The following is a 57,671-nucleotide window of genomic DNA, read 5'->3' as shown; positions in this document are numbered from 1 at the left end:
GTTCCTCACCTATGTCAACGCCGCGCCGCTGCAACCGGCGGTGGCCGTGGCGCTGGCCCTGCCGGACAACTACTACACCGGTTTCCGGGACGGTCTCCAGCAGCGGCGTGACCAGCTCGTGGGAGGTCTGACCGACGCCGGGTTCGAGGTGCTCGACTCCGAGGGGACGTACTTCGTCACCGCCGACATCACGGCCCTCGGCGGCCGGGACGGGGTCGAGTTCTGCCGCTCGTTGCCGGAGCGCTGCGGTGTGGTGGCGGTGCCCACCCAGGTCTTCTACGACGACACCGACGCGGGCCGGCGGCTGGTCCGGTTCGCCTTCTGCAAGCGCCCGGAGGTGCTGACCGAGGCGGTCACCCGGCTGCACGCTCTGGGCCGGAGTCGCTGACCCGCCCGGAGCCGGTCGCCCCCGGACCGGTCGCTGACTGATCCGCCGTCGACGCCGCGAGTCGGGTGAGCAGTTGGCCCTCGTCACCGAGCAGCACCGCCTCGGCGTCGTCCACGAAGGACAGGTCCGCTGTCACGTGCCGGCTGGCCGCGGTGAGCAGCAACCCGACCACCGGGTCCTCGGCAGCCCGCCGCAGGCCGTCCAGATTGCGCAGCTCGCGCAGCAGGTGCCCACGCTGGTTGCTCAGCACCGCGCGAACCGTGGCCGCAGAGCCTGACCGGGCGGCGGCGGTGACCTTGAGGAAGAAGTCGTCCCGGAATCCGCCGCTGCGCGGGCTCGGCTCGGCCAGCCACCGCGCCAACTCCGCGCGGCCGGCCGGGGTGATCTCGTAGACCACCCGATCCGGCTTGATCGGCTGTGGCTGCCGTTCGGCGACCACCAGGTCGTCCCGGGAGAGCCGGTCGAGGATCTGGTAGAGGTGGCCGATGTTCAGCGGCCCCCACTGCGGGCCGACGGCGGCCTCGAACGCGCCCTTGAGCTGGTAGCCGTGGCTGGGGCCACCAGCGAGCAGGGCGAGGACAGCGTGCTGGATCGCCATGTCACCTCCGGTACGGGTCTTGCATTGTCACAATGTATCGCGCAGAGTGGGAGCCAGCACACGGGGAGGCGCGATGCTCGGCTTCATCTGGAGACAGCTGCGCGGCCGTGCGGGGCGGTCGGTGGCGCTGCTGGTCGGCGTGCTGGTGGCCACCACCGGCTTCGTGGTCCTGACCGGCGCCACCACCACCTCTCGTCTGGACGTCACCGGCACTGTCGAGCGCAACACCCAGGTCGCCTACGAGATCCTGGTCCGTCCGAAGGGGACGCGCACGCCACTGGAAGCCGAGCGCGGGCTGGTCCGCCCCAACTATCTCTCCGGGCTCTTCGGCGGCATCACCTCCCAGCAGTACGAGCAGGTGACCACAGTCCCCGGCGTCGAGGTGGCGGCCCCGATCGCGATGCTCGGCTATTCCACCACCCTGCTACCGACGCCGCTCGACCTCACCGACGCCGTCGACCGCTCGCTGGACCAGCAGGTCATTCGGGTCGATCCGACCTTCCACGCCGAACGCGACCTCTCCAGCGCATCGGGCAAACCCCGGTACGTCTACGTGACCAAGAAGCCGTTGATCTACCCCCGGATCGACTGGGAAACCGACAGCGACGCCGTGCCGTACTCCGATGGGCGGTCCTACTCCTGGTCGGACACCTGCGGGCCGACCCCCCGCGAGGTACAGCCGGACGGGCGCAGCCTGCCCATCTGCGATCCGGGATACGCGCTGCTGGGCAACCCGGGCACCTACTCCGAGCGCGAGGACTGGTCCCTGCACGCCGTCCAACTGCTGCCCGACGGCCGGTTCCAAGCCGACTCCTACATCCTCGCGACCGACCGGGACGGGTCCGCCACACCCACCGACCGGCTGGTGATGGCGTACGACCTGACCGTGCCGTTCCTCCTGGCGGCGGTGGACCCGGCGGCCGAGGAACAACTCGTCGGACTCGACGATGCCGTAGTCACCGGTCGGGCCGTCCGCACTGACGACAAGGTCGCCGTCAACCCCCGGGGTTCAGCGGACAACCACGAGGTCCCGGTCCTCGTCACCAACCGACCCTTCATCGACGAGTCGCTGGCGGCCAGGTTCACCCGGCTCGCGATCAGCCCCGCAGGGGTGGAGGCGATCGACCTGGAGAAGACGTTGAGCCGCCCCGGGGGGACTCCCGCCGGGTCCGGTCGGTACGACCTCACCGCCGGGCACCAGGCGATGCTCACCGAGGAGCTTTCCCTGGCCGGGTGCTGCCACGGCCAACTTCAGACGGTCGTGCAGTCGGCCGAGGTGCAGTACGACCATCTGCCCGACGGCAGCCTGCGGGCCCGCCAGCAACCGCCCGGCGACCCCGAGGTGTACGGCAAGATGGAGGCGTTCAACCCGCTGCCCCGACCCTGGCTCGCCGACGACATCGGTTCCCGATCGATACGGGCGCTGCCGCTACCAGTGGGCGCCAACACCGCCAATCGTTTCTGGCGGGCCGTCGGCGTCTTCGATCCTGGCCGGCTGGCCGGGTTCAGTGACCTCGGCCAACTGCCGCTGGAGACCTACCAGGCGCCGACGGCAGAGGGTGCCGACGACCGCAGCCGGGCAGCGCTGGGCGGTCAACCGCTGGCGCCCAGCGGCAACCCCGCCGGCTACCTCTCGGCGCCGCCGCTGCTCCTCACCAACCTCGGCAGCGTGCCGAAGATCCTGGAGGGTGGCGGCGGGCCACAGGCCAAGGCCCCGATCAGCGCGATCCGGGTACGGGTGGCCGACGTGGACGGCTACAGCGAGCGGTCGGCCGAGCGGGTCCGACTGGTCGCCGAGCAGATCGCGGCACGCACCGGGCTGGACGTCGACATCACCCTCGGCTCGTCGGGGGCGCCGCAGACCGTGGAGCTGCCGGCCGGCTCGTTCGGCCGGCCGATGCTGCGACTGACCGAGAACTGGTCGGCACTCGGCGTGGCCTCGATCATCACCCAGGCGGTGGACCGTAAGAGCCTGGTGCTCTTCGTGCTGGTGCTGGTGGTCTGCGTCCTCTTCCTCGGCAACGCGGTCAGCGCCGCCGTCCGGGACCGGCGCTCAGAACTGGCGGTGCTCTCCTGTCTCGGCTGGCCGGTCCGCCGCATCGCGGCGCTGATCCTGGGCGAGGTCGCAGTGCTCGGGCTCATCGCCGGTCTGCTCTCGCTGACCCTCGCGGTGCCGCTCGGGATCGCGCTCGGCATCGACGTCGACTGGCGGCGGTCCGCCCTGGCCGTACCCATCGCCCTGCTGCTCGCGGTGGCCGCGGGCCTGGTGCCGGCGCTGCGGGCCGCGCGCACCCACCCGGCCGCCGCCCTCCGCCCGATCGTCGCTCCCGCCGGCTGGGTACGCCGGCCACGCACCCTCTTCGGGTTGGCGCTGGTGAATCTGGCCCGCACCCCCGGGCGCACGTTCCTCGGCGCCGGCGCGCTGGCCATCGGAGTGGCCGCGCTGACGCTGGTCACCGCCGCCGCGTGGGCGTTCCGGGGCGCGATCGTCGGCAGTCTGCTCGGCGACGTGGTCTCGCTGAGCGTGCGCGGCGCGGACACCGTGGCCGCTGCGGCCACCGTGCTGCTCGGTGCCGCCGCGGTGGCGGACGTGCTCTACCTGAACATCCGCGACCGGGCCGCTGAGTTGGCCACCCTGCGGGCGATCGGCTGGACCGACGCCGAACTCGGCCGGCTGGTCGGCTACGAGGGGCTGACGCTGGGGCTCGCCGGTTCGACGACCGGCGCGGCGGTCGGCCTGGCCAGCGCGGGTTGGCTGATCGGCGCCCTACCCGGCGCGCTGCTCCTGGTGGCCGCGCTGGTCGCGCTGGCGGGCGCGCTGGTCAGCGCCGTCGCCGCGCTGGTGCCCGCCGCCCTGTTGCCGCGCCTACGACCCGCCCGACTTCTGGCAGAGGAGTAGCAGTCATGAGCGAGCAGAGCGGCAGCGCGATCTCGGTCGACCACCTGACACGGCGATTCGGCACCGGCGCGGACCAGCTGACCGCTGTCGACGACGTGTCCCTGACCGTCGCGGCCGGCTCGGTGGTGGCGTTGACCGGGCCGAGCGGGTCGGCCAAGTCGACGCTGCTGCATCTCATCGGCGCGATCGAGCAGTCCGACGAGGGCACCGTGACCGTCGACGACGTGGTGGTCAGCGACCTACGTCGGGCCGCACTGGCCCGCTACCGGCAACGGGTCGGGTTCGTGTTCCAGCGCTACCACCTGCTGCCCGCACTCACCGTGCTGGACAACGTGATCGCGCCGGTCCTCCCCCGCCGGGGTCGGGCCGATCACGCGACCCGAGCCCGCGAGTTGCTCGACGCGGTCGGCCTGGCCGGGCGGGAGCGCGCCCTGCCCGCGCAGCTCTCCGGTGGCCAGCAGCAACGAGTCGCCATCGCCCGCGCCCTGATGGGGGCACCGGGCCTGCTGCTGGCCGACGAACCCACCGGCAACCTCGACTCCACCACCGGCGGGCAGATCCTCGACCTGCTGCTCGACCTCCGTGAACGGCACGGCATGACCATCCTGCTCGCCACCCACGAACAGGCCATCGCTGCCCGCTGCGACCGACTGGTCAGACTGACCGACGGACGTGTCACCGAGGACCTCGACCTCACCGACGGCGAGGACCCCGCCGACACGTACGAGCGGGCAGCCCGACTGCGGTTGTGACGCCGCCCCGAGGTGGTCTCAGGCGACCGGGCTCGCGGTGCGGACCAGCTCGGCGATCCGCTCGGCGACCTCACGGGCGGTCGCCTCGGTGGCCGCCTCGACCATCACCCGAACCAGCGGTTCGGTGCCCGACGGGCGCAGCAGCACCCGACCGGTCTCGCCCAGCTCCGCCTCGGCCCGTTCGACCTCGGCGCGTACGGCGGGTGCGGCAGCGCCGATGGTCCGGTCGCCGACCGGCACGTTGATCAGCACCTGGGGCAGCTTCGTGACCACCGAAGCCAACTCGGCGAGGGACTGGCCGGTGGCCGCCATCCGAGCCATCAGGTGCAGGCCGGTGAGCACACCGTCGCCGGTGGTGGCGTGCGCGGGCATCACGATGTGGCCGCTCTGCTCACCGCCGAGCGCCAGCCCGGACGCGCGCAGCTCCTCCAGCACGTACCGGTCGCCGACCTTGGTCTCGATCAGCCGGATGCCCTGCGCGGACATCGCGAGCCGCAGCCCGAGGTTGCTCATCACGGTGGCCACCAGGGTGTCCTGGGTGAGCGTGCCGGCGTCCCGCATGGCGAGCGCGAGGATCGCCATGACCTGGTCGCCGTCCACCTCGTCGCCGTCGGCGGTGACCGCCAGGCAGCGGTCGGCGTCGCCGTCGTGGGCGATGCCCAGGTGGGCGCCGTGCTCGACCACTGCGGCGCGCAGCGCCTCGATGTGGTTGGAACCACAGTCGTCGTTGATGTTCAGCCCGTCGGGCTCCGCGTGGATGGCGATGACCTCCGCGCCGGCCTCCCGGTAGGCGACGGGGGCGACCTCGGCGGCGGCGCCGTTGGCGCAGTCGACCACGACCTTGATCCCGTCGAGCCGATGCGGAACGGTGCCCACCAGGTGCTGGACGTAGTGGTCGGCACCGTCGAGCAGGTCGTGCACCCGACCGACGCCGGCACCGATCGGCCGGTCCCAGGCGGTGGTGGCGTTCGTCTCGACGGCCGCCTCGATCTGCATCTCGATCTCGTCGGGCAACTTGTGGCCGCCGGCGGCGAAGAGCTTGATGCCGTTGTCCGGCATCGGGTTGTGCGATGCGGAAAGCATCACACCCAGGTCGGCCTTGGCCTCTGCGGTGAGGAACGCCACCGCCGGGGTGGGCAGCACGCCGACCCGCACCACGTTGGCGCCGGCACTGGTCAGCCCGGCGACCACTGCGGCCTCCAGCATCTCGCCGCTGGCGCGGGTGTCGCGGCCGACGACGGCGAGCGGCGGATGACTGCGGTCCGTCTCGGCGAGTGTGTGTGCGGCGGCCACCGCGAGTGCCAGCGCCAATTCCGGGGTGAGATCCGCGTTCGCCCGCCCGCGTACGCCGTCCGTGCCGAACAACCGACCCATACCCGCCAACCTCCGAGAGAGCACTGCCAGTGAGGAGAAAGCGGAACGGCCGACCCGCCTCCCCCGAGGAGGGGTAGGCGGACCGGCCGTCCGTCAGAAGTACAACGCGCTGGAAAAGATCAGCGCTTCGAGTACTGGGGAGCCTTACGGGCCTTCTTGAGGCCGTACTTCTTGCTCTCCTTGACCCGGGCGTCACGGGTGAGGAAGCCGGCCTTCTTCAGGGCCGGGCGGTCGTCCGGCTCGTTGATGATCAGCGCACGGGCGATGCCCAGCCGGAGCGCACCGGCCTGGCCGGTGGTGCCGCCGCCACGCAGGTTGGCGATGACGTCGAACTGCTCGGGCTTCTCGGCGGTGACCAGCGGGTCCTTGATGAGCTGCTGGTGCACCTTGCTCGGGAAGTACGCCTCGAGGTCCTGGCCGTTGCAGGTGATCTTGCCGGTGCCCGGGACGAGGCGAACCCGGACGATGGCCTCCTTGCGGCGGCCCACGGTCTGGATCGGCCGGTCACCACGAGGCGCGCGGGCAACGGGCGCCGGCGCCTCGGTGGCCTCGGGGGCCTCCGGGGCTTCCGGGGCGACCTCGGTCTCGATGATGTCGGTCATGCTGCTTCCTTCGCCCGCGCTCACTGCGCGATCTGCTTGATCTCGAACGGCACCGGCTGCTGCGCGAGGTGCGGGTGCTCGGCACCGGCGTAGACCTTCAGCTTCTTGATCAGCTGACGGCCGAGCTTGTTGTGCGGGAGCATCCCCTTCACGGCCAGCTCGATGGCCCGCTCGGGACGCTTGGTCAGCAGCTCGTCGTAGCCGATCTGCTTCAGACCACCCGGGTAACCGGAGTGGCGGTAAGCGACCTTGGTCTGGCGCTTGTTGCCGGTCAACGCAACCTTGCCCGCGTTCACGATGACGACAAAGTCGCCCGTGTCGACGTGCGGCGCGAAAGTCGGCTTGTGCTTACCACGCAGCAACGTGGCGGCGTGGGTGGCCAGGCGGCCCAGCACGACATCAGAGGCGTCGATGACGTGCCACTGACGCTCGATCTCACCCGGCTTCGGGCTGTACGTACGCACAGGTCTACCTTGTCTCGTCGTCGGTCTGGGGTCGCGCGCCGAGGTGACCAGATCTAGCAGGCCGGACCAGCGCGCACGAACGACCAAGCGTACCTGATGGGGCACGCCTCTGGATGTCGTACAACAGCAGGCAACGATACCCGGCGCCCCGTCCGCAGGTCAAAACGGGGGTGCGGTCCCGCGCGGCGACGCGCCGAGGGTGGCTCAGCTCACACGTTGGCGAGTCGACCGGCCCTCGGACGGCGGTACATCACCCAGGTGACCGCGAAGCACAACGCGTACCAGCCGATGAAGGCCAGGTAGGCGGCGTCGGCGTTGCCCGAGCTGAGGAACGACTGGCGGAACGCGATGTTGACCAGCACCCCGCCGAAGGCGCCGATCGCGCCCGCGATGCCGATCAACGCGCCGGTCATCCGCCGCGCCCACCGCGCGGCGGCCTCCGGATCACGCTGACCGGTGGCCACCGCGTCCGCCGACCGGGCCCGGAAGATCGCCGGGATCATCTTGTAGGTGGATCCGTTGCCGACGCCGGAGAAGACGAAGAGGGCGAGAAACCCGGCGAGGTAGAGCCCGAACGAACGCTCCCGCGCCGCGTACAGCACGGTGCTCGCGCCGGCCGCCATCGCCACGAAGTTCCAGAAGGTCACCCGCGCCCCGCCCAACCGGTCGGCGAGGTGCCCGCCCAGCGGTCGGATCAGCGAGCCGACCAGCGGGCCCAGGAAGGTCAGCCAGGCGGCGTCGACCGGGGTGGGGAACCGCTCGGCGAACTGGAGCTGGAGCACCTGACCGAAGGCGAAACCGAAGCCGATGAACGAGCCGAAGGTGCCGATGTAGAGCAGCGACATCACCCAGGTGTGCGGATCGCGGGCCGCCTCCCGCAACGCGCCCGGCTCGTTGCGCGCCCCGGGCACGGTGTCCAACCAGCGGGCCGCCGCCAGCGCGGCCAGCACGATCAGCGGCAGGTAGACCGCCGGCACCAACCGGGGGTACGCGGCGCCCGCGGTGGCGAGGACCGCCAGGCCGACCAGCTGCACGGCGGGTACTCCCAGGTTGCCGCCACCGGCGTTGAGCCCGAGCGCCCGTCCCTTGAGCCGCTGTGGGTAGAACAGGTTGATGTTCGCCATCGAGGAGGCGAAGTTGCCGCCGCCGACCCCGGTGAGGCAGGCGAGCACCATCAGGGTGGTGTAGGACACCCCGGGCTCCAGCAGCACCGTCATCGGAACCGCGGGCACCAGCAACAGCAGTGCGCTGATGATCGTCCAGCGTCGTCCGCCGAAGCGGGCCACCGCCAGCGTGTACGGCAGCCGCAGCACCGCGCCCAGGGCGGCCGGCACGGCGGTGAGCAGGAACTTCCCGGCCGGATCGATGCCGTACGCGGGGCCGAGGAAGAGCACGGTGACCGACCAGAGACTCCATACCGAGAAGCCGACGTGCTCCGCGAAGATCGAGACCCAGAGGTTGCGTCGGGCGATCGGCGCGCCGGTGGCCTGCCAGAAGTCCGGGTCCTCGGGGCGCCAGTCGTGCAGCTGTCGCCGGCGACCGGTGACGGCAGGCGGCTCGGCGGTGACTACGGTGCTGGTGAGCGTGCTCACGGCGGCTCCTCCTCGTCGATGTGACGAGGGGAAACGCTAGGAACACCCGGTTACCTGGCAGTGCCCGTCGCGGGTCGGGCCGGAAACGGGGATCGCACCACGGCCCGGCGGCGATGGTGAGCACGCCACCGGGGCGCTCAGAGCCGCCTTACGGTCAGAGCTGCTGGAGGATCCGCAGCGCGCGCCCCACCCGGAGCATGGTGTCGGTGTCGGCGACGTCCACGCACGCGGTGAACCACTTCTTCATGGGCGAGGAGATCCGGTCGGGCATCACCACGTACCGGCCCATCGACACGGCGAGTGGCGAGTCCCGCAGGAGCGACTCCTCGACCACCTCGACCACGATCACGATGGGCACGTCGGTGGAGTTGTAGACGTCCGAGCTGATCACGAGGCCGAGGCGTTCCCGGGCGCCCTCGATGCGCCAGATCTCACCCCTACGCAGCACGCGGCCGTCCGCCGGAGAACAGGTCGTTGACCATGCCCACCTCGCGGGCGTCGGCGAGCGCGGCGGACTCCAGATCCAGGCTGGCGCGGCCCACGGCGGCGGCGTGCGCGGTGAAAACCTCGCGCAGCGCCTTTTCCCGGGCGGCCTGGTCCATCCACGCGGAGAGCGACAGCCCCTCGCGCTTGGCGAACCGCCGCGCCTCCTCGATCGTCTCGTCCGTGAACGAGAGAGTCACCTTGGCAGTCATGCCGAGCAGATTACCCACCGGTGTGACCAACAGTCATCCCCGCGCTCACCTGCTCGCCCCCGGGCGACGAAACGCACATTCCGTCGGGCTTACCCGGCCCGGCCACCGAACACCGCGAAGCGCCACTCCTTGAAGTAGCAGTCGACGTCGACCAGGCCCGCCTCAGCGAGCCACCGGCACTGGTCGGCCACCGTGGCCGGGCGGTCGTGGCGCATCCGCTCCCGGGAAGCCGCGATCTCGTCGGGGGACGCACCCAGCTCGGCGATCCGCTCCAGCCACACCTCGTCGTACCGCCGGTCCAGCTCCGTGGTCGGGCCGGCGACCTGCTCGGCGTTGACGAACACCCCGCCCGGTGCCAACGCGGCGGCGGCCCGTCGGTAGAGCGCACGCTTGCCGGCGTCGTCCAGGTGGTGGATCGCCAGCGCGCTGACCACCGCGTCGTACCGGCCCGGCGGCAGCTCGTCAGCCAGGTCGGCGTGGACCGTTCGGTGTGGCACGGACCGCGCGTCCAACTGGTCGGTGGCGCGGGCGAGCATCGCCGGCGCTCCGTCCACCAGGGTCAGCCGGACTCCGGGCACCGCTGCGGACAGCAGCAGGGAGAGCAGGCCGGTGCCGGCGCCCAGATCCAACACCTCCGGGGTACGACCGGCGGCGAGCGCGGCCCGCAACGGCGGCGCGGCCACCTGGACGGCGGTGCCGTAGAAGGCGTCGAAGCACGGAATCAACCGCCTGCGCGCCTCGTCGTACGTGCCGGCCACCGCGTCGAAGACGTCCGTCACGCTCATCGAGGGCTCCCATCTATTGAGACATATTTCCCATATTATAGGCTACGGAACGACGATGATGTCATCAGCGATTCAGCTCCAAAGGCCTCCGGCTCGCACCTGCCATCGCACGCGAACAACGGATTCCGCCGAGGCCGTCGCGAACGATCCGTGCGGTCGATCTGGCCACGCTTGCGCTGCCCGGCGAGTGGTTGATCCCGGACATACGAAAGGCCCCCGGCGCTCTCCTTGGGTCTTAGGAGCCGGGGGCCTGCTGCGTCATGCTGGTCAGGCCGGGTCGTGCGCCTTCGCCATACCGACGAACGCCCGCCAGGCCACTGACCCGAAGACCAATGCCGGCCCTGCCGGGTCCTTCGAGTCCCGCACGCCAACGATGCCAGGCAGGTTGTCCGCAACCTCGACGCAGTCGCCGCCATTGCCGCTGCTGCGGGTGCTCTTACGCCACTGCGCGCCGGTCAGTTCCATGTCTTCGCCATCTCCGTAAGTAAATCGACGGATTGCCAGTGGGACAACGCCTCGCCGCGTACGTTCTCCCACGCGGCCAGCATCGCCGCTATGTCCTCGGCACCGGTAACGACTTGTCCCTGAAGCTGATTGTCGAGGTAGCCGGCAATTCGATGCTCGGGCCCCACTGCGATCACGAAGGGACCGTTCAGGCCAGCGTACGCGCCGACGGTTGAGGGGACGATGTGCACGCGGATGTGCGGAGCCCCGCACGCGGTGATGAGCGCCTGCACCTGCTCACGCATGGTGGCCCGTCCGCCGACTGGCCGCCGCAGCACGGCTTCGTCAACAACGGCGGTGAAGTGTGGCGGGTCGTCACGGGTCAGGATGCTTTGCCGGGCCAGTCGTGAGGCTAGGTGCCGCTCGACGTCGCTGCGGGCGATGACGTCGGCTCCGGCGAGCACGGCGCGAGCGTATGCCTCGGTCTGAAGCAGGCCGGGGAGGACGGTCGACTGAAACGACCGCAGCGAGATCGCCTCGCGCTCGATCTCTTGCCAAGGTCGGAACCAAATTGGCTCACGGCGTCTCGAAGTGTCCGGCCAGATGTCCCCTATGGGCCGTCGGAGCGCGCTCGCCGCCGCCTCCCGGTGTCGGGGGTGGGGAATGTGGTCGTGATTCAGCCACCGCGCGACGGTCTTGCGATCGACGCCGACCATCCCTGCCAGGGATTCGATCGAGTGCCCCGTCTCGGCTAGCGCGGCGCGTAGCGCATCGTTCACGATCTCCCCCATTGGATGCGCGGAATGTCTTGCGACCATATCGCTACGGGCTGTTCTTGTCCCATCACCCCCCGCAAGGTGGGATCAGACGGCGCGGCCGGTAGGTACCACACGGAACCCGGCGGACGCGCTCGTGCCGGGGCCACCCTCGACCTGCCCAGATCTTGGACAGTTTCCGTTACGTCAGAACGGAAACTGTCCAAGATCTCCCGGGCGAGCACTGACGGGCTGACCCCTTCCCAAAGTGACGACGAGGGGAGAGCGCCGGTGCTGGACGAGCCGCCCGATCGGCGACCCGAGCCGAAGCCCAAACCGCGGGAGCCGCGCACGGGTGACGTCCTGCACCTGAGCCGCGCCGCGAGTGTGCAGTTCCTGCGCCCGATCCTCGTCCGCGTGATTCGCGTTCTGGACTGGCCGACGTACGACGGGTGGCTGTGGATTGACGGTTACGAGCTGGCCGCGAACGGCGACGCGGTCGCCCGCCGGTCCCTGTTCGTGATGCCGGCGGGCCTGACCTGGCCGGACCCGCCCGCCCCGGCGGCCCGTCGTCGCCCAACCACCCGCAAGCCCGTCAAGCGCGGTCCGGTGAGGGTCGGATGACCCGCCGCCCTCGTCCGCACTATCCGATGCGCCCGGCGTGGCTCTGCCGTAACTGCGCCGCGCCGTGGCCGTGTGCGCCAGCTCAGCTTCACCTCGCGACCGAGTTCTACGGCCATTCGATAGCCCTGGCGTTCTATTTGGCAGCGCACATGCAAGACGCGGTTGACGACCTGTACTCCCTGGGCGTTCGCCCTGACCCGCGAGCACTTCACGCCCGGTTCCTGGGCTGGTTGTCCCTGACCCGCCGACCACACCGCGCCGACTTGCGCTGACCGCCCCCGCGAGTTGAAGTGCGCTCCCGCTTTGGAACTGATGTCGCAAACGAATCAACCGCCGATGTCGTCAGCGATTCAGCTCCACAGGCTCCGACTCGCACCCTCCAACACGCTCGCTGCCCCGGTGCGGTGTGAGCCCCACTTGACAGGACCGAAACAGAAGGGACCCGGACCGGAAACCGCCCGGCGGCACGCTTTCCCGACATGACAGACGGTGCACGGTCGGCGACTCCGCCGGGGCTGACGCCCCGGGAAGTGGCGACGCACTGCCCGTACTGCGCACTGCAGTGCGGGATGACGCTGCGCGCGGACGACGCCGGGGTGACGGTCCACCCGCGCCAGTTCCCCACCAACCGGGGCGGGCTCTGCCAGAAGGGTTGGACCGCCGCCGAACTGCTCGACCACCCGGATCGGCTGACCACTCCGCTGGTGCGCGACGCGGCCACCGGCGAACTGCACCCGGCGAGCTGGGACACCGCGCTCGACCGGGTGGTCGCCGGCATCCGCGCCGTCCAGGACGACGCCGGCCGGGACGCGGTCGCCGTCTTCGGCGGCGGTGGCCTGACCAACGAGAAGGCGTACGCGTTGGGGAAGTTCGCCCGGATCGGGCTGCGCACCCGGAACATCGACTACAACGGACGGTTCTGTATGTCCTCGGCGGCAGCCGCCGGGATGCGCGCCTTCGGCATCGACCGCGGGCTGCCGTTCCCCCTCGCCGACCTGGGCCGGGCCGACACCCTGCTGCTGGTCGGAGCGAACCCCGCGGAGACCATGCCGCCGCTGGTGCGCTGGCTCACCGAGCAGCGGCGCAACGGCGGAAAACTGATCGTCATCGACCCCCGGGTCACCGCCACCGCCCGCCAGGCCGACCTGCACCTGCAACCGCTGCCCGGCACCGATCTCGCGGTGGCCAACGCGCTGCTGCACATCGCCCTCACCGAGGGTTGGGTCGACCGGGCCTACGTGGCCGACCGCACCACCGGATTCGACGCGGTCCGCCGAGGCGTCGCCGCCTGGTGGCCGGCCCGCGCGGAACAGCTCTCCGGGGTGCCGGTGGCCGACCTGGAGGCGACCGCCCGAGCGCTGGGCACCGGCGGTCGCGTGATCATCCTGACCGCGCGCGGGGCCGAGCAGCACGCCAAGGGGGTGGACACCGTCACCGCGTACGTCAATCTCGCCCTCGCCCTCGGTCTGCCCGGCCGCGACGGTTCCGGGTACGGCTGCCTCACCGGCCAGGGCAACGGCCAGGGCGGGCGGGAGCACGGGCAGAAGGCCGACCAGCTGCCCGGCTACCGGCGGATCGACGACCCGGCGGCCCGCGAGCACGTGGCCGGGGTCTGGGGCGTGCCGGCCGACGAACTACCCGGCCCGGGAGTGCCCGCCTACCAACTGCTCGACTCGCTCGGCACCCCGGGTGGCCCGCGCGCGTTGCTGGTGTTCGGGTCGAACCCGGTGGTCTCGGCACCCCGGGCGGCCCGGATCGAGGGCCGGCTGCGCGATCTCGACCTGCTGGTCGTCGCGGATCTCCTGCTCTCCGAGACGGCCGCGCTGGCGGACGTGGTGCTGCCCACCGCGCAGTGGGCCGAGGAGGACGGCACCATGACCAACCTGGAAGGTCGGGTGCTGCGTCGGCGCGCGCTACGGCCACCCCCGCCGGGCGTCCGGACCGACCTCGCCATCATCTCCGACCTGGCGGCACGGCTGGCCGAGGCGGACGTCGACCCGGCCGACGCCAACCCGGTCAGTGTCCGACCGGCCGCCGTCGCGGCGGCTCGGTTCCCGGCCGACCCGGCTGCCGTCTTCGCCGAGCTGCGCCGCGCCTCCGCCGGTGGGGCCGCCGACTACGCCGGCATCAGCTGGGACCGGATCGACGCCGACGACGGGGTCTACTGGCCCTGCCCGACCGAGGACGGGCCGGACACGCCCCGACTCTTCGCCGACCGGTTCGCCACCCCGGACGGCCGGGCCCGCTTCCACCCCGTCGACCATCGGCCCGCCGCCGAAGAGGTCTGCGTCACGTACCCGCTGCACTTCACCACCGGTCGGGTGCTGGCGCAGTACCAGTCGGGCACCCAGACCCGACGGGTGGCCGCGCTACGCCGCGCCGCCCCGGAGGCGTTCGTCGAACTGCACCCCGATCTGGCCACCCGGCTGGGCATCGACGACGGCGACCCGGTGCGGGTCACCTCCCGCCGAGGTGAGTTCCGCGCGCCGGCCCGGCTCAGCGCCGGGATCCGACCCGACACCGTGTTCGCCCCGTTCCACTACGCGGGAGCGGGACGCGCCAACTCGGTGACCAACGACGCGGTGGACCCGATCTCGGGGATGCCCGAGTTCAAGATCTGCGCGGTCCGGGTGGAGAAGGCATGACCGCCCGGGTGGTCATCGTCGGCAACGGGATGGCTGGCGCGCGCCTCGCCGGGGAGCTGCACGCCCGGGAGGGAGACCGGAAGGTCACAGTGCTCGGGGCCGAGCCGCACCGCGCGTACAACCGGATCCTGCTCTCCACCCTGCTGGCCGGCCGGATCGACGAGCCGGACGTGGAGCTGACCGAAGCCGCCGGGCACGGCGTCGACCTGCGCAGCGGCGTACCGGTGATCGCCGTCGACCGGTCCGCCCGGGAGGTCCGCACCGACGACGGCGAACGAATCGGATACGACCACCTGGTGCTCGCCACCGGCGCCCGGGCGGTGGTGCCGACGCTGCCCGGCCTCGACCCGGCGAACCTGCCGGAGCGGGTGGTCCCCTTCCGGACCCTGGACGACTGCCGGCGGATCCTCGCCGCCGCGGACGGCGCCCGCAGCGCTCTGGTGCTCGGCGGCGGGCTGCTCGGTCTGGAGGCCGCCCGAGGGCTGGCCGCCCGGGGGCTGGCCACCACAGTGGTGCACCCGCGAGAGCACCTGATGGAACGGCAGCTGGACCCGACGGCCGGCGCGGTGCTCGCGGGCACGCTCGCCGGTTTCGGTGTCAGCGTCCAACTGGGGGTGTCGACGACCGGCGTGGCCGCGGACGCCAGCGGTGTCCGCCTCGACCTGGCCGACGGCCGGTCGCTCCACGCCGACCTGCTGGTGCTCTCCTGCGGCGTACGCCCGGACACCGCCCTCGCGCAGGCCGCCGGCCTGACCGTACGGCGCGGCGTGGTGGTGGACGACCGGCTTCGCACCAGCGACCGGTCCATCTCGGCGATCGGCGACTGCGCCGAGCACGACGGCGTGCTCACCGGGCTGGTCGCGCCCGCCTGGGCCCAGGCCCAGGTGCTCGCGGACGTGCTGACCGGGACGGACCCGCTGGCCCGTTACCGGCCCCGGCCGGTGGTGACCCGGCTGAAGGCCGCCGGGATCGACCTGGCGTCGATGGGTGACGCGTCCAGTGGCGGGCCGGGCGAGGAGTTGACCTTCGCCGACCCGACCCGGGGCACCTACGCCCGTTTGCGGATCCGGGACGAGCGGCTGATCGGGGCGATCCTGCTCGGCGACAACCCGGCGGTCGGGACTGTGATCCAACTCTTCGACCGTGGTCAGCCGGTGCCGAGTGACCGACGGGCGCTGCTGCTCGGCCGGGCACTCGGTGCGATCGGCGCGACCCCGGCCGCCTCACCGGCGCTGATGCCGGACGCGGCCACGGTCTGTCAGTGCAACACGGTGAGCAAGGGCGCCCTGGTCAGAAGCTGGCGCTCCGGCGCCCGGACGGTCGATGCGGTGGTGGCCGCGACCCGGGCCGGCACCGGATGCGGCGGATGCCGGGACGCGGTGAGCGGCATCGTCGACTGGCTGAGCCAGGCGGAATCGGTGGAGGTGACGCGATGAGCGGCGGCGAACTGGTCGTCATCGGCAACGGCATGGTCGGGCAGCGTTTCGTGGACGCGCTGCACGCCCGTGACCCAGAGGGCACCTGGCGGGTGACAGTGCTGGCCGAGGAGGGGCGCCCGGCGTACGACCGGGTGCGACTCTCGGCGTACTTCGACGGGGTCAGTGAGAGCGAACTCAACCTGCACACCCCGCACGACGGGGTGCGGCTGCGACTCGGCGAGCCGGCCACCGCCGTCGACCGGGACCGACAGGTGGTGACCACCGCAGTCGGCGAATACCGCTACGACGCGCTGGTGCTCGCCACCGGGTCGTACGCGTTCGTGCCGCCGGTGGCCGGCACGGAGCTGCCCGGGGTCTTCGTCTACCGGACCCTGGACGACCTGGCGGCGATCCGGGCGTACGCGCGGGGCCGCCGGGTCGGCGCGGTGATCGGTGGCGGGCTGCTCGGGCTGGAGGCCGCCAACGCCCTGCGGCTGCTCGGCCTGAGCACCGACGTGGTCGAGTTCGCGCCCCGGCTGATGCCGGTGCAGGTGGACCAGGCCGGCGGCGCGATGCTCCGCCGCTACGTCGACGAGTTGGGCGTACGGACCCATCTGGGGGTGGCGACCACCGCGATCCTTCCCGGCCCGGACGGCGGCGTCGCGGCCCTGGAACTGTCCGACGGCACCGCCCTCGACGCCGAGCTGGTCGTGGTGGCCGCCGGCATCCGGCCCCGGGACCAGTTGGCCCGGGACGCCGGTCTGCCGCTGGGCCCGCGCGGCGGGGTGCTTGTCGACGCGACCTGTCGTACCGCCGACGAGCGGATCTGGGCTGTCGGAGAGTGCGCGGCTGTCGACGGCACCTGCCACGGGCTGGTCGCGCCGGGGTACGCGACGGCCGAGGTGGTGGCCGATCGACTGGTCGGCGGCGCGGCGACCTTCCCGGGCGCGGACACCGCCACCAAACTCAAGCTGCTCGGCGTCGACGTGGCCTCGTTCGGCGACGCCCACGGCACCACCGAGGGCTGCCTGGACGTCACGTTCACCGACCCGGCCACCCGGGTCTACGCGAAGCTGGTCCTCTCCGACGACGCGCACACCCTGCTCGGCGGGGTGCTGGTGGGTGACGCCAGCGCGTACCCGACGCTGCGGGCCAGTGTGGGCGGCCCGCTGCCGGCCGCGCCGCTGGCGTTGCTCGCCCCGGACGGCGGCGGCGCGGACGCCGGGGCGCTGCCCGCCGCCGCGCAGGTCTGCTCCTGCAACGCGGTGACCCGGGGCGACGTGGACGCCGCCATCGCCGACGGTTGCGCGGACGTGCCGGCGTTGAAGGCGTGCACCCGGGCCGGCACCAGCTGCGGCTCCTGCGTGCCGATGCTGAAGCAGCTCCTGGACGCGGCCGGGGTGGCACAGTCCAGCGCGCTCTGCGAGCACTTCGACGTCAGCCGGCGGGAGCTGTTCGAGATCGTTCGCGTCCGCGGCATCCGCACCTTCTCCCGGCTGGTCGCCGAGCACGGTCGGGGCCGCGGCTGCGACATCTGCAAGCCGGTGGTGGCGTCCATCCTCGCCTCGCTGGGCGGCGGGCACGTGCTCGACGGCGAGCAGGCGTCGTTGCAGGACACCAACGACCACTTCCTGGCCAACCTGCAACGCGACGGCAGCTACTCGGTGGTGCCCCGGATCCCGGGCGGCGAGATCACCCCGGAGAAGCTGATCGTGATCGGCGAGGTCGCCCGGGACTTCCAGCTCTACACGAAGATCACCGGTGGGCAGCGGATCGACCTGTTCGGGGCGCGGGTGGAGCAGCTGCCGCAGATCTGGCGGCGGCTGGTCGACGCCGGCTTCGAGTCCGGGCACGCGTACGGCAAGGCGCTGCGCACCGTGAAGTCGTGCGTGGGCGAGACCTGGTGCCGGTACGGGGTGCAGGACTCGGTGGGGCTGGCCGTCGCGCTGGAGCTGCGCTACCGCGGGCTGCGTGCGCCGCACAAGCTCAAGTCGGCGGTCTCCGGTTGCGCCCGGGAGTGCGCGGAGGCGCGCAGCAAGGACTTCGGCATCATCGCCACCGAGACCGGTTGGAATCTCTACGTCGGCGGCAACGGTGGTTTCCGGCCCCGGCACGCCGACCTGTTCGCCACTGATTTGTCGACGGAAGCACTGATTCGACTAATCGATAGATTTCTTATCTATTACATCCGCACCGCCGACCGGCTGCAACGCACCGCCGGCTGGATTGAGGCGATGGACGGCGGCCTGGACCACCTGCGCTCGGTGATCGTGGACGACTCGCTCGGGCTCTGCGAGGACCTCGACGCGGCGATGGCCCGGCACGTGTCGTCGTACTCCGACGAGTGGCGCGACGTCCTGGACGACCCGGATCGGCTGCGCCGCTACACCTCCTTCGTCAACGCCCCCGACGTACCGGACCCGTCGATCACCTTCACCCGGGAACGCGGCCAGCCGGTGCCCGTACGCGACCAGTCCCCGACCGGATCCGAGCCGACCAACAATCAACGTCGGCAACCGGTCACCCTCGGCCTACCGGAGGTACGGCGATGACCCAGACCCTCACGCTGACCTGGACCACCGTCTGCCTGCTCGACCGGTTGGAACCGGACCGGGGCGTCGCCGCCCTGGTCGACGGGGTGCAGATCGCCCTCTTCCGGACCGCCGACGAGCTGTTCGCGATCGACAACCGCGATCCGGTCTCCGGGGCGTACGTGCTGTCCCGGGGCATCGTCGGCAGCCGTGGCGGAGTGCCGACGGTCGCCTCACCGCTGCACAAGCAGGTGTACGACCTGCGCAGCGGGCACTGTCTCGACCTGCCCGGGGTGGCCGTGGCCCGACACGACGCACGTTGCCGCAACGGGCTGGTCGAGGTGCGGCTGCGACAGGAGGGTTGATGCGGGAAGAACTGGCGGGCTTCACCATCGGGGTGACCGCCGACCGGCGGCGCGACGAGTTGGCCGCGCTGCTCGAACGACGGGGCGCCCGGGTGGTGCTCGCTCCGGCGCTGCGGATCGTGCCGCTGTCCGACGACACCGAGCTGCGCGAGGCGACCCGCGCCTGCCTCGACCAGCCGCCGGACATCCTGATGGCCAACACTGGCATCGGCATGCGCGGCTGGTTGGAGGCGGCCGAGGGCTGGGGGCTGGCCGAGCCGCTGCGCTCCGTGCTGGCCAGCTCGTACGTGGTGGCGCGCGGCCCGAAGGCACGCGGCGCGATCCGGGCTGCCGGGCTGCACGACCAGTGGTCGCCCGCCTCGGAAAGCTGCGACGAGGTGGTGGACCACCTGCGCCGGCGCGGCGTGGCCGGGCAGGTCATCGCCATGCAGCTGCACGGCGAGCGGCAGCCGGAGTGCACGCTCGCGCTGGAGGCGGCGGGCGCCACTGTCATCGAGGTGCCGGTCTACCGCTGGGCGCCGCCGACCGATCCGGCACCGCTGCACCGGCTGATCGACCTGATCGCCGGTCGGCTGGTGGACGCGGTGACGTTCACCTCGGCGCCGGCGGTCGAAGCGTTGCTGCGGGCCGCCGGTGACCGCACCGACGCGGTGCTGTCCGCGTTGCGCAGCGACGTCCTGGCCAGCTGCGTCGGGGCGGTGACCGCCGAGCCGCTGCTGCGGCGCGGGGTGCCGGTGAGCGCGCCCGGTCGGGCCCGGTTGGGCGCGCTGGTGCGGACCATCGTCGACGAGCTGCCCCGCCGGACCGTGACGTTCAAGGCCGGCGGGCATCTGCTCACGTTGCGCGGGCACGCCGCGGTGATCGACGGCGAGCTACGGCCACTCGCGCCCGCGCCGATGGCGGTGCTGCGGGCGCTGGCCCAGTCCCCGGGTCGGGTGTTGTCCCGCACGGCGTTGCTGCGGACGCTGCCCCGGGGCGCGGACGAGCACGCCGTGGAGATGGCCGTCGCCCGGCTACGGGCCGGCTTGCGCGCACCCCGCGTGGTGCAGACAGTGGTAAAGCGCGGCTACCGGCTCCGGGTCGACTGAACGCGTCACGGCCGGCCGTCGCGAGCCGGCCGTGACGCGGCGTTTCAGCCGACCGGCGTCGGGAAGCCCCGCCCGTGCTCGGACTGGAGCCGGAGCATGGCGTGCTCGACCACAGTCACCAGCACCTGCTTGACCGAGTCCCGCTGCCGGGCGTCGGTCATCACCAGCGGCACCTGCGGCGAGATGGCCAGCGCCTCGCGGACCTCCTCGGCCTCGTACTGCGGTGCGCCGTCGAACTTGTTCAGCGCCACCACGTACGGCAGGTTGCGGTTCTCGAAGTAGTCCAGTGGGGCGAAGGCGTCGGTGATCCGGCGGGTGTCCACCAGCACGGCGGCACCCACCGCCCCCCGGATGATCTCGTCCCACATGAACCAGAACCGGGTCTGACCCGGTGTACCGAAGAGGTACAGGATCAGGTCCTGGGCCATGGTGATCCGGCCGAAGTCCATGGCGACCGTGGTGGTCTCCTTGCCCGGCACCTTGGACGGATCGTCGATGCCGACACCCGCCGCGGTCATCAACGCCTCGGTGGTCAGCGGTGTGATCTCGGAGATCGCCCCGACCAGTGTCGTCTTACCGACGCCGAAGCCGCCCGCGACGACGATCTTCGCGGATACGATTCCCCGGCCCGGCCGCCCCCCTGCGGGGTCATAGCCTGCGAAGTCCACTTAGCACCCTTCCAAGCAGTTCCATCCGCTCCTCGAACCCCTCGGCGGGAGCAGCAGTGTGTAACGTCAGCAGGCTCTCGGCCACCATGTCGGCGACCAACACCCGGGCGACGCCCAGCGGCATCCGGGTATACGCGGCGATCTCCGCCAGCGACTGTGCTCGGCCCTCACAGACCGTGGCGATGCGGTGCTTGTCGTGCCCGGCGAACCGGGACTCGGCGACCTGGGTGGGAGAGGCGGTGAGGACTGCCTCGAGGGCGATGTCCTGCCGGGGCTCGGTACGACCACGGGTGACCGCGTACGGACGCACCAGCGCGCCACGCGGGTCAGCGCGTCGTTGGTCCATTCCCGATCACCTCCTCGTCCCCTGCGGAGCCGGACTGTGCCGCCTCTCGTCCCTGGTCCGGCGCTCGGAATGAGCGCCGCCTTCCGGTGCTAAGAACGCACCGCGTCGCGCGGCAGCGGCACCAGCGCGGCGCCCACCCGCTCGACCAGCAGTGCCATCTCGTAGCCCACCTGGCCCACGTCGCAGCTCCGCGCGGCCAGCACGGCCATCGAGGAGCCGTCGCTGATCGACATCAGGAAGAGATACCCGCTGTCCATCTCGATGACTGTCTGCAACACCCCGCCCGCGCTGAACATGCGGGCCGCGCCCTCGGTCAGGCTCACCACCCCGGAGGTGATCGCGGCGAGCTGGTCCGCCCGGTCCCCCGGCAGATCCCGGGAGGACGCGAGCAGCAGCCCGTCAGCGGACACCGCCACCACGTGGGCGATGCCCGCCACGCTGTCGGCGAAGTTGGTGAGCAGCCAACCCATGTCCTGCATGGCAGCTGGCCTGTTCATCGGCTCTCCTTGGTCGAGGTGCTGTTCAGGTCCGTTCCGGCCGTCCGACCGCGCTGCACACCGCGGTGGTAGGCCGACAGCAGACCACGTACTTCATCCGGTGTCCGCCGGCTGCGGTCCCGTCCGCTCTTCGGTTCGATGCCACCCGGCACGAGCTGTTGCTGCGGCACCCGCTTGGGCAACCCGGAGCGGGTGGTCCCGGCGGGAGCCGGCTCGGCAGCCCGGCTGGCCCGGGACCAGCCCTCGTCCGCCGCCGTACGCCAGGCCCCCGGGTCGGGGGCGGGTGCGGCCGGAGCCGGCCGGGCGGCCGGAGGCGGGGCGTACGTCGGCGGCGCCGACGGCCGTGCCCCGAACCCGTCCATGGTGGCGCCGAGGCCGTCGGCGCCCGGGGTGGCCGTCCCGTCGGTGCCGGAGCTGCCCGGGGTACGGGTCGGCAGTTTCGGGCGGGCCGGCGACGCGGCCGGCGCCGACCCGGTGCTCGGCTGGCCGCCGTTGCCGGTGCGCAGGCCGGTGTCGGCCGCAGCGGTCGTGGCGGGCGCGGGCGGCTCGTCGAAGTTGGGCCGGGTGAAGATCGCGGTGGCGTCGTCGCCGTGCGACCGGAACCAGACCGCCTCCATCTCCCGGAAGATCGGAGCCTCGGCCGGGAAGTCGGGCCGGGTGCTGACCGGTGCGGCGGGCACCGACGGAGCGGCCGGCGTTGCCACCGCGCCCGGCCCGGCGACCGGCCCGACCGGGAGGCCCTGGGCTGCACGCCCATCCGCGGTGTCCGGGGCGTCCGGGGTGGAGCCACGCCGAGGCAGCGGATCGACGGTCGGGTAGGCCACTGTCGGGCTGCCCAGCGAAGCGCCCGCGCCGTTGCTGTAGGCCGGCCGGGCCGGCGGGAGCGGGGCGGCGGGCGCGGGGGCGGCGGGTGCCGGTGGCATGGCCGAGCGCGGACCGGTGTAGCCACCCGCCTGTACGGCCGGGGTGGTGTCCCGCGAGTCCAGCGGCGACTGCCACTGGGCGGGTGCCGGCGGGCTGGTCCGCCACTGGTCAGGCAACGTCGCCGCCGTCGTCGCGGCGCCGGCGAACTGCTCGGCGTGACCGGCCGGGGTGAGTGGCGCCTGCTCCACTGCCATCGGCTGACGCGGCCGGGTGAGCACCTGCTCGCGGCCCCGGTTGCTGGGCAGCACCACGGTGGCGGCGGGCAACGTCACCTGGGCGACGGTGCCGCCCTCGACGTTGCGGCGCAACTCCACCCGGATGCCGTAGCGGGAGGCGAGCCGGCTCACAACGGCCAGACCCATCAGTCGGAACGCGGCGACGTCCACACTCGGCGGGGCGGCCAGACGCCGGTTGAGCGAGTCGAGCTGGTCGTCGGTGAGGCCGAGCCCGCGGTCCTCGATCTGGATCAGCACGTAATCGCGGATCCGGCGACCGTCGGCGACCACGGTGGTGTTCGGCGGCGAGAATCGGGTGGCGTTGTCGAGCAGCTCGGCGACGAGGCGTACCACGTCGTTGACAGCGTGCGCGGCCACCGAGATGTCGGTGTCGACCGTGCCGAACTCGATGCGGTTGTAGAGCTCCACCTCGGACTGGGCGGCGCGCAGCACGTCCACCACCAGCGCGTTGTCGTGACGCGGTGCGGCGGAGTCGGCGCCGGCCAGGACGAGCAGGTTCTCGTCGTTGCGGCGCATTCGGGTGGCCAGGTGGTCCAGTTCGAAGAGCTGCGCGAGCCGCTTCGGGTCCTCCTCGCCGCGCTCGATCGCGTCCAGCTCGCCGATCATCCGGTCGACCAGGGTCTGACTACGGCGCGCCAGGTTGAGGAACATGGCCGAGACGCTCGTGCGCAGTGCCGCCTGCTCGGCGGCGACCCGCACCGCCTCCCGGTGTACGACGTTGAAGGCCAGCGCCACCTGACCGACCTCGTCGCGGGTGTTGAGCTGGATGGGGTCCCGGACCTGGCGGACGATCTCGTCCACCCCGCCGTCACCAACGCTGCCCATGTTCTGCAGCCGCTGCACGGCATCGGGCAGGTCGTGGTTGGCCACGGAGAGGGCGCCCTCGCGCAGTCGGCGCAGCGAGTGGTTGAGCGAGCGGGCCAGCACCACGGCCAGCGACACGGCGATGATCAGGGTCAGCAGCACCAGGATCGACTCGACCACTGCCTGCCGGATGACGTCCGAGCGGGCCTGGTCGGCCTGCTGGAACAGTCGGTCCTGCAGTTGGATCTCGGCCCAGCGCATCAGGTCGTTCACAGCGCCGATCGCCGCGGTGGCGTCCTGTGCGGTGACCAGCGGGCGCTGCCCGACCGAGCGGGTGATGTCGGTGGCCACCCGGTCGGCCAGGCCGACCGCGTCGCCGGAAACGGTGCTGTCGACCAGGGCGCGCTGCACCGGGTCGGCGGCCAGCGAGAAGGCGACCAGGGCCTCCTGCTGACCGGTCAACGTTGCCACGAAGGAGGAGAACTGCTCCGAGTCGAGCTGGCCGGCCGTCAGCGCGGTGAAGGCGACGGCCTCTTCCTCCGCGACGGAAGCCTTGGCGCGGGCGAAGGCGGCGACCGCGCGGCGGCTGTCCGCCAGGCTCTCGTCGCCGGGCAGCTGGGCCAGGCCGTCACCGTACGAGACCAGGTCGGTAAGGATGACCCCGTAGCGGAGCACCGCCTCGGCGACCGCCATCTGCCGGCGGTCCAGCACCTCCTGACGGGTGCCGTCCAGGGTGGCCAGGTGGTCGTCGATGGCGGCCAGCCGGTCCCGCAGGGCGGTCGGCACGTCGCCGATCCGGCCCCGCTCGGCGCGGTACTCGTCCACCCGCTGCTGCGTCTGGCGGACCCGCAGGTTGTACGCGTCGGCCGGCTGCTGTGGAGCGGCGAGGTAGGCGGCCGCGGCCATCCGTTCGGCCTGGAGGTCCTGGGTGAGAGCGCTGACGTCGACGGAGAGGGCCGTCAGTGACCGGGCCCGCGTGGCGTCGAACGCGCCTTCGCCGACGGAGATCAGGCGGACCGTGGCCAGCGCGATCACCGCCGCCACCGGGACGACCAGAATCAACGCCAACTTGGACCGGATCCGGGCGTCACGCAGTCTCGGCATCCGTCGGCGCGCAGGCCGACCGCTGTCGCCGAGCGCGGGCAGGGTCGTCGGTCCGGTGCTCACGACATCGCCTCCGTCGTTTCTTCCCCGCCTGAGCCGCCGAGCCATGCCGTAAGCGGAGGGGACCACGCGCGGCACGGCCGCGATTTCATCAGAGATGATCGTGTTTGGGAAGCCGCAGTGAGGTAGGAAACGGTCGGACGGAGCGCATCCCGTGATCCGGGCAACTGATACCTTCATTTCCGCAAGCCCCTGAACAGGGCATGTAACTCCAGAGTGGTCACGCGTGTATGCAAAGTGAGATTTTGCAAACATTGCGTTACCCCAGCATGTGGGATGGCCGTCCCGAAAATGCCGCCGGGGTCCGCGCTTGACCACAGCGCCGGCCATTGGCAAGGTTTTGCAGGCTTCGCGCACACCGTACGGCAGAGGAGATCCCGTCCTCCACTGAGGACGGATTAGCGGCGGTGACCGGGCAGCGCCCGCGCCCGCACCTGGAGGACTGAGTTGAGCCCCATCCGCTCCGCGACCATCGCGGCGCTCGCATCGGCCGTAGTGGCCACCACGCTCACCGGCTGCCAGTTTGGCGAGGCGGAGCAGGACACGAGTCCGATCGTGATCGCTGCCGATCTCGAACTCTCCGGCGCCGCAGCCACGGTTGGCCGGACATACCAGCGCGCCCTCGAACTCAAGGTCGATCAGTTGAACGCCTCCGGAGCACTGAACGGCCGGAAGATCGACCTGAAGGTGAAGGACAACCGTTCCGACTCGGCCGAGTCACTTCGCAACATCGTCGACTTCAGCAGCGATTCGAAGGTCAGCGCCATCATCATGGGCGGCTGCAACGAATGCGCGGTCGGAGCGGTCGGGACCATCAACGAGAAGCGGATTCCCACCATTGCGCTAGCCGCTTCCGGCGCGATCGCCGCGCCGGCCGCTGAACGGCGCTACGTGTTCAAGCTCGGCCCTAACGCCGCGGACAGCGCCGCCGCACTGACCACCGAACTGCGCCGCAACAACATCCGTAAGGTGGGGATGCTGGTCAGCGACGACGACTACGGCCAGGAGGGCGCGACCGCGCTCAAGAGCGAACTGGACAAGGCCAAGATCACGCTCCGACAGCAGCGGATCAAAACCACCGACACCGACGTCAGCCAGCAGGTCCAGCAGCTCGCGTCGGGCAAGCCCGACGCGATGGTCTTCTGGACCCCGCCGGAGCAGGCGACACTGGCCGCGACCAGCGTCCAGCAGACCATCTTCCGTGGGTCGATCTACTTCGACGCGGCAGCGGCCGGGGACCTCTTCCTCGGCGCGGCGGCCAAGGCGACCGAGAAGGCCACGCTGATCTTCACGCAGACCATGGTGATCGATGACGTGATCGCGACCACCCCGGCCAAGGCGGCGCGGCGGCAGTGGTTCCAGGACTACACGGCCCGCTTCGGCGGCTACAACGGGTCCTCGTCGTTCGCCGCGGACGCCGTCCAGCTGATCGCCGACGCCGAACTGCGCGCCGGTGGTGAGATCGGGAAGGTGGACCGCAACGGCATCCGGGACGTGCTGGAGACGTCCCAGATGGACGGCCTCTCCGGCCCGATCCGCATGACGCCGGACAACCACAGCGGCCTGATGCCGCAGGCGCTCACCACGCTGGTCGCCCGCAATGGTCGCTGGCGGTTGGCGGGGTAAACGCTCGGGCCTGCTGTGTTCTTTCGTCCCGGCGCTCTTCGCCGTGTGCCGGGCAGGGGGTGTGGCCGACCGTGCCCGGATCCGGGCGGTCAGGCTTGATCCCTCCGCCGGGCACGGTCGGCCACACCCTTCGCGCCAGCAGCGTCGACAAGACGGGCCGGCCTCCCACTGGGAGGCCGGCCCTGCGCGTTTCTTGGTGTTGATCTTTATCTGTGTCTTCGGTGCTGCTCTGTGATCTCTTCGTTGGGTTAGCGGCTGCTGGTGGTTTCTCGTACCCAGGGGAGGGCGAACCGCTCGATCAGCAGGAGCGCCGAGTAGAGCAGGATGCTCACCAGTGCCACCAGCATGATCGCCGCCCAGGCGGTGGCGGCGTCGCCGATGCCGGCGTACTGCGTGATGACGTAGCCGAGGCCGCTCTCGCCGGCCTGGAACTCACCGATCACCGCGCCGATCGCGGCCAGTGGCATGGCCACCTTGAGCCCGACGAAGATCTGCGGCAGCGCGGCCGGGAAGCGCACCTTGCGGAACGCCTGCCAGCGGGAGGCGTTCCAGGACCGCACCAGTTCGGCCAGGTCGGCCGGCGTGGTGGTCAACCCGGTCGCGGTGGAGAGCACGATCGGGAAGAAGCAGAGCAGGAACACCATGGTCAGGATCGGCTTCTGGCCCCAGCCGAGCGCCACCACCAGCAGCGGGCCCAGCGTGATCTTCGGTACCGCGTTCACCGCGACCAGCAGCGGCGTGAACATCCGCTCCACAGTGCGGGAGCTGGCCAGGGAGAGCCCGATCAGCACACCGGCGACCACCGAGAGGGCGAACCCGATCAGGATCTCCAGCGTGGTGTCCCAGGTGTGCTCCAGCATCCGAGCGGGCTTGTCGACGAACGCGCTGAGCACGTCGCCGGGCGGCGGCAGGGCGAAAGGGTGGACCAGTTCCAGCCGGGCGATCAGCCACCACGCCGCCAGCGCGACCAGGATGCCGACCGCGGGCAGCGCCGCGCCAGCCCCGGCCCGGAGACCGGCACCTCGACCCGTGCGTCCCGCTTCGGGGCCGGCACCCGGGGGCGGGGGCTCCGCCACCGCCGGGTCCGCTGACCGGACGTCGGTCATCTCTGTCCTCCTCGAAATCCCACGGCCCGCCGGGGGCCGACGAGCGACGGGGGTACGCCCCACCGGGATCGGCGGGACGTACCCCCTGATGACGACCGGACGATCAGGCCTTCGGCGCGAGGCTGAAGTCGATGATCTGCTCGGGGGTGATGTTCTGCTTCAGCGCGCCGGCGCCCTGCAGGATGGCGATGCTCTTGGCGACCCGACCGCTGTCCAGGGTGCCGATCGCGGTGCCGGTGTTGCCGGAACGGACGTACGCGGCCATCAGCTCCAGCTCGGCGGCGGCGGAGACCGGGTTGGTGGCGTCGACGTTCTTCTTCAGGATGTCGGCGGCCTCCTTGGAGTTCGCCAGGCTGTACTCCAGGCCCTTGAGCAGCGCCGCGGTGAACTTCTTCACCATCTCGGGCTTCTCCTTGGCGATCTTCGAGGAGGTGATCAGCACGTTGCCGTAGAGGTCCTGCATCACGTTGCTGTACGGCAGCATGACGGCCTTCTTCTTGGCCACCGCCTCGATGGTCGGCTGACCGACGACGAACTGACCGATGCCGTCCACCGAGCCGGAGGCCAGCGTGCCGATCAGGTTCTGCGCCTCACCGTTGACCCAGGTCACCTTGGTCGCGTCCACACCGGCGAGCCGGGCGTACGTCGGGAAGAGGTTGCGGACCACCGACCCGGGGGTGTCGGCGAGCTTCTTGCCCTCCAGGTCCTTCGGCGAGCTGATGTTCTTGCCCTCGACGGTGGCGATGCCCGCCATGGTGCGCTGCTGGATCGCGGCCACCGCGGTGAAGTCCTTCGCCTGGCCGTTGCCGAGCTGGAGCAGACCGCCGGTGAGGTCGATCGGGCCGAAGTCCGCCTGGCCGCCGACGATGGTCTGGATCACGCCACCGGTGCCCTGACCCGCCTTGATCTCGACGTCGAAGCCGGCTTCCTTGAAGAAGCCCTTGTCCTTCGCCACCCAGGCGTAGGAGTCACGGCCGAAGTTACCGAACGAGGTGAGGTAGGTCACCTTTTCCAGCGTCTTGCCGTCGCCGCCCTTGGCATCGTCGGCCGAATCCGACCCGCTGCTGCAGGCGGAGACAAGGGCGAGGGCGGTGGCCAGCGCGGCCGTAGCGACCGTACGGGTCAGCCTTCTCATCAGTGCACCATGTCCTTTCCGACCGGGGCCGGCAGGCCACCGGAGGGGGTTGTCGTGACGGGCCGGCGGGAGGGGTGGAAGCCGGGCGCCGCCGTCGTGGGGGGACTCTTCGCGGGCACAGCGTACGAGAAACCCACAGTTGCGACGCCAGGCGTATCGGGTTGCGGAACGGATACAACCTGACGACCACCCCAGCCGGTGCCATACCTCGACAGGGCGGCTAGCCTTTGTCGGATTCCTGACCGTCCACTCAGCGGAGGTACGCCGGAGATGATCCGACTGTCCGGGGTGTCCCGTACCTTCGAGGGCCGATCCGGCCGGGTGGAGGCGCTGCGCGGCATCGACCTCGACGTCGCCGAGGGGGAGTTCGTCGCCGTGCTCGGCCGCTCCGGCTGCGGCAAGTCCACACTGCTGCGGCTGATCGCCGGGCTGCTCCCACTGAGCGCCGGTGAGATCACCGTCGCCGGTACGCCGATCACCCGCCCCCGCCAGGACATCGCCATGCTGTTCCAGAAGCCGGCGCTGCTGCCCTGGCGCACCGTGCTGGACAACGTCCTGCTGCCCGTGGAGATCTTCGGCTGGAGCCGCGCCAAGCACCGGGAGCGGGCCCGGCAACTGCTCGACGTGGCCGGGTTGGCCGGCTTCGAGAAGCGGCTGCCCCACGAGCTCTCCGGCGGCATGCAGCAGCGGGTGTCGCTGTGCCGGTCGTTGATCGGTGAGCCCCGGGTGATGCTGATGGACGAGCCGTTCTCCGCGCTGGACGCGCTCACCCGCGAGGAACTCTCCGGTGAACTCCAGCGGGTGCACATGGAGAACAAGCCGACCATCGTCTTCGTCACCCACTCGATCGACGAGGCGGTGCTGCTCGCCGACCGGGTGGTCGTGCTGAGCCCCCGCCCCGGCCGGATCCGCAAGGTCGTCGATGTGACCATCCCCCGGCCCCGGACCCTGGGCCGCAACGCTCACCTGGCCGACGTCGCCCAGGTCAGCGCCGACCTGCACGAACTGCTCATGGAACGCGAACAGCCGGCCACCGCCGGCGCGGAAGGACACTGACCATGCGGGTGTCGGTCTTCACCGAGCCGAACCGTGGCGCCAGCTACGACACCCAGCTCCGGTTCGCCCGGCTCGTCGAGGCCTGCGGCTACGAGGGTTTCCTCCGCGCCGACCACTACCAGTCGATGGGTGCCGACCCGGGCCTGCCCGGCCCCACTGACGCCTGGCTGACCCTCGCCGCGCTGGCCCGGGAAACCGAGCGGATCCGACTCGGCACCCTGGTGACGTCGGCCACGTTCCGCCTGCCCGGCCCCCTCGCGGTGATGGTCGCGCAGGTCGACCAGATGAGCGGTGGCCGGGTCGACCTCGGCATCGGCGCCGGCTGGTACGAGCGCGAGCACACCTCGTACGGAATCCCGTTCCCGTCGGTCGGCGAGCGCTTCGACCGGCTGGCCGAACAGCTTGAGGTGATCACCGGGTTGTGGGCAACCCCGCCCGGCGAGACCTACAGCTTCACCGGCGACCACTACCGGCTGGTGGACGCCCCCGCCCTGCCCAAGCCGGTGCAGGTGCCCGGGCCGCCGATCATCGTGGGCGGGCGTGGCCCCAAGCGCACACCCGAACTGGCCGCCCGGTACGCCGACGAGTTCAACATGCCGTTCAAGTCCGTGGCCGCCACCTCCGAGGCGTACGACCGGGTGCGCGAGACGTGTGAGCGCACCGGACGGACGGAGTCCGGGCGCGCCCCGTTGGTGCTGTCCGCCGGGATCGTCGTCGCCATCGGCCGGACCGACGCGGAGGCCCAGCGTCGGGCCGCGCCCCTGCACGAGAAGAGCGCTCTGCCACCGGAGGACCCGGTGGTCGGCTCCCCCGCGCAGCTCGCGCAGCGGCTCGGTGAGTTCGCCGCGATCGGCACCACCCGGGTCCACCTGCGCCTGATCGACTTCGATGATCTCGACCACCTCGAGCTGATCGCCGCCGAGGTGCTGCCCCAACTGGACGGAGCACGATGACCGACGTGATCGACGGAACCGAACTCGGACCGGTGGGTCAGGAAATCGTGTACGAGAACGACCGGGTCCGGGTCTGGCACATCCGCCTCGAGCCGGGCGAGCGGCAACCGCTGCACCGGCACGACCACCCCTACCTGGTGGTGGCGATCGAGGGCGCCAAGAACGTCGTACAGACCATCGACGGCACCCGGATCGACGCCGACGAGCCCACCGGCGGAGTGGTCTACCGGGACCCGGGCGCGGTGCACATGCTGACCAATGTCGGGGATACGACTTACCTGGCCCGGCTGGTCGAACTCAAGTAGGCACGCCGATGGCCACCGGCGTGCCTCGCGGCGCGCCGGTGGCGATCGGGTGTACCAGGTGCGTAACGTGCCGGACATGGCCTTTCGGACCTGGGGCAGACTGCTGCTCACGGCGCTCGGGGTGAGCGTGCTGGCCGGAGCCGGCCAGCTCGGCGTCGCGTACGGTTTCGGCATCGTCCGGCTGACCGGCGCATTCACCGGTACGACCGTCAACCAGTGGCCGGCCCAGCTCGTCTGGGTGGGCTGGTTCGCCGCGAACGCAGCCGTCGCCGGCGCTGTCCTGACCGGACGCCTCGCTCGCCGCGACGCCCCGGCGGTCAGCACCGGCCGGCAGTTGGCGGTCGCCGGCGCGGCGGCGCTCGGCGCCACCGTCATCGCCCCGCTCTGCATGCAGCCCGCCCGCGCCGCGGAGCTGATCTCCGTCGACCCGGTCTGGGCGGTGGGCATCTGCGCCATGGTCGGTGCGGTGATCGGGGCGGGCGCGGCGATCGCCGTCCTGTTCCGGCCCGAGCTGGGATGGAACGTGTCGGCCGTGGCCGGCGCGGTCTGGCTGCTGGCGCTGATCTCCGTCCTACCGTCGCTCGGCACGGCCGGCCCACTGCCGACCGTCCGGCTCGGCGTACTGGAGCCGAGCTGGCTCGACAACGCCGCCGCACAGCGGCTGGCGCTGCTCCTGCTGCCCATCGTTGCGCTGCTGGCCGGCGCGGCGACCGCCGGGCTGGCTCGCTGGCGGGGTCAGGCTCCACTGGTCAGCGCCGCCACCGGGGTGGCCGGTCCGGTGCTGGTGGCGTTCGCCTACCTGACCGCCGGTCCGGGCGACGCGGTGGACCGCTACCAGGCCGCCCCCTACTACGGCTCGTTGATCGCGATCCTCGCCGGAGCGCTCGGCGCGGCCGCCGCCGCGCTGCTGCGCTGGCCGACGGGCACCCGTACCGCCGATCCGCAGGTGATCGAGCCCACCGCCATCCTGCGCCCGCTGCCCGCCGGCCCGGCGCTGCCCGGCGCTGCGAAGGACCGGGACAGCGCGGCGAACGACCAGGACAGCGCCGAGCGCACCGACACGGAGACGACCAACGCCGAGCTGGCCACCGGCACGAAGCCCGTCGGTGTCGTTGCGGGTCCGTGGGCGACGGGCGACCCCGATGCCGTACGCACCGTCCCGGCCCACTGGGACTGGCCGGAGACCACAGCGAGCGGACAGCACGGTCCGGCTCCCGCCACTGCGGCTCCCGCCCCGACTCCCGCCGCTCCGACTCAGCCCGCGGCCTGGGTGACCGCGCCGACCGGTGAGTTCACCGCCGCAGGGCAGACGCCCCCGCGCCACGATGACGTCCTGGCCACGACCGAGCCCTCGGCCAGCACCGACGTCAGCAACGTCACCGACGCCACCGCGACCGCCACCACGGCCGGACGCGCCGACGCCGCGACCCCGACGGGCGGCCGAGCGGTCGACGACGAGCCCACCGGCAGCACCGCGACGGACACGAGCAGCAGCACGGCGACCAGCGGCAGGCCGACCGGTGGACGCACCACCCGCAAGTCCGCCGCCATCCCGGGCGGCACGGGTGCACCCGGTTCCGACACGACCAGCGCGGCCGCGACCAGCGCTCCGACCACCTCGGACGCGCCCATCCCCGCGACCGGCACGGCCCCGACCAACGCAGCCGCGACCAGTACGACCCCGACCAGTACGGGCAGCGCCACCGAGGCGACCAGCACAGCACCGACTGGCACCGACGCTCCCAGTCCCGCCGCCACGGCCTCGACGGGCACGGGCACGGGGGCAGGCACGAGCACGGGGGCGAGCAGCGCGGGCACGGCCGACCACGACACGCCCGAGGCGCCGCTGACGATCAAGCCGCGACGCGGCCGCAAGTCGAAAGCCAACTCGGACGCCACCGCCTCCGACGCGGCTGACGACACGTCCCGTGCCGGTTCGGCAACCACCAGCGAGACGACCACCAACGAGACGACCACTCGCGAGACGACCACCGGCCGCGCCACGAAGGGCACCCGGCCGGGCAGGTCCGCCGACAGCATCGCCTCCGACGCGGCCACCGACACTCCGGCGCCCAGCCGGGGCAGCCTGGGTGAGCGGTCGAGTTCGACCGCCGAGGTCGCCTCGGCTGCCGCCTCCGACACGGCAGCAGCCCGGACCACGGCTACCGGCGCGAAGCGAGCACCTGCCACCCCCGCCACCGGCTCGAAGCGAGCACCGGCCGCCTCGACGACCGCCGGAACCGGCGCGACGCAGGTGCCCGTCAACCCGGACTCCTCGACCACGGCAACCGACGACGCACAGAGCCCGACCACCGGGACCGGGGCGACACCAGCACCGACCACCGGGACGGGGGAAACACCAGCACCGACCGCCGCAACCGGCGCGACGCGAGCAGCGGCGGCGGCGCCGACCACCGCGGCCGGCCAGGTTGGCCCGGAAGCCACCCCGCGCGTCCCGACGGCCGGCACGGGCAGCAAGGCAGCACCTGCCGACACGACCAGCGATTCCGTAATCGCCGGGGCTCGTGGCACCGACAGCGCGCAGCCCGCCGCCGAGGACGTTCCCACCGCCGGGTTGTTTGGGGCCACCGCCGCCAGTGACCCGGACACGGACCGGTGGACGCCCGCGCCGTCGGCCTGGCCGGTCACCTCGACCTGGACGGTGCCACCGCAGGCCTCCGAGCCGGAGGCAACGGCATCGGAGGGGTCGAGCAGGCCCGACGAGCCGACCGGGCCGACGCCCAGGCCGCGGCATCGGGCACCGTTGCCGGACCTGAGCCGGGCCGGCACCTGGAACGCGTTCGACACCTCTCGGCGTCGCGGGTCGGCGGGATCGCAGGACAGTTCGACGGCACGCACAGCGCCACCCGAAGCCGGCGAGACGACCGCTCCGGCGGAGCACCCGGGCCGGCCGGAATTCCCGGGCACGCTGGGCACGCCCTCCGGTGCCGCCGCAACCAGCGCCACCACCGACAGCACCACCACCGGCACCACCACCGGCGATGTGGCGCCTACCGACACCACGTCGGCAAAACCGACGCAGCCGAAGGTGGCAGAGCAGCCCTCCCGGCGAGGCCGGCTCGGCGGGCTGTTCCGCCGTAACCGGTCCCGCGCCGACGAGGAGAGCCCGACGACGTCGGATGAAGCGGAGCCGCTGGCGTCCCAGGATGAGGAATTCGTCGACTGGGTCGCCGGTCTGAGCAAGCCGGTGTCGGACAACGAGCCCGAACAGGAGAACGGCCGCCGGTCGTTGCGCTCCACCGGTCGACACCACCGCGACTGACCCACACCACACAGCGCACCGAACGTACCGACCGGTCGCTTGATCGACTCGGGTTCACTGATACCGGGCTATCCCACGCGGCCGGACACCCCGACATCAATGAACCCGAGTCGATCACCCCGCAGGTGGGTCAGGCGAGCGGTAGGTAGACCCGACTCCCGCCGGAGACGAACTCCTCCGACTTGTCCTTCATGCCGCGCGCCGCGTACTCCTTGAGCTCCTGGGTGATCTTCATGGAGCAGAACTTCGGGCCGCACATCGAGCAGAAGTGCGCGGTCTTCGCCGGCTCCGCGGGCAGGGTCGCGTCGTGATACGAGCGCGCCGTCTCCGGGTCCAGCGAGAGGTTGAACTGATCCTCCCAGCGGAACTCGAACCGCGCCTTCGACAGGGCGTCGTCCCAGGCCTGCGCGCCGGGGTGACCCTTGGCCAGGTCCGCCGCGTGTGCCGCGATCTTGTACGCGATCACGCCCGCCTTCACGTCGTCCCGGTCCGGCAGGCCGAGGTGCTCCTTCGGCGTGACGTAGCAGAGCATCGCGGTGCCGAACATGCCGATCATCGCGGCGCCGATCGCCGAGGTGATGTGGTCGTACGCGGGCGCGATGTCGGTGGTCAGCGGACCGAGCGTGTAGAAGGGCGCCTCGTGGCACCACTCCTGCTGAAGGTCCACGTTCTCCTTGATCTTGTGCATCGGTACGTGACCGGGCCCCTCGATCATCACCTGGACGTCGTACGCCCAGGCGATCTTCGTCAGCTCACCGAGGGTGCGCAGCTCGGCGAACTGCGCCTCGTCGTTGGCGTCGGCGATCGACCCAGGACGCAGCCCGTCGCCGAGGGAGAACGTCACGTCGTAGCGCGCGAGCAGCGCGCACAACTCCTCGAAGTTGGTGTAGAGGAAGTTCTCCTCGTGGTGCGCCAGGCACCACGCCGCCATGATCGAACCGCCGCGGGACACGATCCCGGTCACCCGGTCCACGGCCAGCGGCACGTACGGCAGGAGCACACCGGCGTGCACAGTCATGTAGTCCACGCCCTGCTCGGCCTGCTCGATCACGGTCTCCCGGAACACCTCCCAGCTCAACTTCACCGGGTCGCCGCCGACCTTCTCCAGCGCCTGGTAGATCGGCACCGTCCCGATCGGCACCGGCGAGTTGCGCACGATCGCCTCACGGGTCTCGTGGATCCGCTTACCCGTGGACAGGTCCATCACGGTGTCCGCGCCCCAGCGGGTGGCCCAGGTCAGCTTCTCCACCTCCTCCGCGACCGACGAGCTGACCGCCGAGGTGCCGATGTTGGCGTTCACCTTGACCAGGAACGCCTTGCCGATGATCGCCGGCTCGCACTCCGGGTGGTTGACGTTGAGCGGGAGCACCGCCCGACCGGCGGCGATCTCGGTCCGCACGAGTTCCGGTTCGACGTTCTCCCGGATCGCCACGAACTCCATCTCCGGCGTCACCACCCCGGCCCGCGCGTACGCGAGCTGGGTGGGCCGACGACCGTCCACCCCGGCCAGTGGCGTGCCCGCACCCCGCACCGGGGCCACGTCACCCCGCTCGGCGATCCACGGCCCGCGCAGCGGCGGCAGCCCCACCTCCGGGTCCGAACCAGGGCCGGACGTGTCGTAGAGCCGCACCGGCGGCAGGTCCCCGGTCAGCCCCACCTCCGCGAACGGCACCCGGACATCCGGCCGCGAACCCTCGACGTACACCTTGCCTCGTGCGTGCATGACAGCCTCCCTGGTGATCAAGCGGACCAGCCGAAGTGGTTCAGCGGCCCGCGTCCCGCGCCCAGCTCCCAGCCCCGCGCGCCGGTCAGCGCACGGAGCACGTACTCCTTGGCGGCCCCCACGGCGGCCGGCACCGGATCGCCCAGACCGAGCCGCACCGCGATCGCCGCCGAGAACGAGCACCCGGTGCCGTGGGTGTGCCGGGTGGTCACCCGGGGTGCGCGCAACACTGTGGTGACGCCGCCGCCGTGCAGCACGTCGACCGCCTCGCCCCCGTCCAGGTCACCACCGGTGACCACCACGTACTCCGGGCCGCCGGCCACCAGGGCCTCGGCGGCCACGACCATCGCGGCCACGTCGTCGACCGGGCGTCCGGTTATCGCCGCGGCCTCCGCGCAGTTCGGGGTCGCCACAGTGGCGTACGGCAGCAGCCGCTCCACAGCGCCCACCACGCCCAGCCGATGACCGCTCGTGGCGACGAGCACCGGGTCGACGACGAGTTGAGGCAGCCGGCCGTCCCGGGCAGCCTCGGCCACCACGTCCGCGATCGCCGGGGTGCCGAGCATCCCCGTCTTCACGGCACAGACGGTGAAATCGGTGAGCACGCTGTCCAACTGCTCGGTGACAGTGCGCGGGGGCAGCGGCAACACCGCGTCGACACCCCGGGTGTTCTGCGCGGTGACCGCCGTGAGGACGCTGGTGCCGTACGCGCCCAGCGCGGCGAAGACCTTGAGGTCGGCCTGGATGCCTGCGCCGCCGCCGGAGTCCGAGCCGGCGATGGTGAGCAGTGTTCGCGGGGTCATTTTCTTTCCTTGGTCGCGGTTGGGGGCTGCGGCGGGCCGTCGCTGGTTGCGGTTTGGGGCTGCGGCCGACCGTGCCCACTCCGGGCGGTCAGGCTTGATCCCTGCGTGGGCACGGTCGGCCGCAGCCCTGACGTGGAGACCTTGGTGACCCCGCGCCGGGTTTGGGTCAGCACAGGGGTGACCGCCTCGACATACGCGCTGGTCAGACTCGCTGCTGTTTCGGTTGGGTCTTCGGCTCGCATGAGTGCGCCGAGCACTGCTACCCCGACGGCTCCCGCCTGGACGCAGGCGGTTACCTGTTCTGGGGTCTCGACCCCGCCCAGGGCCAGCAGGGGTATCGGGCTGGCGCGCACCAGGCTGCCCAGCCCCGCAATGTCCAGGGGTGGGCCGTAACCCGGTTTGGTCTTTGTGGGCCAGACCGGGGAGATCGTGGCGTAGTGCTCGGTGGTCAGGCGGTCCAGCTCGGGTTGGTGGTGGCAGGAGCGGCCAACCAGGCCGTGGGGCGGCGGTGGGTACGGGCCGGCGGCGGGCAGGTGCACGGCGTCACCGCCGAGTGGGTCGGGGCCGGCCACGATGAGGGTTCCGCCGACGTCGGCGAGGATCGCGCGCAGGTCGGCGGCGAGGGCGGCGCGTTCGGCGCGCGGCAGGTCCTTCTCCCGCAGCACCACCCAGCGCACTCCCCCGGCCACAGCTCCCGCGATAGCCAGGTCGAGCCGAGCGCGAGCGACCAGCCGATCGGTAAGAACAACAACCCCAGACGGGATCTTGGAAGGAATGGGCCTTTCCAGGGGCAGATTGCTTCCAAGATCTGCGGGCGGCACCAACCCGGTCACAGCTCGGGTCTCCCCTCGTCGGGGGTGGAGGCGAGCGCGTGGAAGCGGCGCTCGATCCGGCCGGCCTGGGCTGCCAGTCGGCCCGCCTCGACCGCGTACCGCATCGCGGTGGCCATCGCCACCGGGTCGGCCGCCCGGGTGACAGCGCTCGCCAGCAGCACCCCGTCACAGCCCAGCTCCATGGCCAGCGCCGCGTCGGACGCGGTGCCGATACCGGCGTCGAGGATCACCGGCACGTCCACACCCTGCCGGATGAGTCGAATGTGGTGCGGGTTGCCGATGCCGAGCCCCGAACCGATCGGGGATCCGGCCGGCATCACCGCGGCGCAGCCCACGTCGGCGAGGCGGCGGGCGAGCACGGGGTCGTCGCTGGTGTACGGCAGCACTGTGAAGCCGTCGGAGACCAACTCCTCGGCGGCGCGGAGCAGCTCCACCCCGTCGGGCAGCAGCGTCCGCTCGTCGCCGATCACCTCCAGCTTGACCCAGTCGGTGTCGAACGCGTCCCGGGCCATCCGGGCCACCTTCACCGCCTCGGTGGCGGTGTGACAGCCGGCGGTGTTCGGCAGCAGGCGGACGCCGCACCGGTCCAGCAGCTCCAGCAGCCCACCCGTGGAGCCCGGCGCCGTGCCCACCCGGCGCAACGCCACTGTGACCAGCTCGGTGCCGGAAGCCCGAATCGCCTGCTCCAGGACGTGCAGGTTCGCGGCACCACCGGTGCCGAGGATCAGCCGTGAGGTGAAGGTCTGCCCACCCAGCTCGAAGGGCACGGCGCTCACCCGCCCTGCGCCGCGGTGAGCACCTCGACCCGGTCACCGTCGCGCAGTGCCCGCGCCGGCCAGCCGGTCCGGGGCACCACCTCGCCGTTGACCGCGACCGCCACCCCACGTGGCTGCGCCACGATGTCGCGGACCAGGTCCGCCACGGACGCGCCGGCGGCGACGCTGCGCCCGGCCCCGTTCACCGTCAACTCCACAGGTCCCCCTCCGTCGTCGGTTCAGGTCCGCCCGACGCGGCCGCCGCGGCGGCACCGCCGAAGCGGTCGGCCCGGAAGGGCGCGAGCAGCGGGTCGGGTACGCCGCCGAGCACCAGGTCGGCGATCAGGTCGGCGGTGATCGGGGTGAGCACGATGCCGTGCCGGTGGTGCCCGGTGGCGGCCAGGACGTCCGGTCGGTCGGGCAGCGGCCCGAGGATCGGCGCGTTGTCCGGGGTGCCCGGGCGCAGCCCGGCGACCGCCTCGACCAGGTCGTACTCGGCCAGCTCGGGCAGCAGGTCGACCCCGGCGCGCAGCAGCCGTTGCACAGCACCGGCGGTGACAGTGGTGTCCGAGCGCTCCTCGACCGTCGCGCCGAGCACGACCTCACCGTCGGCGCGGGGCACCAGGTAGACGTGCTCGCCGTCGGCGTACCCCCGGATCACGTGCCGGAAGCCCGGCGCGACGCCGTCGGGCGCGCGGAGCCGGAGGATCTGGCCCTTCACCGGCCGCACGGGCAGGCCGGTGAGCGCGGCGGCCCCGCAGCCGGCGGCGACCACAATGACCGGTGCATCCACATCGGACAGGAACCGGACCGGCTGCGGCACGAGCACCGCGCCGGCCCGCTGCGCGGCCGCGCGCAGCGCCGGCACCAGCAGCCGGGGGTCGACCTGGTGATCGGTGGGCGCGAGCGCGCCGCCGCGCACCCGTGGGGCGAGCGCCGGTTCGCTGTCGCGCAGCTCGCTGGGGCGCAGCGGCGTCACGGGCAGACCCAACCCCTGCTGGTACGCCCACAGCCGGCGCGCCTCGGCCAGGTCGTCGCCGGTGAGCCCGACCATCAGGGTGCCCTCGGTCCGGTAGCCGATCTCGACTCCGGTCGCCTCGGTCAACTCAGCGGCGAACGCCGGCCAGCGGGCGGCGGACGCCAGCAGCAACCCGGTCAGCTGCCGCTCACCGAAGTACGCCTCGGCGACCGGGGAGAGCATGCCGGCGGCCACCGCCGACGCCCCCGAGCCGGGCGCCGGATCGTGCACCACCACCCGCAGCCCACGCGCGGCGCAACGCCAGGCGATCGCCAGCCCGATCGGCCCCGCCCCCACCACTGCCACGTCCGGCCGGACCCGGTCGCTCGACAGCGCTGACGGGGACCGGCCGGTCAGCACGTCAGGGCCTCGATCAGCTCGGCGGTAGCCCGTGCCGGGTCGGCTGCGGTGGAGACGGCACCGACCACCGCCACCCCGTACGCCCCGGCGGCCCGCAGCGCCGGCACCCGGGCGGCGGTCACTCCGCCGATCGCGATGACCGGAACGTCGACGGCGTCGACGACGGCGCGCACCCCGGCGGGCCCGATGGGGTCCGGCAGGCCGGTCTTTGTGCTGGTGGTGTGACACGGCCCGACGCCCAGGTAACTGGCGCCCGCCGCGACGGCCTCGCACGCCGGGCCCGGCGCCCGAGCGGTGGCGCCCAGCACACCGGTGGGGCCGAGCACCCGGCGGGCGGCGGCGACCGGCAGGTCGTCGACACCGACGTGCCCACCGGCGGCGCCCACCGCCAGCGCCACGTGCAACCGGTCGTTGACCAGGCAGGTCGCCCGGTACGACGCGCAGAGCGCGAGCACCCGCCGGGTCAGGTCGTACGCCTCGCGGTCGGTGGCGGAATCCTCGACCCGGACCTGCACCACCAGGTCGGCGTGGGCCACTGTGAGGGCGGCGCGAACCACGGCGAGTGGGTCGCGACCTTCTCGGGTGTCGGTGATGAGATGCAATCGCCCCAGGGACGGCACGGCAACGCTCCTCCCTGCGCCGGCATTACCCGGATCAGGTTCGACGGTCGGGGGCTGTCAGCCCCCCTCTCAGCCCGGTACACCGGGCTCCCGTGGGTTACTTGCGTGTCACCGTACGACAGATCCGCCGGCCTGCCAAGGCACGGGGTCGGCGGTGGCCGGCCGGTCGGGCCGCGCCAAAACGAGCGAGATCCAATGGGGCACTTCATACGGTCCTGTTCGGAATGTCGCCCCCCGTTGCAGAACCGTTACCCGTCCGCATCTTGCCCGACATCGAGCGAGCCGAATTAATTTGTTCAGCGATTCGACAAAATGTCGGTGGGGGCACCCTGGCAGGGTGCGACCACCGGCTCCATCAGGGAGGGCCTTCGGCGAGCCGACTCCCGCGAGCTCTGTCACTACGACACAGGAGGCGGCGTGTCCCGTTCTCGTCGTGCCCGCTTACCCATCACCGCAACCCTGATCTCCCTGGCCATGGCCTCGACCACCCTGTTCGGCGCGCCCGCGCAGGCGGCCGCCCAGGTTCCCCCACGGGATGCGAAAGCCGCAGCCCCGGTCAGCCAGGTGGCGCCGAAGGCGCCAAAGGCCGCGGCCGATCCCTTCTCCGTCCTCGTCTTCTCCAAGACCGCCGGCTTCCGGCACGACTCCATCCCCACCGGCATCGCCGCCATCCAGCAACTCGGCGTCGACAACGGATTCACTGTGGACAACTCCGAGGACGGCGCCGCATTCAACGACGCCAACCTGGCGAAGTACAAGGCGGTGATCTGGCTCTCCACCACCGGTGACGTGCTCAACGCCGACCAGCAGGCCGCGTTCGAGCGGTACGTGAAGGCCGGTGGCGGCTACGTCGGCATCCACGCCGCGTCGGACACCGAGTACAGCTGGGCCTGGTACGGCGACCTGGTCGGCGCGTACTTCGCCAACCACCCGCAGAACCAGCAGGCCACGGTCAAGGTGGAGGACCACGCCCACCCGTCCACGGCCGGGTTGCCGGACCGGTGGTCCCGGTTCGACGAGTGGTACAACTACCAGACCAACCCCCGGCCGGACGTGCACGTGCTGGCCAGCCTGGACGAGAAGAGCTACACCGCCGGCGCCGGCGCGATGGGTGCGGACCACCCGATCGCCTGGTGTCAGGACTACGACGGTGGCCGCTCCTGGTACACCGGTGGCGGGCACACCCGGGAGTCGTACGCCGAGCCCGAGTTCCTCTCCCACCTGCTCGGCGGCATCCGCACCGCAGCCGGCGTCGAGAACGCCGACTGCGGCGCCTCGAAGACCTCGAACTTCGAGAAGGTCACGCTGGACAGCAACACCAGCAACCCGATGGAGCTGGACGTCGCCCCCGACGGGCGGGTCTTCTACATCGAGCGCGACGGTCGCGTGCAGATCGTGAAGCCGGACACCGGCAACACCGTCACCGCCGTCGACCTGGACGTCTTCACCGGTAACGAGGACGGCCTCATCGGCATCCGGCTCGACCCGGACTTCGCCACCAACAAGTGGGTGTACCTGTACTACGCCCCGAACGACGGGGTCACCCGCAACCTGCTGTCCCGGTTCACGGTGACCGGCGACACCATCGACCTGGCCAGCGAGAAGCAGGTGCTACGGGTCGACACCCAGCGCAACACCTGCTGCCACGCCGGCGGCAGCATGGCCTTCGACGGCGACGGCAACCTCTACCTGGCCACCGGTGACAACACCAACCCGTTCGAGTCGAACTCGTACTCGCCGCTCGACGAGCGGTCGGGCCGCCAGGACTACGACGCGCAGCGCACCTCCGCCAACACCAACGACCTGCGCGGCAAGGTGATCCGGATCCACCCGGAGGACGACGGGACGTACACCGTTCCGGCGGGCAACCTCTTCGCGGCGGGCACCGAGAAGACCCGCCCCGAGATCTACGCGATGGGCTTCCGCAACCCGTTCCGGATCGGCACCGACCCGAAGACCAACACGCTGTACGTCGCGGACTACGGACCGGACGCCAACGCGGACAACCCGAACCGGGGCCCCCGCGGTCTGGTCGAGTGGAACGTCGTCACCCCGGGCAACTACGGCTGGCCGTACTGCACGGGCACGAATGAGGCGTACAACGACTACACGTTCCCGTCCGGCCCGAGCGGTCCGAAGTTCGACTGCGCGGCGCCGGTGAACAACTCGCCCAACAACACGGGCCTGACCAACCTCCCGCCGGTGGTCCCGGCGACCGTCGACTACGGGTACGCCGGTGACGCGCGTTACCCGGAGATCGGCGGCGGCGGCGCCCCGATGGGCGGCCCGGTCTACCGCTACGACGCCGACCTGAACTCGAACCGCAAGTGGCCGGCGTACTACGACGGCAAGGCTCTGCTCGGCGAGTGGAACCAGAACAAGATGTACACCATGCAGCTGACCCCCGACGGCAAGTCGTTGGTGGACATCAACCAGCTGCTGACCGGCATGAGCATGGTCCGGCCGATGGACTTCGAGTTCGGCCCGGACGGGGCGCTGTACCTGATCGAGTGGGGCAGCGGCTTCGGCGGCAACAACGACAACTCGGGCGTCTACCGGATCGACTACACCGCCGGTGACCGCGCCCCGATCGCCGCGGCGTCCGCCAACCCGACCTCGGGTCCGGCGCCGTTGACGGTGACCTTCTCCAGCGCCGGCTCCCGGGACCCGGACGGTGGCACGCTCACCTACGCCTGGACGTTCGGCGACGGGCAGACCTCGACCGAGGCCAACCCGACCCACACGTACGCCACGGCGGGCAACTACACCGCCCAGCTCACCGTCACCAACCCCAAGGGCCGGACCGCGGTGGCCAACGTGCCGGTCACCGTGGGCAACACCGCGCCGACGGTCTCCATCGAGTTCCCACCGGACGGCGGTTTCTTCAACTGGGGTGACCAGGTCCGCTACTCGATCAAGGTGACCGACCCCGAGGACGGGCAGATCGACTGTGACCGGGTGGGGCTTCAGGTGCTGCTCGGTCACGACGAGCACGCCCACCCGTTGGAGCAGCACACCGGCTGCACCGGCACCGTCCAGACGTCGCTCGCCTCCGGGCACGGCGCCGAGGCGAACGTCTTCGCGGTCTTCGAGGCGACCTACACCGACGAGGGTGGTGCCGGCGGTGCCGGTGCCCTGACCGGTCGGCAGATCGAGGTTCTCCAGCCGAAGCAGAAGCAGGCCGAGTACTTCACCGCCACCGGGCGTGCCCCGGTGAGCACCGGCGGTGGCGACCCTGGCGTGCAGCGGGAGGCCGGCGCCGACACCGCCGGTGGCGGCCAGAGCATCGCGTTCATCGAGGACGGTGACTGGTGGTCGGTCGCTCCGGCGGACCTGACCAACATCACCGAGATCCGCTTCCGGGCAGCCTCCGCCGCCGCCGGCGGTCGGATCGAGGTTCGCGCGGGTGCGGTTGACGGACCGGTGGTCGCCACGGCCGTCGTACCGTCGACCGGCGCGTGGCAGACGTACACGGACGTGAGCGCACCGGTCACCGGCGCCGCGAGCGGCTCGCTGTACTTCGTGGCCCGCGATCCGAACGGCGGAACGGGTTCGCTGTTCAACGTCAACTGGATGGACTTCGTCGGCCGCGGTGTCACCGAGAACGGGCCGCCGGTGGTCAGCGCCACTGCCACCCCGGCCACCGGCACCGCACCGGTCACCGTCGCCTTCGACGGCACGGCCACCGACGCCGAGGGCGACACCCCGTTGACGTACGCCTGGGACTTCGGTGACGGGGGCTCGGCGACCACACTGGACGCCAGCCACACCTACACCAGCCCGGGCACCTTCACGGCCACCCTCACGGTGACCGACAGCAAGGGCGCCAAGTCGTACGCCACGGTGCCGGTGCGGGTCGACGCGCCGGACACGTCCTGCTTCGGGGCGCGTTCGGACGACTTCAACGGCAACAGCCTCGACAAGGAGCGCTGGACCAGCATCGTTCGGGAGAACCAGCTCTACTCGCTCAGCGGCGGCGCGCTGCGGCTGCCCACTGGCGTGGGTGACCTCTACGGCGCTCGCAACGACGCCACCAACCTGGTGCTCCAGGCGGCCCCGACCGGCGCGTGGGAGATGACCACCAAGGTCACCCTGCCGGTGACGGCCAACTACCAGCAGGCCGGCGTCCTGGTGTACGGCGACGACGACAACTACGCCAAGCTGGACCTGCTGTACAACGGCAGCCGGCGGGTGGAGTTCATCCGGGAGACGGCGGCCACTCCTCGCAACGAGGCCGCCGACAGCGCCGCCGCACCGGCGGGTGACACCGTGTACCTGCGGATCACCAGCGACGGGACGAACCTGACCGCGTCCGCCTCGGGCGACGGGCAGACCTTCACCCCGGTCGGCCGTTCGGCCGCGCTCGCCGGCATCACCAACCCGCGGATCGGGGTCTTCGCGCTCAACGGAGGCACCGAGGCGCCGGTTGTCGACGCCGCGTTCGACTCGTTCCAGGTCACGCCGGACGCTCCGGCCGGCCCGGTCGACCCGTCGGACGAGTTCACCGGCAGCACGTTGGACAAGTGCCGGTGGGACGCCGTGACGCGGGAGGACCCGAGCGGTTACCGGGTCACCGATGGCGCGCTGCGGATCGACGTGCCCAACGGTGACATCTACGGCACCGACAACACCGGGCCGAAGAACTTCATCCTCCAGACCGCGCCGTCCGGCGACTGGACCCTGGAGACGAAGGTCGACGGCAGCCTGCTGAACGAGCAGTACCAGCAGGCCGGTCTGCTCGTGCAGGCGGACGACGACAACTACCTGAAGCTCGACTTCATCGCGGACAACCAGGCCGGCCAGGCGGTGACGCGGCGGATCGAGTTCCGCAGCGAGATCGCCGGGGTGGTCCAGAACCCGCAGCCCGAGGCGGGCAACCTGACCTCGGCGGTGTGGCACCTGCGGCTGGCCCGCACGGGCGACACGTTCACCGCGTCGTACTCGGCCGACGGGACGACCTGGACCGCGTTGACGGCGCTGACCAACAGCGCGGTCGGGGCAACCCCGAAGGTCGGGCTGTTCACCCTCGGCGCCAACCAGACGGCGTCGAAGACCGCCTCGTTCGACTACTTCCGGCTCAGCACGAAGGTGGCCGACGAGACGGCGCCGGTGACCACCGCGGCGGTTTCCGGCACCCCGACCGACGGGTGGCACACCGGGCCGGTGACGATCACGCTCACCGGTGCCGACGAGGCCGGCGGTAGCGGGCTCGCCGGTACGGAGTACCAGCTGGACGGTGCCACCACCTGGACGGCGTACACCGCTCCGGTGGCGGTCAGCGGGGACGGCGAGCACGAGCTCCGGTTCCGCTCGACGGACAAGGCCGGCAACGTGGAGGCGACCAAGACCGTCTCGGTCAAGATCGACACCACCGCGCCGGTGACCTCGGCGACGTTCGCTCCGGCGAACGACGCCGGTTGGCACAACGGGACCATCCCGGTCGTGCTGGCCGCTACCGATGCCGGTTCCGGCGTCAAGACGGTGGAGTGGTCGCTGGACGGTGGTGCGTGGGCGCCGTACTCGACGCCGATCGAGGTGACCGGTGACGGGCAGCACGAGCTGCTGTTCCGCTCGGCGGACAAGGCGGGCAACGTCGAGACGCTGAAGTCGGCGGTGCTGCGCATCGACGGCACCAAGCCGACGCTGCTGGTGTCCGGGCTGGCCGACGGCCAGCTCTACGGCGACAGCCAGGACGTCCGGGTGGCCTGGCAGGCCGTTGACCCGACCTCGGGCATCGCGAGCGTGGTCGGTCAGCTCGACGGCCAGGCGTACACCAGTGGCACTCTGCAGGCCATGTACGACCTGTCGCTCGGCCTGCACGAGCTGACCGTTACCGCGACCGACAAGGCGGGCAACAAGACCACCTCGACGGTCCGGTTCTTCGTCACCACCTCGTTCCGGGACATGCAGAGTCTGCTGGACCGGTTCAAGGCGACGGGGCGGCTCTCGACCAAGGCGCACAAGCAGCTGTCGAACAAGCTCGACGCTGTTCGCGCGTCCGAGGCGGCCGGCGACGACAAGGCTGCCGTCCGGCAGCTGACCGCGTTCCGGACGCTCGCCAGCGACGCCACGCTGGTGCCCGAGGCGGAGGTTCGGGACGTCCTGATCCGGGACGCCGACGCCATGATCGTTCGGCTCGGCGGCGCGGCCAGCAAGGCCGGGGTCAAGGCGAACGGCGGCGACTCGGTCAAGGGCACCGGGCGGCTCGGTGGCGATGCCACCCGGCTGGCACCCGGTCGCCAGCTCTGATCCGACGAGGCCCCTCTCCGGCGCTGCGGCGTCGGGGAGGGGCCTCCCTCATCGGTAGGGAGGAGATGTCCGTGACGGGTATCCGCAAGGTGCTGGCCGCCGTGTTCGTCGGACTGGCCCTGACCCTGTCCGCCGCCGCCCCGGCGGCGCAGGCCGCTCAGGCCGCCCCAGCGGCGCAGGCCGACAAGCTCAAGCTCACTGTGGCCGGCGACGGGGCTCAGGGCGTCACCATCCAGGCCACCTACGCCGATGGCCGCCGGCTGGAGCAGGTGGTGCGGTTGGTCCTCACCGCCACCGGCCCGGACGGGCAGCGGGTCGGGCCGGTGCAGCTCGAACCGCAGCCCGAGGGGCAGGGTTTCTACAGCAGCGGCCCGGTGCTCTCCACCGGGACGTGGAAGGTGTCGGTGAACTCCCCCGCTCCGCTTCAGAGCAAGGCCACCGCCACGGTGCAGGCGAAGGCGGCACAGTCACCGCCGGCGCCCGCGCCGGTCGCGGTGACCAAGCCAGCGGACGGCGGGGCGGGCACCGGTTGGTGGCCGTTCGCCGCGGCCGGTCTCGTGCTCGTCGCCGCGGCGATGGGGGTGGCCATGCTCTTCGGCCGCCGCCGCACCGACTGACCACACAGCATTCAACGAGACCGGGCCGGGCCGCGACGAGCGGCCCGGCCCGGCGTCGTCTGATCGACTGTGATCGACTCGGCATCCTGGAAGTCGGGGCTTCCCGGACCGCAGGTCACCCCGACTTCAAGGAACGCGAGTGGATCAGGCCCCTCAGAGGACGGCGCGCAGCGCCACCAGATCGTCGTCGCTGGGCTCCCAGGTGCCGGCGGCGGCGTTGGCACGCACCTGCTCGGGCGTGGTGGCACCGGCGATCACCGAGGTCACCGCCGGCTGGGCGGCCAGACCGCCGATGGCCACCTGGAGCATCGTCAGACCCCGCTCGGCCGCGTACGCCTCGATCGCCTCGATGGTGTCCCAGTCGGCAGCGGCGAGCCGCTCCGCGTACCGGCCACCGCCGGAGAGCCGGCTGCCGGCGGGCGGCTGAGCCTCGCGCTTGTACTTGCCGGTGAGCAGACCGTTGGCCAGCGGGAAGAACGGCAGCATGCCGAGGCCGAACCGCTCGCACGCCGGGATCACCTCGGCCTCCACCGAGCGCTCCAGCAGGCTGTAGTGGTTCTGGGCGCTGATGAAGCGGGACCGACCGTTGGACGAGGCGACCCAGTCAGCGTCGGCGATCTGCCAGCCGGCGAAGTTCGAGTTGCCCAGGTAGCGGACCTTTCCGTCCCGGACCAGGTCGTCCAGGGCGGCGAGGGTCTCGTCGATCGGGGTGCCCGGGTCGGGCTCGTGCATCTGGTACAGGTCGATGTGGTCGGTGCCGAGCCGGCGCAGCGACGCCTCCACAGCGCGGGCGATGTAGCGCCGCGCACCACGCGCGCCGTAGTCCGGCCCGTTGAGGCCGTTCATGTCCATGCCGAACTTGGTGGCCACCACCACGTCGTCCCGACGTCCCTTGAGCGCCTGCCCGAGCAGCTCCTCGGAACCGCCCTGCGGCTCGCCGTAGATGTCGGCGGTGTCGAAGAGGGTGATCCCGGCGTCCAGCGCGGCGTCCACCACCGCCCGGGTGCCGTCGAGGTCGAGTTTGCGGCCGAAGTTGTTGCAGCCGATGCCGACCACGGACACCACGAGCCCGGAGTCGCCCAGCCGGCGATAGGTCATCTCAGTCACGAGATCCACCCTATGCCCGCCCGGCGCGGACCACCTCGGCGGCGGCTCAGCCGACCACCTCGGTGACCAGCTCGCGGGCGGCGTCGATGGTCGCGACCAGCTCGGCGGGGCTACGTCCGACGGCTCCGAGCAACGCCTGCGCCCGCTGGGTGAAGTTCGGCGGAGCACCGGGCAGTCGCCCCGCGGCGGCGATCATCCCCTTCTCGTTGACCAGCCACCGGCCCGTCCGGGCGTGCAGAACCTGGGCGAGCACCCCGACCGTCCGGAACAGGCAGCCGGCGACGTACCCGCTGTCTCCGCCGACGGCGGCCTTGGCCGCGCCGGTGAGCAGAAAACCGGCCTCCCAGCCGCCAGCGACCAGCGCGTCGCCCAGCGCGGGCGGATAGTCCCGGGTCTGCTCCTTCAGCCGGGTCAGCTGGCCGGTCGGGTCCGCCAACACCTGACACAACGCCACCTCGCCGACGTGGGCGGACGAGTAGAACCCGAGTGGGTGCCCGGCCTGCACCCCGACCTCGTACCGGCCGGCCCGACAGTCCGCCCAGACGCGGTGCACGCGGTCGAGGTCCCGGTAGATCCAGTCCACGGCGACCCCGCCGATCCGCAGCCAACCACCCCCGTCGACCCAGGGACCCCAACCACCGGGGGCGGTGAGCGCGACGTCGGTGTCGTCGGCGACCGTCGCGGCGACCGCACGCAGCGCCGGCACGTCCAGCTCACCCCGGTAGTAGAGACCCAGGTCCCAGTCGGAGTCCGGGCGCTGCTCGCCGCGTGCCCGACTACCGCCGAGCGCCACGGCGACCACCCCGTCGACGCCGCACAGCCGGTCGGGCAGGTCGGCGGGGATCACCCGACGTCCCAGACCGGTTCCGGGGTCTCCACCACCTCGCTGTCGCCTCGGAACAGCACGAACCGGTCGAACGAGCGGGTGAACCAACGATCGTGGGTAACCGCGATCACCGTCCCCTCGAAGGCGGTCAGGCCCGCTTCGAGCGCTTCCGCGCTGGCCAGGTCAAGGTTGTCGGTGGGCTCGTCGAGCAGCAGCAGGGTCGCCCCGGAGAGCTCCAGCAGCAGCACCAGGAACCGGGCCTGCTGCCCGCCGGAGAGCGTGCCGAAGCGCTGGTCGCCCTGCGCGGCCAGCTCGTAGCGACTGAGCACACCCATCGCCGCGTGCCGGTCCATCCCGGTGCGGTGCTCGTCACCCCGCCAGAGGATCTCGACGAGCGTCTTCGACATCAGCTCCGGCCGGTCGTGGGTCTGGGAGAAGTGCCCGGGGCGGACTCGGGCACCGAGGCGAGCCGTGCCCTCGTGCGCCACCGGAGCGAGCGCGCCCGCGCCGTCGACCGGCCCGTTCGCCGGGTCCGGGTCGGTGCCGCCGCGGGCCAACAGTCGCAGGAAGTGCGACTTGCCGGTGCCGTTGGCACCGAGCACCGCCACCCGGTCGCCGTACCAGATCTCCAGGTCGAAGGGGAATGTCAGGCCGTCGAGCTCCAGCTGCTCGCAGACGACCGCGCGCTTGCCGGTCCGCCCGCCGCTGAGCCGCATCCGGATGTCCTGGTCCTTCGGCGGTACGGGCGGCGGCCCGGCCTCCTCGAACTTGCGCAACCGGGTCTGCGCGGCCTGGTAACGCGAGGCCAACCCGTCGTTGTACGCGGCCTTCTGCTTGTACATCAGCATCAGCTCGCGCAGCTTCTGGTGCTCCTCGTCCCAGCGCCGGCGCAGCTCGTCGAGGCGGGCGTGCCGAGCCACCCGGGCCTCGTGCCAGCTGGCGAAGCCGCCCGGGTGCACCCAGGCGCTGCCACCCTCGACGGCGACCACCCGGTCGGCGCTCTGGGCCAGCAGCTCGCGGTCGTGCGAGACGTAGAGCACCGACTTCGTCGACTCGCGCAGTCGCGCCTCCAGCCAGCGTTTGCCGGGCACGTCGAGGAAGTTGTCCGGTTCGTCGAGCAGCAGCACCTCGTCCGGGCCGCGCAGCAGCAACTCAAGGGCGAAGCGCTTCTGCTGGCCGCCGGAGAGGGTACGCACCGGACGGTCCCGTACGGCGTCCCACGGCTGGCCGAGCACGATGGTCGCGACGGTGTCGAAGAGCACCTCGGCGTCGTACCCGCCGGCCTCGCCCCAGGCGCCGAGCGCATCGGCGTACGCCAGCTGGGCCTTGCCCGCGGCGTTGCTGAACTTGCCGAGGGCCTCGGCAGCCCGCATGGCCGCCTCGGTCTCGCCGAGCCGCCGGCCGGCATCGCGAAGCGCCGGCGGGGCCAGCGACAACGCCAGGTCGGCGAGGGTCGACTCGTCACCGATCATGCCGATGAACTGACGCATCACACCCAGCCCGCCGGCGCGCGCGACGACGCCGCTGCGCACCGGCAGGTCGCCGGCGACCATCCTCAGCAGCGTCGTCTTTCCCGCGCCGTTCGGCCCGACCAGGGCAACCTTGCTGCCCTCCCCGACCCGGAACGACACGTCGGCGAAGAGTTCCCGACCGTCGGGCAGGATGTGCCCGACCGCTGCCACGTCCACGTATCCCACGCCGGGATCCTGCCCCAGTGAGGGTCGGGGGGTACATCCAATTACCGGGTGACGCGCAGCACCCGGAAGCCCTTTTGGCTGGCGTACCGCTCGACCTGCCAGCTCTGCTCGGTGAGCCAGCGTTGCAGCGAGTCGCCGCCGAGGTGCCGGGCGACGACCAACCAGCCGACGCCGTCCGGGGCGAGTCGGGGCAGCCAGCGCAGCAACAGGTCGTGCAGCCCGTCCTTGCCGATCCGGATGGGCGGGTTCGACCAGATCTGGGCGAAGCGGACGTCGTCCGGAACGTCGTCCGGCGCGCTGACCCGGACCCGGTCGGCGGCGCCGACCCGGGCCGCATTGGCGGCGGTCAGCTCGCGGGCCCGGGCGTTGACGTCGACGGCCCAGATGGTGGTGGTGGGCGCGAGGTCGGCCAGCACGCAGCTGATCGGCCCGAACCCGCAGCCGAGGTCGAGCAGGTCGCCGGCGGTGTCGGCGGCGGGCAGCTCGGCCTTGCGCAGCAGCACCGCGGTGCCCGGGTCGAGCCGGCTGGCGGAGAACACCCCGCCCGCCGAGGAGAGCCGGTAGTCGCGGTCGGCGACGGAGAACTCGACCTCGCGCGCCGGGGCGTCGCTGGTGGGCTGAGCGGTGAAGTAGTGGTCGCCGGTCACCCCGCAATTCTCGCACCGGTCCGGGGCGGACCTGACACGGCCCACACGCACATTTCCCCGATATTACCCCCTAAAGGGACAATGGCTCCTACTCTGGGCGACATGGTGTATCGGTACCAGTCCGATGAGGACGCTTTCGAGGAGTACCCGGAGCCCGGGTCCGACCTGTCGGTGCTCGCCGCCGGTCCGCCCCCGGCGGCCGGACCCTCTCCGTCGCGCTTCCCCACGCCGTCGCTGCCCCGGCCGAACCAGCTCTCGCTGCCCTCGTCGCAGCCGGCGCCGGCTCGTGCCAATGTGCCGCAACCCGGTCCGGCCGCCCGCGCCGATGCGTCGCAGCCGCTGCCGACACGTGGCGACATCCCGCCCGCCCCGCCGCGCAGCCAGATCTACACCTCGGCGACGTCGGCGGAGCCGCCCACCCGGCGCGGCGGCGGCCGACTCTGGCAGGTACTGATCGGCGGTGCAGCCGTCCTGGTGCTGCTCGCCCTCTGCGGCCTCGGCGCCGCCGCGCTGCTCATTGACCGCGGCGAGCAGCCGCAGAGCAACCCGACGTACCAGCCGAACGCCGCCCCGACGTCGGCACCGGCGGAACGGCTGGCCCTCGACTCCCGGGACACCGACCAGGCCCCGCTCACCGCCAAGGAGCTCTTCCCCGGCAAGGAGCTGAAGCTCACCGACGGCCAGCCGAGCTACCAGGTGCTCAAGACCCAGTCCAGCGGCAGTTGCGCCGTCGCCTCCACCGACGAGGTGGCCGACCTGCTGGTCCGGCTCGGCTGCAACCAGGTCGTCCGGGCCACGCTGAGTACGCCCGACGACAGCCACCTGGTCACCGCCGGCCTGTTCAACCTCACCGACAAGGTCAGCGCGGAACGAGCCCGAGACCGGCTCCGGCAACTGCTCGACGATCGGCAGGGCCGTTTCCGTGGCCTCACCGCCGACGACGCCGACGGCACCGATGTCCTGGCCAGCGCTCCGGCACGCGTCGGCTGGCAGGTCCGTGGCCACTACCTGGCGTACGCGCTGGTGGTCCGCAAGGACGGGGCGGCGGTCAAGGCGGGTGACGCCAAGGTCCGCGAGATCCTGTTCGACATGATCGAGCTGCACCTCAGCCGGGGCGTGCTGCAGAGCCGGGCCGACGGTGGCACCGCCGCGCAACCGACGGCGGCACCTACCGGCAGCAACGCCAACCAGGGCGATCTGCCGGGCGACTGACCCTGCGGACGGTCAACCCTCGACCGGGACCCGCAACCGGCGGGTGAGGGTGGCGCGGTGGGCGTACTCGGCCGGATCTGCCGGGTAGCCGACGGCGACCAGGGTCAGCCCGCGTGCGGGGGCCACTGTCACCTCGCTGGACCGCTCCCGCTGGGTGAGCAGAGTGCCCGGCCACTCGACCGGGCGGCGGCCGTCCCCGGCCACCAGCATGGCTCCCACCAGGCTGCGCACCATCGCCTGGCAGAACGCGTCGGCCTGCACCGTGGCGACCAGGATGCCGTCCGGGTCGCGACGCCAGTCCAGCCGTGTCACCTCGCGCAGCGTGGTGGCGTGCTCCTTGCGCCGGCAGTACGCGGCGAAGTCGTGCTCCCCCACCAGGCCGGTCGCGGCGGCGTTCAGCGCGGCCAGGTCCAACGGCTTCGGCCAGGCCAGGACCTCGTGGCGGCGCAACGGCTCGGCACCGAAGGGCGCATCGGTGACCCGGTACTCGTAGCGCCGAAAGGTGGCCGAGAACCGGGCGTCGAAGTCTGCCGGTACCTCGGTCATCGCCCGTACCCGCACGTCGGTGGGGAGCAGCCGGGCCAGGCGACGCAGCAGCCGTCCCTCGTGCTGCCGCCACACGTCCACGGGCAGGTCCACGTGGCACACCTGCCCCGTGGCGTGCACTCCCGCGTCGGTCCGCCCGGCCACCGTCAACCCGGTGGCCGTACCGGCGCCCAGGACCAGGTCAAGGGTCTCGACGAGCACCCCCGCGACGGTGCGCCTGGTCGGCTGGGCGGCCCAGCCGGAGAAGTCGGTGCCGTCGTACGAGACGTCCAGCCGCAGCCGGATCCGCTCGTCCACCTTGTACCTCCTGTTACGGGTCGGGCCCGACACCCCGATGGGGTGCCGGGCCCGACAATGCCCTTGATCAGGCCTTGTTCTCGGTGGCCTCGTCGCTGTCCTCGCGGGCGGCGTCGGTGTCACCGGACGCCGACACCGGCGCCTCGGAGTCCTGGTCGGCCGGAGCCGACTTCGGGGCATCCTCGGCCGGGGCGAGCGCCTCGACCTTGTCCTGCTGCGCGGCCTTGCGGGCGGCGGTCTTCTTGTTCGCCTTCGGCTCGGCGACCTGAAGCTCCTCCACCAGCTCGATGATGGCCATCGGCGCGTTGTCACCCTTGCGCGGACCGGTCTTCACGATCCGGGTGTAACCGCCGGGGCGGTTGGAGTACCGGGGCGCGATCTGGTCGAACAGGGCGTAGACCACGTCCTTGTCCTTGACGACACCCAGCACCCGACGCCGCGATGCGAGGTCACCGCGCTTGGCCTTGGTGATGAGCTGCTCGGCCAGCGGGCGCAGCCGCCGGGCCTTCGTCTCGGTGGTCTGGATCTTCCCGTGCTGGAACAGCGCGGTCGCCAGGTTGGCCAGCATCAGCCGCTCGTGCGAGGGGCTGCCGCCGAGGCGGGGGCCCTTGGTGGGCGTGGGCATTTTTGGTGCTCCTCAGTTGTGGCGGCAGCGCGGACTAGAGCTGCTCGGTCTCGCGGTAGTCGTCGGTGTCGTAGTCGGCCTCGCCGAAGGTGTCCACGACGTGCGCCGGGTCGAAGTTCGGAGCCGAGTCCTTCAGCCCGAGACCCATCCCGGCGAGCTTCATCTTGACCTCGTCGATCGACTTCTGACCGAAGTTGCGAATGTCGAGGAGGTCGGCCTCGGTACGCCCGATGAGCTCACCAACGGAGTTGATGCCCTCGCGCTTGAGGCAGTTGTAGGAGCGGACGGTGAGGTCCAGCTCCTCGATCGGCAGAGCGAGGTCCGCCGCCAGCTGGGCGTCCTGCGGGGACGGCCCGATGTCGATGCCCTCGGCGGTCTCGTCCAGCTCCCGGGCGAGCCCGAACAGCTCCACCAGCGTCGAACCGGCGGAGGCCAGCGCGGTACGCGGACCCATCGACGGCTTGGTCTCGACGTCGATGATCAACCGGTCGAAGTCGGTGCGCTGCTCGACACGGGTCGCCTCGACGCGGTACGTCACCTTCAGCACCGGCGAGTAGATCGAGTCGACCGGGATCCGGCCGATCTCGGCGCCGGACTGCTTGTTCTGCGCCGCCGTCACGTAGCCCCGGCCCCGCTCGACGGTCAGCTCCATGTCGAGCCGGCCCTTGCCGTTCAGGGTGGCGAGCTTGAGATCCGGGTTGTGCACCGAGACGCCGGCCGGGGGCTGGATGTCGCCCGCGGTCACGTCGCCCGGGCCCTGCTTACGCAGGTACATGCTGACCGGCTCGTCGTGCTCGGAGCTGACGCACAGCTCCTTGATGTTCATGACGAGCTCGACCACGTCCTCCTTGACACCGGGGATCGTGGTGAACTCGTGCAGCACACCGTCGATCTTGATCGAGGTGACGGCCGCGCCCGGGATCGACGACAGCAGCGTACGCCGCAGCGAGTTACCCAGGGTGTAGCCGAAGCCCGGCTCCAGCGGCTCGATGGCGAACCGGGAACGGGTCTCGTTGATCGACTCCTCGGAGAGGGAGGGTCGCTGGCTGATGAGCATCTTTTCTCTTCTCTTCCGGGGCGCCCGCTATTTGACGCCCACGACACAAACTGTTCCGGTGGCCCGCCCCGAGGGGCGGGCCACCGAACGAGCTCGGACTACTTGGAGTAGAGCTCGACGATCAACTGCTCCTGGACCTGCGTGTCGATGACCTGCCGGGCCGGGAGGGAGTGCACGAGCACCTTCATCTGGCTCGGGATGGCCTCAAGCCACGCCGGAACCGCCCGCGAGCCGGCCTGAGCCTGCGCGACGATGAACGGGGTGAGCTCCTTGCTCTTGCCCCGAACCTCGATGATGTCGTGCTCCTTGACGCGGTACGACGGGATGTCGACCTTCTTGCCGTTCACCGTGAAGTGACCGTGCTTGACCAGCTGGCGGGCCATGTCCCGCGAGTGGGCGTAGCCGGCCCGGTAAACGACGTTGTCCAGCCGCGACTCGAGGATCTGCAGGAGGACCTCACCGGTCTTGGCCTGCTTGCCAACGGCTTCCTCGTAGTAACCGCGGAACTGCTTCTCCAGCACGCCGTAAACCCGGCGGGCCTTCTGCTTCTCACGGAGCTGGAGCAGGTACTCCGTCTCCTTGGTGCGGCCGCGGCCGTGCTGCCCGGGCGGGAACGGCCGGGACTCGAACGGGCACTTCGGACCATCGCACTTGCTGCCCTTGAGGAACAGCTTCATCTTCTCCCGCCGGCAACGGCGGCAGTCTGCACCGGTGTAACGAGCCATCTCTCTCTACCTCTCAGACCCGGCGACGCTTCGGCGGACGGCATCCGTTGTGCGGCTGCGGGGTGACGTCGGCGATCTGCCCGACCTCAAGGCCCACGGCCTGCAGCGAACGAATGGCGGTTTCCCGGCCGGAGCCGGGGCCCTTGACGAACACGTCGACCTTGCGCATGCCGTGCTCCATGGCGCGACGCGCGGCAGCCTCGGCGGCCAGCTGCGCAGCGAACGGAGTCGACTTGCGGGAGCCCTTGAAGCCGACCTGGCCAGCGGAGGCCCAGGAGATGACCGCACCGGTCGGGTCCGTGATGGACACGATGGTGTTGTTGAACGTGCTCTTGATGTGCGCCTGCCCGTGGGCGACGTTCTTGCGTTCCTTGCGCCGGACCTTCTTTACAGCGGCTCCGGCACGAGCCTTCGGTGGCATAAGTCTGTGCGCTCCTAGTTGACTTTCCGGATTGGGTTGCGGCCTGACCCACCTCGGCGGCGGCCGACCCCGTCATCCGGTTAAGAACTACTTCTTGCCGGGCTTCTTCTTGCCGGCGACGGTCCGCTTCGGGCCCTTGCGGGTCCGGGCGTTGGTCTTGGTCCGCTGGCCACGCACGGGCAGGCCCCGGCGGTGCCGGATGCCGGCGTAGCAGCCGATCTCAACCTTGCGGCGGATGTCAGCGGCGACCTCGCGGCGCAGGTCGCCTTCAACCTTGTAGTTGCCCTCGATGTGGTCGCGGAGCTGCACGAGCTCCTCGTCCGTGAGGTCCCGAGCGCGCTTGTCCGGCGAGATGCCGGTGGCGGCGAGTGTCTCCAGGGCGCGGGTGCGACCGACCCCGAAGATGTAGGTGAGCGCGATCTCCAACCGCTTTTCGCGGGGGAGATCCACGCCGACTAGACGTGCCATGTGCGGGCGTACTCCTCGTGATGTGTGGCGGAGGTGTGGACCCGTCCCACCCCGCTACCGGCCGTCCCGTCTTTCCGACGCGGTGAGCGCCGGCGACCGGGATCGGTCGCTGCCCGAGCGGGCCCCGGCCTCCGACCGGGGGTCAGCCACGCAGAGGTACGTCTCGCGTACCGCTCGCGGCTGGGACGAGCATGTGTGATGTGTGTGTCGCTGGGGATCTGCCTGGACCAACGCCACCCGGCCGTGCTCCGGCCGGACGGGCTGAGTCAGCCCTGGCGCTGCTTGTGGCGCGGGTCGCTGCAGATGACCATGACCCGGCCGTGCCGGCGGATAACCCGGCACTTCTGGCAGATCCTCTTGACGCTCGGCTTGACCTTCACGGTTGCCTTACTTCCCATCTGGCCCGGCTACGCGCTCTGCGCGACGCCGGACGTCGAAGACGGACACGGGACTTCCCGGCCGCCGTCAGGACTACTTGTAGCGGTAGACGATGCGCCCGCGGGTCAGGTCGTACGGCGAGAGTTCGACGACGACCCGGTCCTCCGGAAGAATGCGGATGTAGTGCTGCCGCATCTTGCCGCTGATGTGAGCCAACACCTTGTGGCCGTTCGCGAGCTCCACCCGGAACATGGCGTTCGGCAGGGGCTCGATGACCCGACCCTCGATCTCAATGGCTCCGTCTTTTTTCGGCATGTCCTCCGCTGTCCTGACGTCGATTGCTCCGGGCGGCCCACAACGTCTTACACGGAAATCTGATCAGAATCAGAAGCCCGCGCCAGCCGCGGCTCCAGCTCCCACCGAAGCGCAGGGTGGGCATGCCGGAGTGGACGCTGTGCGCCGATCTGAAAGTGTACGCCGGCCTGCAGTCCCCCGCCAAACCGACCACCCACCCCACGGCGCGGCAATCCAAACGGCCCCGTCCCCGGCCCTGTTGATCATGAAG

At 71.4% G+C, this 57,671-nt stretch carries 52 protein-coding genes and 1 riboswitch (1 of these 53 running past the window's edge); of the genes, 17 read left to right on the top strand and 35 right to left on the bottom strand.

Going from position 1 to position 57,671, the window contains the following annotated elements; all coding sequences use genetic code 11:
• A protein-coding gene (locus MED15_RS26985) for a pyridoxal phosphate-dependent aminotransferase (RefSeq protein WP_244220610.1) crosses the window boundary here: on the top strand, positions 1 to 388 show its end. 770 nt of this gene lie to the left of the window's left edge; only the last 388 of its 1,158 coding nucleotides appear in the window; its start codon lies beyond the left edge, outside the window; the stop codon is at positions 386 to 388.
• On the opposite strand, the gene MED15_RS26980 is transcribed toward MED15_RS26985, so the two are convergent.
• Positions 354 to 986 carry a PadR family transcriptional regulator gene (locus MED15_RS26980; RefSeq protein WP_112584884.1) on the bottom strand — a complete coding sequence of 211 codons (633 nt, stop codon included), beginning with the start codon at positions 984 to 986 and terminating at the stop codon, positions 354 to 356. The two genes, MED15_RS26985 and MED15_RS26980, sit on opposite strands and share 35 nt — an antisense overlap.
• A 73-nt stretch (positions 987 to 1,059) precedes the next feature.
• On the opposite strand from MED15_RS26980, the gene MED15_RS26975 reads away from it, so the two are divergent.
• A complete protein-coding gene (locus MED15_RS26975) occupies positions 1,060 to 3,885 on the top strand; it encodes an ABC transporter permease (protein WP_167457743.1) in 2,826 nt (941 codons plus the stop codon).
• 5 nt (positions 3,886 to 3,890) lie between these two features.
• Positions 3,891 to 4,637: an ABC transporter ATP-binding protein gene (locus MED15_RS26970; RefSeq protein WP_112737271.1), complete on the top strand. Its 747-nt coding sequence runs from the start codon at positions 3,891 to 3,893 to the stop codon at positions 4,635 to 4,637.
• Between the two features lie 18 nt (positions 4,638 to 4,655).
• On the opposite strand, the gene glmM is transcribed toward MED15_RS26970, so the two are convergent.
• The 9 genes from glmM to MED15_RS26925 all read right to left on the bottom strand — a co-directional run bounded on the left by glmM (position 4,656) and on the right by MED15_RS26925 (position 11,372).
• Complete coding sequence (gene glmM / locus MED15_RS26965; protein WP_112584878.1) at positions 4,656 to 6,011, bottom strand: phosphoglucosamine mutase; 1,356 nt, start codon at positions 6,009 to 6,011, stop codon at positions 4,656 to 4,658.
• A gap of 119 nt (positions 6,012 to 6,130) precedes the next feature.
• Complete coding sequence (gene rpsI, locus MED15_RS26960) at positions 6,131 to 6,613, bottom strand: 30S ribosomal protein S9 (RefSeq protein WP_112584876.1); 483 nt, start codon at positions 6,611 to 6,613, stop codon at positions 6,131 to 6,133.
• A gap of 20 nt (positions 6,614 to 6,633) precedes the next feature.
• Positions 6,634 to 7,077, bottom strand: coding sequence for a 50S ribosomal protein L13 (gene rplM, locus MED15_RS26955; protein ID WP_053653864.1), 444 nt, complete (start codon positions 7,075 to 7,077; stop codon positions 6,634 to 6,636).
• 209 nt (positions 7,078 to 7,286) lie between these two features.
• Positions 7,287 to 8,669 (bottom strand): nitrate/nitrite transporter, encoded by a 1,383-nt coding sequence (locus MED15_RS26950; RefSeq protein WP_112584874.1) that lies wholly within the window; start codon positions 8,667 to 8,669, stop codon positions 7,287 to 7,289.
• 154 nt (positions 8,670 to 8,823) lie between these two features.
• Positions 8,824 to 9,117 (bottom strand): hypothetical protein, encoded by a 294-nt coding sequence (locus MED15_RS26945; RefSeq protein WP_091402325.1) that lies wholly within the window; start codon positions 9,115 to 9,117, stop codon positions 8,824 to 8,826.
• Positions 9,107 to 9,364 carry a DUF6364 family protein gene (locus tag MED15_RS26940; protein ID WP_091403518.1) on the bottom strand — a complete coding sequence of 86 codons (258 nt, stop codon included), beginning with the start codon at positions 9,362 to 9,364 and terminating at the stop codon, positions 9,107 to 9,109. Before MED15_RS26940 ends, MED15_RS26945 begins: the two co-directional genes overlap by 11 nt.
• 89 nt (positions 9,365 to 9,453) lie before the next feature.
• Positions 9,454 to 10,149 (bottom strand): methyltransferase domain-containing protein, encoded by a 696-nt coding sequence (locus tag MED15_RS26935; RefSeq protein ID WP_112601045.1) that lies wholly within the window; start codon positions 10,147 to 10,149, stop codon positions 9,454 to 9,456.
• Between the two features lie 267 nt (positions 10,150 to 10,416).
• Entirely contained in the window at positions 10,417 to 10,614 is a 198-nt protein-coding gene (locus MED15_RS26930) for a DUF397 domain-containing protein (protein ID WP_112733714.1), read from the bottom strand.
• Positions 10,605 to 11,372: a helix-turn-helix domain-containing protein gene (locus MED15_RS26925; protein WP_112733724.1), complete on the bottom strand. Its 768-nt coding sequence runs from the start codon at positions 11,370 to 11,372 to the stop codon at positions 10,605 to 10,607. Before MED15_RS26925 ends, MED15_RS26930 begins: the two co-directional genes overlap by 10 nt.
• Positions 11,373 to 11,642: 270 nt before the next feature.
• Between MED15_RS26925 and MED15_RS26920 the strand changes: the two genes are divergently transcribed.
• From MED15_RS26920 to MED15_RS26890, 6 genes are all read left to right on the top strand, one after another.
• Positions 11,643 to 11,972 carry a hypothetical protein gene (locus MED15_RS26920; protein WP_112733726.1) on the top strand — a complete coding sequence of 110 codons (330 nt, stop codon included), beginning with the start codon at positions 11,643 to 11,645 and terminating at the stop codon, positions 11,970 to 11,972.
• A 479-nt stretch (positions 11,973 to 12,451) separates the two neighbouring features.
• Positions 12,452 to 14,617 (top strand): molybdopterin oxidoreductase family protein, encoded by a 2,166-nt coding sequence (locus MED15_RS26910; protein ID WP_112733718.1) that lies wholly within the window; start codon positions 12,452 to 12,454, stop codon positions 14,615 to 14,617.
• Entirely contained in the window at positions 14,614 to 16,053 is a 1,440-nt protein-coding gene (locus MED15_RS26905; RefSeq protein WP_112726469.1) for an FAD-dependent oxidoreductase, read from the top strand. The genes MED15_RS26910 and MED15_RS26905 overlap by 4 nt, the downstream gene beginning before the upstream one ends.
• On the top strand, positions 16,050 to 18,587 hold the full coding sequence (gene nirB, locus MED15_RS26900; protein ID WP_112737269.1) for a nitrite reductase large subunit NirB: 2,538 nt from the start codon (positions 16,050 to 16,052) through the stop codon (positions 18,585 to 18,587). The genes MED15_RS26905 and nirB overlap by 4 nt, the downstream gene beginning before the upstream one ends.
• Positions 18,584 to 18,931, top strand: a complete 348-nt coding sequence (nirD, locus tag MED15_RS26895; RefSeq protein WP_091402335.1) for a nitrite reductase small subunit NirD — start codon at positions 18,584 to 18,586, stop codon at positions 18,929 to 18,931. Before nirB ends, nirD begins: the two co-directional genes overlap by 4 nt.
• On the top strand, positions 18,931 to 20,019 hold the full coding sequence (locus MED15_RS26890) for a uroporphyrinogen-III synthase (protein ID WP_112584864.1): 1,089 nt from the start codon (positions 18,931 to 18,933) through the stop codon (positions 20,017 to 20,019). The genes nirD and MED15_RS26890 overlap by 1 nt, the downstream gene beginning before the upstream one ends.
• A gap of 44 nt (positions 20,020 to 20,063) precedes the next feature.
• Here the strand turns inward: MED15_RS26890 and MED15_RS26885 are convergent, their stop codons facing one another.
• The 4 genes from MED15_RS26885 to MED15_RS26870 form a co-directional block, all read right to left on the bottom strand.
• Positions 20,064 to 20,687: a GTP-binding protein gene (locus MED15_RS26885; RefSeq protein ID WP_030329978.1), complete on the bottom strand. Its 624-nt coding sequence runs from the start codon at positions 20,685 to 20,687 to the stop codon at positions 20,064 to 20,066.
• Entirely contained in the window at positions 20,668 to 21,033 is a 366-nt protein-coding gene (locus MED15_RS26880) for a DUF742 domain-containing protein (RefSeq protein ID WP_007465174.1), read from the bottom strand. The genes MED15_RS26885 and MED15_RS26880 overlap by 20 nt, the downstream gene beginning before the upstream one ends.
• Before the next feature lie 89 nt (positions 21,034 to 21,122).
• A complete protein-coding gene (locus MED15_RS26875; protein ID WP_007465177.1) occupies positions 21,123 to 21,530 on the bottom strand; it encodes a roadblock/LC7 domain-containing protein in 408 nt (135 codons plus the stop codon).
• Complete coding sequence (locus MED15_RS26870; RefSeq protein ID WP_112726471.1) at positions 21,527 to 24,661, bottom strand: sensor histidine kinase; 3,135 nt, start codon at positions 24,659 to 24,661, stop codon at positions 21,527 to 21,529. The genes MED15_RS26875 and MED15_RS26870 overlap by 4 nt, the downstream gene beginning before the upstream one ends.
• Before the next feature lie 444 nt (positions 24,662 to 25,105).
• On the opposite strand from MED15_RS26870, the gene MED15_RS26865 reads away from it, so the two are divergent.
• The gene (locus tag MED15_RS26865) at positions 25,106 to 26,284 is read left to right on the top strand and encodes an ABC transporter substrate-binding protein (RefSeq protein WP_112584860.1); all 1,179 of its coding nucleotides are present in this window, start codon (positions 25,106 to 25,108) and stop codon (positions 26,282 to 26,284) included.
• A gap of 248 nt (positions 26,285 to 26,532) precedes the next feature.
• Here MED15_RS26865 and MED15_RS26860 read toward each other — a convergent pair whose 3' ends face one another.
• Positions 26,533 to 27,390 (bottom strand): ABC transporter permease, encoded by an 858-nt coding sequence (locus tag MED15_RS26860; protein WP_112584858.1) that lies wholly within the window; start codon positions 27,388 to 27,390, stop codon positions 26,533 to 26,535.
• 103 nt (positions 27,391 to 27,493) lie between these two features.
• Complete coding sequence (locus tag MED15_RS26855) at positions 27,494 to 28,525, bottom strand: ABC transporter substrate-binding protein (protein ID WP_112584856.1); 1,032 nt, start codon at positions 28,523 to 28,525, stop codon at positions 27,494 to 27,496.
• A gap of 270 nt (positions 28,526 to 28,795) precedes the next feature.
• On the opposite strand from MED15_RS26855, the gene MED15_RS26850 reads away from it, so the two are divergent.
• The 4 genes from MED15_RS26850 (at position 28,796) to MED15_RS26835 (ending at position 34,122) form a co-directional block, all read left to right on the top strand.
• Entirely contained in the window at positions 28,796 to 29,581 is a 786-nt protein-coding gene (locus MED15_RS26850) for an ABC transporter ATP-binding protein (RefSeq protein ID WP_112601251.1), read from the top strand.
• 2 nt (positions 29,582 to 29,583) lie between these two features.
• Positions 29,584 to 30,534 (top strand): LLM class F420-dependent oxidoreductase, encoded by a 951-nt coding sequence (locus tag MED15_RS26845; protein ID WP_112737267.1) that lies wholly within the window; start codon positions 29,584 to 29,586, stop codon positions 30,532 to 30,534.
• A complete protein-coding gene (locus tag MED15_RS26840) occupies positions 30,531 to 30,839 on the top strand; it encodes a cupin domain-containing protein (RefSeq protein WP_007465195.1) in 309 nt (102 codons plus the stop codon). The genes MED15_RS26845 and MED15_RS26840 overlap by 4 nt, the downstream gene beginning before the upstream one ends.
• 76 nt (positions 30,840 to 30,915) lie before the next feature.
• Positions 30,916 to 34,122: a hypothetical protein gene (locus MED15_RS26835; RefSeq protein WP_146766748.1), complete on the top strand. Its 3,207-nt coding sequence runs from the start codon at positions 30,916 to 30,918 to the stop codon at positions 34,120 to 34,122.
• A gap of 130 nt (positions 34,123 to 34,252) precedes the next feature.
• On the opposite strand, the gene thiC is transcribed toward MED15_RS26835, so the two are convergent.
• The 7 genes from thiC to thiE form a co-directional block, all read right to left on the bottom strand.
• Complete coding sequence (thiC, locus tag MED15_RS26830; protein WP_112584848.1) at positions 34,253 to 35,845, bottom strand: phosphomethylpyrimidine synthase ThiC; 1,593 nt, start codon at positions 35,843 to 35,845, stop codon at positions 34,253 to 34,255.
• 17 nt (positions 35,846 to 35,862) lie between these two features.
• Positions 35,863 to 36,648, bottom strand: a complete 786-nt coding sequence (gene thiD, locus MED15_RS26825) for a bifunctional hydroxymethylpyrimidine kinase/phosphomethylpyrimidine kinase (RefSeq protein ID WP_112584846.1) — start codon at positions 36,646 to 36,648, stop codon at positions 35,863 to 35,865.
• On the bottom strand, positions 36,645 to 37,412 hold the full coding sequence (locus MED15_RS26820; RefSeq protein WP_112737284.1) for a thiamine phosphate synthase: 768 nt from the start codon (positions 37,410 to 37,412) through the stop codon (positions 36,645 to 36,647). Before MED15_RS26820 ends, thiD begins: the two co-directional genes overlap by 4 nt.
• A gap of 65 nt (positions 37,413 to 37,477) precedes the next feature.
• Entirely contained in the window at positions 37,478 to 38,257 is a 780-nt protein-coding gene (locus tag MED15_RS26815; protein ID WP_112699128.1) for a thiazole synthase, read from the bottom strand.
• Positions 38,254 to 38,454 (bottom strand): sulfur carrier protein ThiS, encoded by a 201-nt coding sequence (gene thiS, locus MED15_RS26810; protein WP_112584840.1) that lies wholly within the window; start codon positions 38,452 to 38,454, stop codon positions 38,254 to 38,256. Before thiS ends, MED15_RS26815 begins: the two co-directional genes overlap by 4 nt.
• Complete coding sequence (thiO, locus tag MED15_RS26805; protein ID WP_112737263.1) at positions 38,445 to 39,614, bottom strand: glycine oxidase ThiO; 1,170 nt, start codon at positions 39,612 to 39,614, stop codon at positions 38,445 to 38,447. Before thiO ends, thiS begins: the two co-directional genes overlap by 10 nt.
• Entirely contained in the window at positions 39,608 to 40,234 is a 627-nt protein-coding gene (gene thiE, locus MED15_RS26800; protein WP_112737261.1) for a thiamine phosphate synthase, read from the bottom strand. Before thiE ends, thiO begins: the two co-directional genes overlap by 7 nt.
• Positions 40,229 to 40,338, bottom strand: a riboswitch (TPP riboswitch). It overlaps the preceding gene by 6 nt.
• A gap of 313 nt (positions 40,339 to 40,651) precedes the next feature.
• On the opposite strand from thiE, the gene MED15_RS26795 reads away from it, so the two are divergent.
• Together MED15_RS26795 and MED15_RS26790 are read left to right on the top strand one after the other, a co-directional pair.
• Positions 40,652 to 46,483: a ThuA domain-containing protein gene (locus MED15_RS26795; RefSeq protein ID WP_112737259.1), complete on the top strand. Its 5,832-nt coding sequence runs from the start codon at positions 40,652 to 40,654 to the stop codon at positions 46,481 to 46,483.
• Between the two features lie 71 nt (positions 46,484 to 46,554).
• Positions 46,555 to 47,100: a hypothetical protein gene (locus MED15_RS26790; RefSeq protein WP_112584911.1), complete on the top strand. Its 546-nt coding sequence runs from the start codon at positions 46,555 to 46,557 to the stop codon at positions 47,098 to 47,100.
• A 153-nt stretch (positions 47,101 to 47,253) separates the two neighbouring features.
• On the opposite strand, the gene MED15_RS26785 is transcribed toward MED15_RS26790, so the two are convergent.
• The 4 genes from MED15_RS26785 to MED15_RS26770 are packed head-to-tail and all read right to left on the bottom strand — an operon-like array spanning position 47,254 to position 51,377.
• Positions 47,254 to 48,216 carry an aldo/keto reductase gene (locus MED15_RS26785; RefSeq protein WP_181541888.1) on the bottom strand — a complete coding sequence of 321 codons (963 nt, stop codon included), beginning with the start codon at positions 48,214 to 48,216 and terminating at the stop codon, positions 47,254 to 47,256.
• Positions 48,217 to 48,253: 37 nt separating this feature from the next.
• Positions 48,254 to 49,054, bottom strand: coding sequence for a nucleotidyltransferase domain-containing protein (locus tag MED15_RS26780; RefSeq protein ID WP_112737257.1), 801 nt, complete (start codon positions 49,052 to 49,054; stop codon positions 48,254 to 48,256).
• Entirely contained in the window at positions 49,051 to 50,730 is a 1,680-nt protein-coding gene (locus MED15_RS26775) for an ABC-F family ATP-binding cassette domain-containing protein (protein WP_112726475.1), read from the bottom strand. The genes MED15_RS26780 and MED15_RS26775 overlap by 4 nt, the downstream gene beginning before the upstream one ends.
• Before the next feature lie 41 nt (positions 50,731 to 50,771).
• Positions 50,772 to 51,377 (bottom strand): class I SAM-dependent methyltransferase, encoded by a 606-nt coding sequence (locus MED15_RS26770; RefSeq protein WP_112584830.1) that lies wholly within the window; start codon positions 51,375 to 51,377, stop codon positions 50,772 to 50,774.
• A 102-nt stretch (positions 51,378 to 51,479) separates the two neighbouring features.
• Here MED15_RS26770 and MED15_RS26765 point away from each other — a divergent pair, with 102 nt between their 5' ends.
• Complete coding sequence (locus MED15_RS26765; protein ID WP_244220606.1) at positions 51,480 to 52,589, top strand: hypothetical protein; 1,110 nt, start codon at positions 51,480 to 51,482, stop codon at positions 52,587 to 52,589.
• A 12-nt stretch (positions 52,590 to 52,601) separates the two neighbouring features.
• On the opposite strand, the gene truA is transcribed toward MED15_RS26765, so the two are convergent.
• The 8 genes from truA to infA form a co-directional block, all read right to left on the bottom strand.
• Positions 52,602 to 53,432: a tRNA pseudouridine(38-40) synthase TruA gene (truA, locus tag MED15_RS26760; protein ID WP_112622863.1), complete on the bottom strand. Its 831-nt coding sequence runs from the start codon at positions 53,430 to 53,432 to the stop codon at positions 52,602 to 52,604.
• 67 nt (positions 53,433 to 53,499) lie between these two features.
• On the bottom strand, positions 53,500 to 54,057 hold the full coding sequence (rplQ, locus tag MED15_RS26755) for a 50S ribosomal protein L17 (protein WP_112699134.1): 558 nt from the start codon (positions 54,055 to 54,057) through the stop codon (positions 53,500 to 53,502).
• A gap of 34 nt (positions 54,058 to 54,091) precedes the next feature.
• Positions 54,092 to 55,114, bottom strand: coding sequence for a DNA-directed RNA polymerase subunit alpha (locus MED15_RS26750; RefSeq protein WP_007465227.1), 1,023 nt, complete (start codon positions 55,112 to 55,114; stop codon positions 54,092 to 54,094).
• Between the two features lie 98 nt (positions 55,115 to 55,212).
• Entirely contained in the window at positions 55,213 to 55,839 is a 627-nt protein-coding gene (gene rpsD / locus MED15_RS26745; protein WP_112584822.1) for a 30S ribosomal protein S4, read from the bottom strand.
• 13 nt (positions 55,840 to 55,852) lie between these two features.
• Positions 55,853 to 56,260, bottom strand: a complete 408-nt coding sequence (gene rpsK / locus MED15_RS26740) for a 30S ribosomal protein S11 (RefSeq protein ID WP_030329919.1) — start codon at positions 56,258 to 56,260, stop codon at positions 55,853 to 55,855.
• 87 nt (positions 56,261 to 56,347) lie between these two features.
• Positions 56,348 to 56,728: a 30S ribosomal protein S13 gene (rpsM, locus tag MED15_RS26735; RefSeq protein WP_030329917.1), complete on the bottom strand. Its 381-nt coding sequence runs from the start codon at positions 56,726 to 56,728 to the stop codon at positions 56,348 to 56,350.
• A 266-nt stretch (positions 56,729 to 56,994) separates the two neighbouring features.
• A complete protein-coding gene (rpmJ, locus tag MED15_RS26730) occupies positions 56,995 to 57,108 on the bottom strand; it encodes a 50S ribosomal protein L36 (RefSeq protein WP_088952025.1) in 114 nt (37 codons plus the stop codon).
• A 91-nt stretch (positions 57,109 to 57,199) separates the two neighbouring features.
• Positions 57,200 to 57,421, bottom strand: a complete 222-nt coding sequence (gene infA / locus MED15_RS26725) for a translation initiation factor IF-1 (RefSeq protein WP_007073013.1) — start codon at positions 57,419 to 57,421, stop codon at positions 57,200 to 57,202.
• Between the last annotated feature and the right edge of the window lie 250 nt (positions 57,422 to 57,671).

This window comes from Micromonospora noduli (assembly GCF_003264475.1).
In the GTDB taxonomy this organism is placed as follows: Bacteria; Actinomycetota; Actinomycetes; order Mycobacteriales; family Micromonosporaceae; genus Micromonospora; species Micromonospora noduli.
This window is presented reverse-complemented; position numbering and strand designations above follow the sequence as displayed.

What these genes read in the sequence shown, in the direction of transcription:
- thiD (WP_112584846.1), bottom strand. Translation starts at nt 36,648, where the DNA reads ATGACCCCGCGAACACTGCTCACCATCGCCGGCTCGGACTCCGGCGGC.
- rplQ (WP_112699134.1), bottom strand. Translation starts at nt 54,057, where the DNA reads ATGCCCACGCCCACCAAGGGCCCCCGCCTCGGCGGCAGCCCCTCGCAC.
- MED15_RS26850 (WP_112601251.1), top strand. Translation starts at nt 28,796, where the DNA reads ATGATCCGACTGTCCGGGGTGTCCCGTACCTTCGAGGGCCGATCCGGC.
- MED15_RS26880 (WP_007465174.1), bottom strand. Translation starts at nt 21,033, where the DNA reads ATGGACCAACGACGCGCTGACCCGCGTGGCGCGCTGGTGCGTCCGTAC.
- MED15_RS26980 (WP_112584884.1), bottom strand. Translation starts at nt 986, where the DNA reads ATGGCGATCCAGCACGCTGTCCTCGCCCTGCTCGCTGGTGGCCCCAGC.
- rpsI (WP_112584876.1), bottom strand. Translation starts at nt 6,613, where the DNA reads ATGACCGACATCATCGAGACCGAGGTCGCCCCGGAAGCCCCGGAGGCC.
- MED15_RS26765 (WP_244220606.1), top strand. Translation starts at nt 51,480, where the DNA reads ATGGTGTATCGGTACCAGTCCGATGAGGACGCTTTCGAGGAGTACCCG.
- rpsK (WP_030329919.1), bottom strand. Translation starts at nt 56,260, where the DNA reads ATGCCACCGAAGGCTCGTGCCGGAGCCGCTGTAAAGAAGGTCCGGCGC.
- MED15_RS26860 (WP_112584858.1), bottom strand. Translation starts at nt 27,390, where the DNA reads ATGACCGACGTCCGGTCAGCGGACCCGGCGGTGGCGGAGCCCCCGCCC.
- glmM (WP_112584878.1), bottom strand. Translation starts at nt 6,011, where the DNA reads ATGGGTCGGTTGTTCGGCACGGACGGCGTACGCGGGCGGGCGAACGCG.
- MED15_RS26940 (WP_091403518.1), bottom strand. Translation starts at nt 9,364, where the DNA reads ATGACTGCCAAGGTGACTCTCTCGTTCACGGACGAGACGATCGAGGAG.
- MED15_RS26935 (WP_112601045.1), bottom strand. Translation starts at nt 10,149, where the DNA reads ATGAGCGTGACGGACGTCTTCGACGCGGTGGCCGGCACGTACGACGAG.
- MED15_RS26910 (WP_112733718.1), top strand. Translation starts at nt 12,452, where the DNA reads ATGACAGACGGTGCACGGTCGGCGACTCCGCCGGGGCTGACGCCCCGG.
- MED15_RS26970 (WP_112737271.1), top strand. Translation starts at nt 3,891, where the DNA reads ATGAGCGAGCAGAGCGGCAGCGCGATCTCGGTCGACCACCTGACACGG.
- MED15_RS26840 (WP_007465195.1), top strand. Translation starts at nt 30,531, where the DNA reads ATGACCGACGTGATCGACGGAACCGAACTCGGACCGGTGGGTCAGGAA.
- thiC (WP_112584848.1), bottom strand. Translation starts at nt 35,845, where the DNA reads ATGCACGCACGAGGCAAGGTGTACGTCGAGGGTTCGCGGCCGGATGTC.
- MED15_RS26845 (WP_112737267.1), top strand. Translation starts at nt 29,584, where the DNA reads ATGCGGGTGTCGGTCTTCACCGAGCCGAACCGTGGCGCCAGCTACGAC.
- MED15_RS26875 (WP_007465177.1), bottom strand. Translation starts at nt 21,530, where the DNA reads ATGAACAGGCCAGCTGCCATGCAGGACATGGGTTGGCTGCTCACCAAC.
- rpsD (WP_112584822.1), bottom strand. Translation starts at nt 55,839, where the DNA reads ATGGCTCGTTACACCGGTGCAGACTGCCGCCGTTGCCGGCGGGAGAAG.
- nirD (WP_091402335.1), top strand. Translation starts at nt 18,584, where the DNA reads ATGACCCAGACCCTCACGCTGACCTGGACCACCGTCTGCCTGCTCGAC.
- MED15_RS26890 (WP_112584864.1), top strand. Translation starts at nt 18,931, where the DNA reads ATGCGGGAAGAACTGGCGGGCTTCACCATCGGGGTGACCGCCGACCGG.
- rpsM (WP_030329917.1), bottom strand. Translation starts at nt 56,728, where the DNA reads ATGGCACGTCTAGTCGGCGTGGATCTCCCCCGCGAAAAGCGGTTGGAG.
- MED15_RS26750 (WP_007465227.1), bottom strand. Translation starts at nt 55,114, where the DNA reads ATGCTCATCAGCCAGCGACCCTCCCTCTCCGAGGAGTCGATCAACGAG.
- MED15_RS26975 (WP_167457743.1), top strand. Translation starts at nt 1,060, where the DNA reads ATGCTCGGCTTCATCTGGAGACAGCTGCGCGGCCGTGCGGGGCGGTCG.
- infA (WP_007073013.1), bottom strand. Translation starts at nt 57,421, where the DNA reads ATGCCGAAAAAAGACGGAGCCATTGAGATCGAGGGTCGGGTCATCGAG.
- MED15_RS26835 (WP_146766748.1), top strand. Translation starts at nt 30,916, where the DNA reads ATGGCCTTTCGGACCTGGGGCAGACTGCTGCTCACGGCGCTCGGGGTG.
- nirB (WP_112737269.1), top strand. Translation starts at nt 16,050, where the DNA reads ATGAGCGGCGGCGAACTGGTCGTCATCGGCAACGGCATGGTCGGGCAG.
- MED15_RS26855 (WP_112584856.1), bottom strand. Translation starts at nt 28,525, where the DNA reads ATGAGAAGGCTGACCCGTACGGTCGCTACGGCCGCGCTGGCCACCGCC.
- MED15_RS26905 (WP_112726469.1), top strand. Translation starts at nt 14,614, where the DNA reads ATGACCGCCCGGGTGGTCATCGTCGGCAACGGGATGGCTGGCGCGCGC.
- MED15_RS26930 (WP_112733714.1), bottom strand. Translation starts at nt 10,614, where the DNA reads ATGGAACTGACCGGCGCGCAGTGGCGTAAGAGCACCCGCAGCAGCGGC.